This window comes from Pseudomonas sp. TMW22089, from assembly GCF_022496645.1.
GTDB lineage: Bacteria > Pseudomonadota > Gammaproteobacteria > Pseudomonadales > Pseudomonadaceae > Aquipseudomonas > Aquipseudomonas paraversuta.
This window is the reverse complement of record NZ_SCFG01000010.1, coordinates 111,753-164,502: the sequence shown is the minus strand read 5'-3', so window position 1 is coordinate 164,502 and position 52,750 is coordinate 111,753. Positions and strand designations below refer to the sequence as shown.

The 52,750-nt window shown below is 59.1% G+C and carries 50 protein-coding genes and 2 pseudogenes (1 of these 52 running past the window's edge); 27 read left to right on the top strand and 25 right to left on the bottom strand.

Annotated elements, in window-relative coordinates:
* On the top strand, positions 1-181 hold a 181-nt coding region (locus tag EQV90_RS12510; protein WP_240878167.1), incomplete at its 5' end, for a hypothetical protein.
* 256 nt (positions 182-437) lie between these two features.
* Here the strand turns inward: EQV90_RS12510 and EQV90_RS12505 are convergent.
* Together EQV90_RS12505 and EQV90_RS12500 are read right to left on the bottom strand one after the other, a co-directional pair.
* Positions 438-794, bottom strand: a complete 357-nt coding sequence (locus tag EQV90_RS12505; protein ID WP_240878166.1) for a hypothetical protein — start codon at positions 792-794, stop codon at positions 438-440.
* A gap of 70 nt (positions 795-864) precedes the next feature.
* On the bottom strand, positions 865-1,239 hold the full coding sequence (locus tag EQV90_RS12500; RefSeq protein ID WP_240878165.1) for a hypothetical protein: 375 nt from the start codon (positions 1,237-1,239) through the stop codon (positions 865-867).
* A 364-nt stretch (positions 1,240-1,603) separates the two neighbouring features.
* Between EQV90_RS12500 and EQV90_RS12495 the strand changes: the two are divergent.
* Together EQV90_RS12495 and EQV90_RS12490 are read left to right on the top strand one after the other, a co-directional pair.
* Positions 1,604-2,029, top strand: a pseudogene (locus EQV90_RS12495) (DNA-processing protein DprA); the annotation flags it as partial.
* A gap of 35 nt (positions 2,030-2,064) precedes the next feature.
* Positions 2,065-2,622 carry an L-threonylcarbamoyladenylate synthase gene (locus tag EQV90_RS12490; protein WP_010656728.1) on the top strand — a complete coding sequence of 186 codons (558 nt, stop codon included), beginning with the start codon at positions 2,065-2,067 and terminating at the stop codon, positions 2,620-2,622.
* 120 nt (positions 2,623-2,742) lie between these two features.
* On the opposite strand, the gene EQV90_RS12485 is transcribed toward EQV90_RS12490, so the two are convergent.
* Positions 2,743-3,720 (bottom strand): NADPH:quinone reductase, encoded by a 978-nt coding sequence (locus EQV90_RS12485; protein ID WP_003437943.1) that lies wholly within the window; start codon positions 3,718-3,720, stop codon positions 2,743-2,745.
* 161 nt (positions 3,721-3,881) lie between these two features.
* Between EQV90_RS12485 and hemF the strand changes: the two genes are divergently transcribed.
* On the top strand, positions 3,882-4,808 hold the full coding sequence (hemF, locus tag EQV90_RS12480; protein ID WP_240878164.1) for an oxygen-dependent coproporphyrinogen oxidase: 927 nt from the start codon (positions 3,882-3,884) through the stop codon (positions 4,806-4,808).
* Positions 4,808-5,629: a shikimate dehydrogenase gene (aroE, locus tag EQV90_RS12475; protein WP_240878163.1), complete on the top strand. Its 822-nt coding sequence runs from the start codon at positions 4,808-4,810 to the stop codon at positions 5,627-5,629. Before hemF ends, aroE begins: the two co-directional genes overlap by 1 nt.
* An 84-nt stretch (positions 5,630-5,713) precedes the next feature.
* Here the strand turns inward: aroE and EQV90_RS12470 are convergent, their stop codons facing one another.
* Both EQV90_RS12470 and betC read right to left on the bottom strand, forming a co-directional pair.
* Entirely contained in the window at positions 5,714-7,282 is a 1,569-nt protein-coding gene (locus EQV90_RS12470) for a SulP family inorganic anion transporter (protein ID WP_240878162.1), read from the bottom strand.
* A gap of 146 nt (positions 7,283-7,428) precedes the next feature.
* A complete protein-coding gene (betC, locus tag EQV90_RS12465; protein ID WP_240878161.1) occupies positions 7,429-8,937 on the bottom strand; it encodes a choline-sulfatase in 1,509 nt (502 codons plus the stop codon).
* A 112-nt stretch (positions 8,938-9,049) separates the two neighbouring features.
* Between betC and EQV90_RS12460 the strand changes: the two genes are divergently transcribed.
* From EQV90_RS12460 to betT, 3 genes are all read left to right on the top strand, one after another.
* Positions 9,050-9,961 carry a LysR family transcriptional regulator gene (locus tag EQV90_RS12460; RefSeq protein WP_010656731.1) on the top strand — a complete coding sequence of 304 codons (912 nt, stop codon included), beginning with the start codon at positions 9,050-9,052 and terminating at the stop codon, positions 9,959-9,961.
* A 28-nt stretch (positions 9,962-9,989) separates the two neighbouring features.
* The gene (locus EQV90_RS12455) at positions 9,990-10,316 is read left to right on the top strand and encodes a DOPA 4,5-dioxygenase family protein (RefSeq protein WP_003437934.1); all 327 of its coding nucleotides are present in this window, start codon (positions 9,990-9,992) and stop codon (positions 10,314-10,316) included.
* Between the two features lie 320 nt (positions 10,317-10,636).
* Positions 10,637-12,634, top strand: a complete 1,998-nt coding sequence (gene betT, locus EQV90_RS12450) for a choline transporter BetT (protein WP_003437933.1) — start codon at positions 10,637-10,639, stop codon at positions 12,632-12,634.
* Between the two features lie 91 nt (positions 12,635-12,725).
* Here the strand turns inward: betT and EQV90_RS12445 are convergent, their stop codons facing one another.
* The 4 genes from EQV90_RS12445 to EQV90_RS12430 all read right to left on the bottom strand — a co-directional run bounded on the left by EQV90_RS12445 (position 12,726) and on the right by EQV90_RS12430 (position 18,923).
* Positions 12,726-13,466, bottom strand: a complete 741-nt coding sequence (locus EQV90_RS12445) for an SDR family oxidoreductase (protein ID WP_240878159.1) — start codon at positions 13,464-13,466, stop codon at positions 12,726-12,728.
* Between the two features lie 227 nt (positions 13,467-13,693).
* The gene (locus EQV90_RS12440; protein WP_003437931.1) at positions 13,694-16,756 is read right to left on the bottom strand and encodes an efflux RND transporter permease subunit; all 3,063 of its coding nucleotides are present in this window, start codon (positions 16,754-16,756) and stop codon (positions 13,694-13,696) included.
* Positions 16,753-17,835 (bottom strand): efflux RND transporter periplasmic adaptor subunit, encoded by a 1,083-nt coding sequence (locus EQV90_RS12435; protein ID WP_003437930.1) that lies wholly within the window; start codon positions 17,833-17,835, stop codon positions 16,753-16,755. Before EQV90_RS12435 ends, EQV90_RS12440 begins: the two co-directional genes overlap by 4 nt.
* The gene (locus EQV90_RS12430) at positions 17,832-18,923 is read right to left on the bottom strand and encodes an efflux RND transporter periplasmic adaptor subunit (RefSeq protein ID WP_003437929.1); all 1,092 of its coding nucleotides are present in this window, start codon (positions 18,921-18,923) and stop codon (positions 17,832-17,834) included. Before EQV90_RS12430 ends, EQV90_RS12435 begins: the two co-directional genes overlap by 4 nt.
* Positions 18,924-19,041: 118 nt before the next feature.
* Between EQV90_RS12430 and EQV90_RS12425 the strand changes: the two genes are divergently transcribed.
* Positions 19,042-20,208 carry an AAA family ATPase gene (locus EQV90_RS12425; protein WP_240878157.1) on the top strand — a complete coding sequence of 389 codons (1,167 nt, stop codon included), beginning with the start codon at positions 19,042-19,044 and terminating at the stop codon, positions 20,206-20,208.
* Positions 20,209-20,259: 51 nt separating this feature from the next.
* Here the strand turns inward: EQV90_RS12425 and EQV90_RS12420 are convergent, their stop codons facing one another.
* From EQV90_RS12420 to EQV90_RS12410, 3 genes are all read right to left on the bottom strand, one after another.
* Entirely contained in the window at positions 20,260-21,042 is a 783-nt protein-coding gene (locus EQV90_RS12420; RefSeq protein ID WP_003437927.1) for a MetQ/NlpA family ABC transporter substrate-binding protein, read from the bottom strand.
* Positions 21,043-21,242: 200 nt separating this feature from the next.
* Positions 21,243-22,139, bottom strand: coding sequence for a sigma 54-interacting transcriptional regulator (locus EQV90_RS12415; RefSeq protein ID WP_127196624.1), 897 nt, complete (start codon positions 22,137-22,139; stop codon positions 21,243-21,245).
* A 50-nt stretch (positions 22,140-22,189) separates the two neighbouring features.
* Positions 22,190-22,771, bottom strand: coding sequence for an alpha/beta hydrolase (locus EQV90_RS12410; protein ID WP_003437925.1), 582 nt, complete (start codon positions 22,769-22,771; stop codon positions 22,190-22,192).
* Between the two features lie 154 nt (positions 22,772-22,925).
* On the opposite strand from EQV90_RS12410, the gene EQV90_RS12405 reads away from it, so the two are divergent.
* Positions 22,926-23,405 carry an Mpo1-like protein gene (locus EQV90_RS12405; RefSeq protein WP_240878155.1) on the top strand — a complete coding sequence of 160 codons (480 nt, stop codon included), beginning with the start codon at positions 22,926-22,928 and terminating at the stop codon, positions 23,403-23,405.
* 65 nt (positions 23,406-23,470) lie between these two features.
* On the opposite strand, the gene EQV90_RS12400 is transcribed toward EQV90_RS12405, so the two are convergent.
* Positions 23,471-24,118, bottom strand: coding sequence for an HAD family hydrolase (locus EQV90_RS12400; RefSeq protein WP_003437923.1), 648 nt, complete (start codon positions 24,116-24,118; stop codon positions 23,471-23,473).
* A gap of 22 nt (positions 24,119-24,140) precedes the next feature.
* Complete coding sequence (locus EQV90_RS12395; RefSeq protein WP_003437921.1) at positions 24,141-24,689, bottom strand: gamma carbonic anhydrase family protein; 549 nt, start codon at positions 24,687-24,689, stop codon at positions 24,141-24,143.
* A gap of 75 nt (positions 24,690-24,764) precedes the next feature.
* On the opposite strand from EQV90_RS12395, the gene prlC reads away from it, so the two are divergent.
* Together prlC and EQV90_RS12385 are read left to right on the top strand one after the other, a co-directional pair.
* Positions 24,765-26,843 (top strand): oligopeptidase A, encoded by a 2,079-nt coding sequence (gene prlC, locus EQV90_RS12390; RefSeq protein ID WP_165878373.1) that lies wholly within the window; start codon positions 24,765-24,767, stop codon positions 26,841-26,843.
* The gene (locus EQV90_RS12385; RefSeq protein ID WP_003437919.1) at positions 26,840-27,121 is read left to right on the top strand and encodes a YheV family putative zinc ribbon protein; all 282 of its coding nucleotides are present in this window, start codon (positions 26,840-26,842) and stop codon (positions 27,119-27,121) included. The genes prlC and EQV90_RS12385 overlap by 4 nt, the downstream gene beginning before the upstream one ends.
* Before the next feature lie 47 nt (positions 27,122-27,168).
* On the opposite strand, the gene EQV90_RS12380 is transcribed toward EQV90_RS12385, so the two are convergent.
* The 5 genes from EQV90_RS12380 to oscA form a co-directional block, all read right to left on the bottom strand.
* On the bottom strand, positions 27,169-28,149 hold the full coding sequence (locus EQV90_RS12380; RefSeq protein ID WP_003437918.1) for a sulfate ABC transporter ATP-binding protein: 981 nt from the start codon (positions 28,147-28,149) through the stop codon (positions 27,169-27,171).
* A gap of 3 nt (positions 28,150-28,152) precedes the next feature.
* The gene (cysW, locus tag EQV90_RS12375; protein ID WP_003437917.1) at positions 28,153-29,025 is read right to left on the bottom strand and encodes a sulfate ABC transporter permease subunit CysW; all 873 of its coding nucleotides are present in this window, start codon (positions 29,023-29,025) and stop codon (positions 28,153-28,155) included.
* 13 nt (positions 29,026-29,038) lie between these two features.
* Positions 29,039-29,857: a sulfate ABC transporter permease subunit CysT gene (gene cysT / locus EQV90_RS12370; protein ID WP_003437916.1), complete on the bottom strand. Its 819-nt coding sequence runs from the start codon at positions 29,855-29,857 to the stop codon at positions 29,039-29,041.
* Between the two features lie 90 nt (positions 29,858-29,947).
* On the bottom strand, positions 29,948-30,961 hold the full coding sequence (locus EQV90_RS12365; protein ID WP_003437914.1) for a sulfate ABC transporter substrate-binding protein: 1,014 nt from the start codon (positions 30,959-30,961) through the stop codon (positions 29,948-29,950).
* A gap of 68 nt (positions 30,962-31,029) precedes the next feature.
* Positions 31,030-31,212, bottom strand: coding sequence for a sulfur starvation response protein OscA (gene oscA / locus EQV90_RS12360; protein ID WP_003437913.1), 183 nt, complete (start codon positions 31,210-31,212; stop codon positions 31,030-31,032).
* Positions 31,213-31,618: 406 nt separating this feature from the next.
* Here oscA and EQV90_RS12355 point away from each other — a divergent pair, with 406 nt between their 5' ends.
* On the top strand, positions 31,619-31,888 hold the full coding sequence (locus EQV90_RS12355; protein ID WP_003437912.1) for a TIGR02647 family protein: 270 nt from the start codon (positions 31,619-31,621) through the stop codon (positions 31,886-31,888).
* A gap of 179 nt (positions 31,889-32,067) precedes the next feature.
* A pseudogene (locus EQV90_RS12350) lies at positions 32,068-33,342 on the top strand (class I adenylate cyclase); the annotation flags it as partial.
* Positions 33,343-33,398: 56 nt separating this feature from the next.
* Here the strand turns inward: EQV90_RS12350 and rnk are convergent.
* The 3 genes from rnk to cyaY all read right to left on the bottom strand — a co-directional run bounded on the left by rnk (position 33,399) and on the right by cyaY (position 34,507).
* Positions 33,399-33,812 (bottom strand): nucleoside diphosphate kinase regulator, encoded by a 414-nt coding sequence (rnk, locus tag EQV90_RS12345; protein ID WP_003437910.1) that lies wholly within the window; start codon positions 33,810-33,812, stop codon positions 33,399-33,401.
* Positions 33,813-33,956: 144 nt separating this feature from the next.
* The gene (locus EQV90_RS12340; protein WP_165439565.1) at positions 33,957-34,178 is read right to left on the bottom strand and encodes a DUF1289 domain-containing protein; all 222 of its coding nucleotides are present in this window, start codon (positions 34,176-34,178) and stop codon (positions 33,957-33,959) included.
* Positions 34,175-34,507 carry an iron donor protein CyaY gene (gene cyaY / locus EQV90_RS12335; RefSeq protein ID WP_240878153.1) on the bottom strand — a complete coding sequence of 111 codons (333 nt, stop codon included), beginning with the start codon at positions 34,505-34,507 and terminating at the stop codon, positions 34,175-34,177. The genes EQV90_RS12340 and cyaY overlap by 4 nt, the downstream gene beginning before the upstream one ends.
* 203 nt (positions 34,508-34,710) lie before the next feature.
* Here cyaY and EQV90_RS12330 point away from each other — a divergent pair, with 203 nt between their 5' ends.
* Genes EQV90_RS12330 through EQV90_RS12305 form a run of 6 tightly spaced genes read left to right on the top strand, consistent with a single transcriptional unit; the run spans position 34,711 to position 39,276 of the window.
* The gene (locus EQV90_RS12330; RefSeq protein WP_010656736.1) at positions 34,711-34,866 is read left to right on the top strand and encodes a lipoprotein; all 156 of its coding nucleotides are present in this window, start codon (positions 34,711-34,713) and stop codon (positions 34,864-34,866) included.
* Positions 34,867-34,875: 9 nt separating this feature from the next.
* The gene (gene lysA / locus EQV90_RS12325) at positions 34,876-36,123 is read left to right on the top strand and encodes a diaminopimelate decarboxylase (protein ID WP_010656737.1); all 1,248 of its coding nucleotides are present in this window, start codon (positions 34,876-34,878) and stop codon (positions 36,121-36,123) included.
* A 4-nt stretch (positions 36,124-36,127) separates the two neighbouring features.
* The gene (gene dapF, locus EQV90_RS12320; protein WP_003437904.1) at positions 36,128-36,958 is read left to right on the top strand and encodes a diaminopimelate epimerase; all 831 of its coding nucleotides are present in this window, start codon (positions 36,128-36,130) and stop codon (positions 36,956-36,958) included.
* 13 nt (positions 36,959-36,971) lie between these two features.
* A complete protein-coding gene (locus EQV90_RS12315) occupies positions 36,972-37,688 on the top strand; it encodes a DUF484 family protein (RefSeq protein WP_010656738.1) in 717 nt (238 codons plus the stop codon).
* A 2-nt stretch (positions 37,689-37,690) separates the two neighbouring features.
* Positions 37,691-38,587 carry a tyrosine recombinase XerC gene (xerC, locus tag EQV90_RS12310; protein WP_160626478.1) on the top strand — a complete coding sequence of 299 codons (897 nt, stop codon included), beginning with the start codon at positions 37,691-37,693 and terminating at the stop codon, positions 38,585-38,587.
* Positions 38,584-39,276 carry an HAD family hydrolase gene (locus tag EQV90_RS12305; RefSeq protein WP_127196628.1) on the top strand — a complete coding sequence of 231 codons (693 nt, stop codon included), beginning with the start codon at positions 38,584-38,586 and terminating at the stop codon, positions 39,274-39,276. The genes xerC and EQV90_RS12305 overlap by 4 nt, the downstream gene beginning before the upstream one ends.
* A gap of 95 nt (positions 39,277-39,371) precedes the next feature.
* On the opposite strand, the gene sutA is transcribed toward EQV90_RS12305, so the two are convergent.
* From sutA to glnK, 3 genes are all read right to left on the bottom strand, one after another.
* Positions 39,372-39,698 carry a transcriptional regulator SutA gene (gene sutA / locus EQV90_RS12300; RefSeq protein ID WP_003437896.1) on the bottom strand — a complete coding sequence of 109 codons (327 nt, stop codon included), beginning with the start codon at positions 39,696-39,698 and terminating at the stop codon, positions 39,372-39,374.
* 504 nt (positions 39,699-40,202) lie between these two features.
* Positions 40,203-41,540 carry an ammonium transporter gene (locus tag EQV90_RS12295; RefSeq protein WP_003437894.1) on the bottom strand — a complete coding sequence of 446 codons (1,338 nt, stop codon included), beginning with the start codon at positions 41,538-41,540 and terminating at the stop codon, positions 40,203-40,205.
* A gap of 34 nt (positions 41,541-41,574) precedes the next feature.
* Entirely contained in the window at positions 41,575-41,913 is a 339-nt protein-coding gene (gene glnK, locus EQV90_RS12290; protein WP_002555808.1) for a P-II family nitrogen regulator, read from the bottom strand.
* 417 nt (positions 41,914-42,330) lie between these two features.
* Here glnK and EQV90_RS12285 point away from each other — a divergent pair, with 417 nt between their 5' ends.
* The 7 genes from EQV90_RS12285 to EQV90_RS12255 form a co-directional block, all read left to right on the top strand.
* Entirely contained in the window at positions 42,331-42,591 is a 261-nt protein-coding gene (locus tag EQV90_RS12285; RefSeq protein WP_003437892.1) for an accessory factor UbiK family protein, read from the top strand.
* A gap of 46 nt (positions 42,592-42,637) precedes the next feature.
* Complete coding sequence (locus EQV90_RS12280; RefSeq protein WP_127196629.1) at positions 42,638-43,102, top strand: VOC family protein; 465 nt, start codon at positions 42,638-42,640, stop codon at positions 43,100-43,102.
* Positions 43,103-43,233: 131 nt separating this feature from the next.
* Complete coding sequence (locus EQV90_RS12275) at positions 43,234-44,622, top strand: SrfA family protein (protein WP_240878152.1); 1,389 nt, start codon at positions 43,234-43,236, stop codon at positions 44,620-44,622.
* An 18-nt stretch (positions 44,623-44,640) separates the two neighbouring features.
* The gene (locus EQV90_RS12270) at positions 44,641-47,706 is read left to right on the top strand and encodes a virulence factor SrfB (RefSeq protein WP_240878151.1); all 3,066 of its coding nucleotides are present in this window, start codon (positions 44,641-44,643) and stop codon (positions 47,704-47,706) included.
* A complete protein-coding gene (locus tag EQV90_RS12265) occupies positions 47,703-50,414 on the top strand; it encodes a virulence factor SrfC family protein (RefSeq protein WP_240878150.1) in 2,712 nt (903 codons plus the stop codon). Before EQV90_RS12270 ends, EQV90_RS12265 begins: the two co-directional genes overlap by 4 nt.
* Positions 50,415-50,417: 3 nt before the next feature.
* Entirely contained in the window at positions 50,418-51,434 is a 1,017-nt protein-coding gene (locus EQV90_RS12260) for a hypothetical protein (protein ID WP_160626484.1), read from the top strand.
* A protein-coding gene (locus EQV90_RS12255) for a VWA domain-containing protein (RefSeq protein ID WP_240878149.1) crosses the window boundary here: on the top strand, positions 51,431-52,750 show its 5' portion. 666 nt of this gene lie beyond the right edge of the window; the window shows 1,320 of its 1,986 coding nt (coding positions 1-1,320); its start codon is at positions 51,431-51,433; its stop codon lies beyond the right edge, outside the window. Before EQV90_RS12260 ends, EQV90_RS12255 begins: the two co-directional genes overlap by 4 nt.

Sequence of the window (52,750 nt, the reverse complement as noted above, 5' to 3'; positions counted from 1 at the left end):
GAAAAGGTGCTCTTCCGCAAAAAATAGTGAACTGACAGGAGGAAAGGTCTGTTTTTCGATTAAGTCGGTGTTTTTTGAACCTCAGACAGCTAGACCGTTAAAAACGGCTGCTTACTTCAGACCTTCCTTAGGTATTGGCAGGACAAAATATTATGAGATGAAGAAAAACGGGCTTATTTAATGACCTGTTTTTAGCGGCGGACTTTTTGTCCTGTATACTATGCTTTTGATTTTTGCAGTGTTGTGTTTTTAAAATCAACATCAACAGCGTAAATCAACAGCACAAACAAAAACATTTTTATCTCTCTTTTCGATTAGGTTCAATGGCAACATCAAAAGCCTACCGTATATATTTATTATCCCTGTGTGTCTTGTCATAGGTAATAGCGAAAACGGTTTTTTGCGTCGATTGGATTAAAGTGTAAAAAATATTCACACTAACTCCTCTGCTCTCGCTTAGATGCCGGGAGACGAGTTTTTGCAGTTCGTAACTGCTTTTTATACCCCCTGTTTCCACGAACAACTGTATTTTTCTTACTATCCAAAGTAACGATTGTCTCTTGCTTTACGTTTTTATATGTACCGTTCAACTCGTACTCAAAAGAAACCGTATCAGATTTATAAACCCATTGTTGAGAGCCTCGGGCTAAAAAACTATATATTTCGCCATCAATATCCAGTACGTGCGAATGTAGTGCAGAAGTATTGCCTCCACGGCTAGGCGGTCTTGATGCTTCTTTCAAATATAGGCTATATCCAGTAATTTTTTTATTTTCTATCTTTAACAATGTCATCTGCTGCCCGCTTATTTTTTGATTTTTAAGACTACTGAAATGCCATTCTGCCCCTTTCGAGGAAATACTCTCAAATGTCGAGAATACCTGTTTTCCTGATGGGCGCGTTTGGCGATAATACTTGCAACAGCATCATCTTTGCCGGGAAAGGAATTTCTTTTTTTCCAAACCAGCCGCGTCTCTTAGGTTCCAGTAGCGATAGATATGAAGACCACATGCCTATCCTCTCACTGGCGCCCCCCCACTCTTCGGAGTAATGGTCTTTTATATTCCCGCCAGAAGTAAGTGAGTCTTCGTGTATAAACACAACTTTTTGAATGTCTTCAAGAAATTGCGCACTTTGCTCTGGGCTTTGTAATGAAAGTATTGTATCTATTTGGTCTTGGCCTAATCTAATTCCAGTTGCTCTTTGGATTCGTATCAAGTCGTTCGCACTATATAGCATGTCCATCCTCAAAATATTAAGAAATAAGGTCAATCACGATACATATAGGAATTGCGACTGCGGATAATTTGTTAAGCAAGTAAGCCACGTACCATATTGGGCTTATTGCCTTCACATGATGGCTAATGCCTGCAAGGGTGAGGCTCAGCAAAAATAGGCAAAAGAAGGCTGCAAGAGAGTACAGCGTATACATACAATTCCCTGTGCTGATGGCACACTAATTTTGATTATCTCCCGGACGGGCTAGATTGCCTAGCACCCGCATCACATTTCCCTTTCAGCCTGTGGGCCCTCAAAGGCGCGGAAGCAGGCAATCCGCATCTTAAAACAGATAGAAATTTACCTCGGGAAATAGGTTTGCCCAATCATCAGCGGCTTGTCGCTGGGGGTACTGGTGGTCGAGGCCAGTGTCGCCAGCGGTTCGCTGATCACTGCCCGGCTGGCCGCCGAACAGGGGCGTGAGGTTTACGCGATGCCGGGTTCTATCCACCATCCGGGCGCACGGGGCTGTCATCAACTGATTCGCGATGGCGCCACCCTGGTGGAAACCGTCGAGCACATTCTGGAACAGCTGCGTGGCTGGCGCTCGATGCCGATTACCACTACGGATCAGCTCGCGTCAGTCTGTCATCCGTTAGTGCAATTGTTGCAGGCAGCGCCTCACACCAGCGAAGCCCTGGTCAGCGCCAGCGGTTGGGACTTGCCCCGATTGCTCGCCGCGTTGACCGAACTGGAGCTGGAGGGGCATGTGGTGCTGGAGGGGGGGCGTTGGTTTGCTCGCCCCAGCTAAGTACACTGCGCACAGCACATATCCGGAGACATTCAATGATCAGCACCTGGCGCGTCCAACAAGCGGCAAGAGCCATTCGCGCAGGCGCGGTGATCGCCTATCCAACCGAAGCTGTTTGGGGTTTGGGATGCGACCCGTGGGACGAAGAAGCAGTTGAGCGTTTGCTGGCTATCAAGTCGCGACCTGTGGATAAGGGCCTGATTCTGGTGGCCGACAACATTCATCAGTTCGACTTTCTGTTTGAGGATTTCCCGCAGAAATGGCTCGACCGCATGGCCAGTACCTGGCCGGGGCCCAATACCTGGCTGGTGCCGCATCAGGGCTTGTTGCCGCAATGGATCACCGGTGTGCACGACACCGTGGCCTTGCGAGTGAGCGATCACCCCCAGGTGCGCGAATTGTGTTCGCTGGTGGGGCCGATCGTTTCGACTTCAGCCAACCCTGCGGGATTGCCTGCTGCGCGCACGCGGTTGAAGGTTGAGCAGTACTTTCGTGGGCAGGTCGACCATGTATTGGGCGGTAATCTGGGCGGACGGAAAAATCCGAGCCTGATCCGTGATTTGGCTACCGGCAAGGTCGTACGCCCGTCTTAACAAACCTGTAGCAGCGCCCCAGACTCTGTAGGAGCGAGCTTTTCCTCGAAATCGCCAAAAGCTCGCGAGGCAAGCTCGCTCCTACAGATGGGAGCACGCTCCTACAGGGGGGTGGGGGGATCAAGGCACCAGAATGGTCGACCCGGTGGTGCGACGTGCCGACAATTCGGTCTGCGCCTTGGCCGCGTCACTCAGCGCAAAACGCTGGCTGATGTCGATCTGGATTTTGCCACTGCGGATCATCCCGAACAGCTCATCGGCCATCGCTTGCAGCTTTTCAGGGCTGCTGGCGTAGCTCGCCAGGGTCGGGCGGGTCACGTACAGCGAGCCCTTCTGCGACAAGATCCCCAGGTTCACCCCGGTCACCGCGCCCGACGCATTGCCAAAACTGACCATCAGCCCCCGTGGTGCCAGGCAGTCGAGTGAGGTAAGCCAGGTGTCTTTGCCAACGCCGTCGTACACCACCGGGCATTTTTTGCCGTCGGTCAGTTCCAGCACCCGGCGGGCTACATCTTCATGGCTGTAGTCGATGGTTTCCCATGCGCCCAGTGCTTTGGCGTGGGCGGCCTTTTCTGCCGAGCTGACAGTGCCGATCAACTTCACGCCCAGGGCTTTTGCCCATTGGCAGGCAATCGACCCGACGCCACCCGCGGCGGCGTGGAACAGAATGGTTTCACCGCCTTTGAGTTCGTAGGTCTGGCGCAGCAAGTATTGGGTGGTCAGCCCTTTGAGCATTACGCCAGCGGCTTGCTCAAACGAAATGTCCTCAGGCAGCTTCACCACATTGGCGGCAGGCAATACATGCAAGTCGCTGTACGCGCCCAGCGGTCCGGTGCCGTAAGCCACACGATCGCCGACTTTAACGTTGTGCACTTCACTGCCTACCGCATCGACAATGCCTGCACCTTCATTGCCCAGCCCGGACGGCAGCTCGGGTAGCGGGTACAAGCCGTTTCTGTAATAGGTATCGATGAAGTTGAGGCCGATGGCCTGGTTGCGTACGCGCACTTGCAGCGGGCCCGGCTCTGCGGGCTGGTAGTCGACATACTCAAGTACTTCCGGTCCGCCGTGGTTCCGAAACTGGATACGCTTAGCCATCTGCACTGTCCTTGCTGAATTGACGAGGCCACTATCCAACGCTTAAGCGTGATCTTCGTCAACTGCGGTGAAGCTGGGTGCGGTGTTATGCTAGCGGCCTTTGCCGCCGGCCCCGCTCTGAATGATGTGCCGCGTCGCTTGGCCCGATTTAAGGTGATGTCATGACTACCCGCACCGAGGCTGTAAAAGCCTACCTGCTCGACCTTCAAGACCGCATTTGCGCTGCTCTGCAGACTGAAGACGGTGGCACCCCGTTCGTCGAAGACGCCTGGGAGCGCCCGGCAGGCGGTGGGGGTCGCACCCGTGTGATGGAAAACGGCAACCTGATTGAAAAAGGCGGGGTTAACTTTTCCCACGTATTTGGTAGCGGCTTGCCGCCTTCAGCCAGCGCCCATCGCCCGGAACTGGCCGGACGTGGTTTTGAAGCCCTGGGTGTGTCACTGGTGATCCATCCGCACAACCCCCATGTGCCGACGTCCCACGCCAACGTACGCTTTTTCATTGCCGAAAAAGAAGGCGAAGAGCCGGTGTGGTGGTTTGGTGGCGGCTTTGACCTCACCCCCTACTACGCCGTTGAAGAAGACTGCGTGCACTGGCACCGGGTGGCCGAACAGGCCTGCGCACCCTTTGGCGCAGACGTGTACCCGCGCTACAAGGCCTGGTGCGACAGCTACTTTCACATCAAGCACCGCAACGAGCCCCGCGGTATCGGCGGCCTGTTCTTTGATGACCTGAACCAGTGGGACTTCGACACCTGCTTTGCCTTTATTCGCACCATTGGCGACGCCTATATCGACGCCTATCTGCCGATTGTTCAACGCCGCAAAAACGACGAATACACGGTCAAGCAGCGTGAGTTCCAGGAGTTTCGCCGTGGCCGCTACGTCGAGTTCAACCTGGTCTATGACCGTGGCACCCTGTTCGGCCTGCAATCAGGCGGCCGTACCGAGTCGATCCTGATGTCGCTGCCGCCGCAAGTTCGCTGGAGTTACGACTGGAAAGCCGAACCTGGCAGCGAAGAAGCACGTCTTACCGACTATTTTCTGCAAGATCGTGACTGGCTGGCATTGTCCGGGGAACCTGTCTGATGGACAGTTACGTGGTTTTTGGCAACCCGATTGCCCACAGCAAATCCCCGGTACTGCACCGACTGTTTGCCGAGCAGACTGCCCAGTCCATGCAGTACGAGACCTTGTTGGCGCCGCTGGATGATTTTGCTGGCTGTGCTTCGGCGTTTTTTCGCCAGGGTCGCGGCGCCAACGTCACGGTGCCCTTCAAGGAAGACGCCTACCGTCTGGCCAGCAGCCTTACGCCGCGGGCGCAAAGGGCTGGCGCAGTCAACACCCTGAGCAAACTGGCTGACGGCACATTGCTGGGTGACAACACCGACGGCGCGGGGCTGGTGCGTGATTTGACGGTGAATGCGGGCTTCAGTCTCAAGGGCAAACGCATTCTGCTGCTGGGCGCCGGGGGTGCAGTAAGGGGTGCCCTCGAACCGTTACTGGCCGAGAAGCCGGCGTCGGTCACCATAGCCAATCGCACGGTAGAAAAAGCCGAAGTACTGGCCGAACTGTTCAGCGATCTGGGACCAGTGGCCGCCAGCGGCTATGACTGGCTGCGCGAACCGGTCGACCTGATCATCAATGCCACCTCGGCCAGCCTGGCCGGAGAATTGCCGCCGATTGCCAGCAGCCTGATCGAGCCGGGTAAAACCCTGTGCTACGACATGATGTACGGCAAGCAGCAGACGCCGTTTTGCGCGTGGGCGGTCGAGCACGGCGCGGGTCAGGTCATGGACGGTCTGGGGATGCTGGCCGAGCAGGCGGGCGAAGCGTTCTTCCTGTGGCGCGGAGTGCGCCCGGATACGGCGCCGGCACTGGCTGAACTGCGCCGGTTACTGGCGCTGTAACCGCCACCCCAATCCTGTAGGACCGAGCTTGCTCGCGAGCTCTTGGCTGCTGGTTCAAAAGCTCGCTCCTACAGGGGTACAGGTTTAACCCTCAAAAGAAATCGGGCAGTTGTCCGGTCCCTCGAGTTTTTTCAATTCCTCCACCACCTGCGGCCGTGCCCGGCGCAAGGTCAGACTACGGCCCAGTCCGCGCAAGCGTCGTGCTTCCTGGTGGAGCATTTCTACCCCCGAGTAATCAATAAAGTTGATGTGCTGCGCATCGATCACCACCCGCAACCCCTGGGTGCGTTGCAGGCGTACTTGCAGGTAATGGCTGGCGCCGAAAAAAATCGAGCCGCCTACCCGTAGAATCTCCTCGTCGCCATCGCGCCACTGTTGAATGCGTGGACGTGAAGTGCGTTTGAGATAGAAAAACAGCGAGGCCAGCACTCCGGCATAAATCGCTGTTTGCAGCTCCAGCAATAGGGTGGCGACGCATGTCAGCGCCATCACCACGAACTCGGCACGACTGACCCGCCACAGCGCGCGAATGCCCCGTGTGTCCACCAGGCCCCAGCAGATCAGCAAAATGCTGCCCGCCATCGCCGGGATCGGAATGTGTGCGATCAGTTTCGAACCCGCCACCGCAAACAACGTGACCCACAGCGCGGAAAACACCCCGGCCAGTGGTGAGCTGGCGCCCCCTTCATAGCTCAGCCCCGAGCGTGTGAACGAGCCCGACGACAGATACCCCGAGAACAGCGAACCCACCACATTGGACAAACCCTGTGCCCGGCTTTCCTGATTGGCGTCGATCATTTGCTGGGAACGTGTCGCCAGCGAGCGGGCGATCGACAAGCTGGTGACCAGCCCCAGCATGCCCACCGCCACGGCGCTGGGCAGCAGACGCAGGACCGTCTCGAGATCCAGGGGCAAGGGGCTGAAGGGCGGCAAGCGGCCGACAAACGACTGCACCAGTTCGACATGGCCAAATACCCCGGGCAGCAGCCATACCGCCAGGCTGGCAAGCCCCAGGGTCAGCAGCAAGGTGGGCCAGCGCGGCACCCACAGTTTGAGCACGATGCCCAGCACCAGGGTGCCCAGACCCAGCCCCAGCGAGGCGGGATCAAATTGGCGAATATGGGCGATCAGGGTCAACAGGCTATCCAGGGCCGTGGCCTTGCTCGATAAATGCAGGCCCAGCACGTTCGGCAATTGGCCCAGAGCAATCACAATGGCGGCGCCCAGGGTGAAGCCCACCACCACCGAGTGCGATACGAAATTGGCCAGCGCGCCGAATTTCAACATGCCCAGCAGCCACTGAAAAATCCCGGCCAGAAACGTCAGCAATAGAATCAGGCTGATGTAGTCCTGCGTGCCGGGCACTGCCAGGGGGCTGACGCTGGCATACAGCACGATGGAAATCGCCGCCGTCGGGCCGCAGATCAAATGCCACGATGAGCCCCACAGGCAGGCGATGATCACCGGCACAATCGCCGCATACAGCCCGTACTCGGGGGGCAAGCCTGCAATCAGCGCGTAGGCGATGGACTGCGGCAACGCCAGAATCGCCCCGCTGAGGCCCACCAGTGCATCGCGGCTGACGCTGACGCGGGTCTGTTTGGGCAGCCAGCTTAAAAATGGCAGCAGGTGGGTGTATTTGGGCCAGGCCATGGGGCTCTCGTCGGGTTAAACAGATTCTCTGCAGGAGCGAGCTTGCCTCGCGATGGTTGTTAACGATAACGCATTGTTTGCTGAATAAACGAGGCGTCCCTCAGGCTATCGCGAGGCAAGCTCGCTTCTGCGGATTGCCCGTCGTTTTAGCCGCCGACCTGTGGATAACGCGCCTTGCGCTCAAGGTCGTCGAGGTCGATATGGTTGCGCATGTACTGCTGGCTGGCGTCGACCCAGGGCTGGTGATCCCAGCTGGTCAGCTTGCCTGTGGCCAGCGACTGGCTAACCAGGCGACGGCGGCGCTGGCTGGCGAGCACTTGCTGGTGAATCGCCGGAATATCCCATTTGGCCCGGGCCTCGGCCAAAAAGTCGTTGAACAGTGACTGGTGCCCGGGGCACTGGCTCAGCTCTTCGCGTTCACCCGGGTCGTTGTGCAAATCAAACAGCAGGCACGGATCGTCTTCGCTATAGATGAACTTGTAGGCACCACGGCGGATCATCATCAGCGGGCTGATCGTGCCTTCGGCCATGTACTCGCCAAATACTTCGTCATGCCCGCCTTCGCCTCGCAGGTGCGAGACCAGCGAGCGTCCGTCCAGGTCCAGCCCGGCCTCTAACGTACCGCCCGCCAGCTCGACAAAGGTCGGTAACAGATCGGCAGTGGATACCGCGGCGCCAACCCGGGCCGGTTCGAACTGCCCTGGTGCGTACACCAGCAACGGCACCCGGGCGGCCATGTCGAACCAGTGCATTTTGTACCAGAGCCCGCGTTCGCCCAGCATGTCGCCGTGATCGCCGGAAAACACGATAACAGTGTTATCGGCCAGCCCCGTGTCTTCAAGGGTTTGCAGCAGCTTGCCGATATTGTCGTCGATGTAGCTGCAGGCGCCGAAGTACGCACGGCGGGCGTCGCGAATTTTATCCACAGGCAGCGGTTTGTCCCACAGGTCGTAGGCCTTGAGCAGACGTTGCGAATGCGGGTCGAGGCTGGCCTGGGGCGGGGTTTCGGGTAACGGGATGTCTTCGTTGCAGTACATGTCCCAATACGGCTTGGGGATGGTGTACGGGTCGTGCGGGTGAGTCATGGAGACCGTCAGACAAAACGGCCGGTCGCCGTCCTGGCGAATATGGTCGAACAAGTATTGCTGGGCCTTGAACAGCACTTCTTCGTCGAAATCCAGTTGATTGGTGCGCACGCACGGCCCGGCTTGCAGCACCGAGGCCATGTTGTGATACCAGCTGGGGCGAGCATCGGGCTCATCCCAGTTGACCGACCAGCCATAGTCGGCGGGGTAAATATCACTGGTCAGGCGCTCTTCAAAACCATGCAGCTGGTCGGGCCCGCAAAAGTGCATCTTGCCCGCCAGCGCGGTGCGATACCCCATACGGCGCAGATAGTGCGCGTAAGTCGGCACATCTGCGGGCAAGTCCGCAGCATTGTCGTAGGCGCCGATTTTGCTCGGTAGCTGGCCGCTGACCAGGGTAAAACGCGAGGGCGCACACAGCGGGCTGTTGCAATAGGCGGCGTCAAACACCACGCCCTGCTCAGCCAGGCGGCTCAGGTTCGGCAGTTTTATCGGGGACGGGCCGTAGATCGGCAACAACGGGGCGGCCATTTGATCGGCCATGATGAAGAGAATATTTTTACCTGACATGGGGGCGGCCTTTCATGGTGAATATTTATGCGAAAGTGCTGACTGTCAGCATGATGGCCGGATAACTCGTGGTAAAACCCATGAACCGCAATGACTAGGATAAGCACAGCTAATGTATAAAGCCTTGGGCGATCTCTCTCTGGACCTGTTGCGCACCTTTGAAGCGGCCGCCCGCCACCGCAGCTTTACCGCGGCAGCCCTGGAGCTGGGCACTACCCAGCCGGCCGTCAGCCAGCAGCTCAAACGCCTGGAGTCGCGCCTGGGAATTCGCTTGTTTGACCGCATCTACCGCGGCATCGCCCTGACCGAGGCCGGGCTTGGCCTGTTTTTGCAGGTGCAGGCAGGTTTGCAGCAAATAGACGCGGGTTTGCAGGCGTTAAGCGAACAACCGGACCGTGAAGTGCTGCAAGTGGCTACCGATTTTGCCTTTGCTGCCTATTGGTTGATGCCCCGACTGCCACGTTTTCATGCGGCCTGGCCGCAAATTGACGTCAGTCTGGTAACACGCGAGCGCAGCCATGATGCGCTGCAGGGTGATATCGATGTGGGGGTGCTGTTTGGTCAGGGGCGCTTCAGCCAGGGTGAATCCCGATGGCTATTCAATGAAGAAGTGTTCCCGGTATGCAGTCCGCACTTGCTGGCCGGGCAGACACTGCCGTTATCGGCCCGGGCCCTGGGGGACTTCCCGTTGCTGCAATTGCGCGGCGAACATGCCCGCCAGTGGTTTGACTGGTACAGGCTGTTTGACGCCCTCAAGCTTGGCCCGCCACCTGCCCCCGGCCAGCTGCGTTTCGACAACTACACCTTGCTGATCCAGGCCGCGATTGCCGGTCAAGGCATGGCCATCGGCTGGAAGCACCTTGTGGATAACTTGCTGGAGCAAGGGGTTCTGTGCCGGCCTTTCGCTGAATCGGCGCAATCGGCCAGCGGTTATTACGCGGTAATGCCGCAGCGCAAACGACGTAACCGGCTGGCCCAGGTTTTTGTCGACTGGATGCTGGCGGAGCAGAATGCCGAGCGATAGCCCACCCATTTCCTGCAGGAGAATCTTCATGCAACGCATCAAGGGTTACCACGCCCACGTATATTTCGACGCCACGACCATCGGGCAGGCGCGGGCCTTGTGTGAAGAGGCTGCGCAGCTGTTCGGCCTCACCATGGGCCGGGTTCACGAGCGCCCGGTCGGTCCGCACCCGGACTGGAGTTGCCAGTTGGCCTTCGGCCCCGAGTTGATCGGCGTAGTGCTGCCCTGGTTGGCATTGAACCGCCACGGCCTGGTGGTGTTTTTGCATCCCGATACCGGCCATGACCTGCTGGACCACACCGATCACGGGATCTGGATGGGGGCGGTACGACCCTTGAATCTGGCTGTTTTTTGATCAAAACATGGCTGGTTAAAAAAAAATTCAGCTTTTTTTCACCCCGGTAAATTCCTGCAAATCCTGATGGCCGGCAAAAGCCTGATAGCCCCACGCTATAACGGCTGAACGTTGGTCATGGCCATGTGTCATAGCTTTCCATGAGCTAACGTATGACACGTGAAGCTGAGGGCAGTGATTAGTTCTAAAAGGCCATCCATGTTTAACTTGAACGGTTATTCAAGTTAAACGGTGGTCCGCTGCCCGCTCACAACAGGAGGCTTACCTTTGCCGAACGCGCTCTTTTTGCTCTCGTTTTACCTCTACAAGGTGCACATCCAATGAGTGCTCCAGTGACGTCAGAGACGTCTCAAATTCGCATGAACCCGCCGGTGTTTTACTTTGCTGCCGCGTTTATCCTGATCTTTGGGTTAGTGGTTATTGCCACACCACAAGCCGCCGGTGAATGGCTGCTGGCGGCGCAAAACTGGGCGGCCAATACGGTCGGCTGGTACTACATGCTGGCAATGACCCTGTACCTGATCTTTGTGATCACCACCGCCTTGTCTGGCTACGGCAAGATCAAGCTGGGGGCCGATCATGATGAGCCCGAGTTCAGTTACCTGTCCTGGGCGGGCATGCTCTTTGCCGCCGGGATCAGCATCACGCTATTTTTCTTCTGTGTGTCCGAACCCCTGACCCATATGCTCGCCCCGCCGCAAGGCCCGGCCGGTACGTCAGAGGCTGCGCGCCAGGGCATGCAATTGCTGTTTTTGCACTGGGGCTTGCATGGCTGGGGTGTGTTTGCCTTTGTCGGCATGGCGCTGGCGTACTTCGCGTATCGCCACAACCTGCCGCTGGCGCTACGTTCGGCGTTGTATCCGCTGATCGGTAAACGCATCAACGGGCCCATCGGCTACGCCGTGGATGGCTTCGGCATCATCGCCACGGTGTTTGGTCTGGGGGCCGACATGGGGTTTGGGGTGTTGCACCTCAATTCCGGACTCGACTACCTGTTTGGCTTGCCGCACACCCAGTGGGTGCAGGTGGGTTTGATCACCCTGATGATGGGCGCTGCAATTCTGGTGGCCATTGCCGGTGTGGACAAGGGTGTACGGGTTATGTCCGACATCAACATGCTGCTGGCCTGTGCGCTGCTGCTGTTTGTGTTGTTCGCCGGCCCTACCCAGCATTTGCTCAATACTCTGGTGCAGAACATCGGTGACTATCTGGGCGCGTTGCCGACCAAGAGTTTCGATGTGTATGCCTACGACAAACCCAGCGACTGGCTGGGTGGCTGGACTGTGTTCTATTGGGCCTGGTGGATCGCATGGTCGCCGTTTGTAGGCCTGTTCATTGCGCGCATTTCCCGTGGTCGCACCATCCGCGAGTTCGTGTTCGGGGTGCTGTTGATCCCGCTGGGCTTCACTTTGGCGTGGATGTCGATCTTCGGTAACAGTGCCATTGATCAAGTACTCAACCACGGCATGGTTGCCCTGGGCCAGTCGGCCATCGACGATCCCTCGCGCACGCTATACCTGCTGCTTGAAACCTACCCGTGGAGCCGGACCGTGATTGCGGTGACGGTGTTCATCAGCTTCGTGTTCTTCGTGACCTCGGCTGACTCCGGCACTGTGGTGCTCTCTACCCTCTCTGCGCGTGGCAACAACGCCGACGAAGACGGTCCGAAATGGCTACGGGTGTTCTGGGGCGCGATGACGGCCCTGGTGACCAGCGCGCTGCTGTTCTCGGGGAGCATCGATGCGCTGAAGTCAGCGGTCGTGCTCACCTCGTTGCCGTTCTCGCTGATTTTGCTGCTGATGATGTGGGGCCTGCACAAGGCGTTCTACCTCGAGTCGCAGAAGAAGATTGCGCAGATGCACTCACTGGCGCCGGTGTCTCACGCCCGTCGTGGCGGCTGGCGTCAACGCTTGAGCCAGGCTGTGCACTTCCCGTCCCGTGACGAGGTGTACCGCTTTATGGACACCACCGTGCGCCCGGCGATTGAAGAAGTGAGTGCGGTGTTCCGGGAAAAAGGACTTAACGTCGTCACCCAGCCGGATCCGGCCAACGACAACGTGAGTCTGGAAATCGGCCATGGTGAGGAACACCCGTTCATCTACCAGGTGCAGATGCGCGGCTACTTCACGCCGTCATTCGCCCGGGGCGGTTTTGGCAAAAAAGAGCAATTGCGCAACCGCCGCTACTACCGTGCTGAAGTGCACTTGAGTGAAGGCAGTCAGGACTATGACCTGACTGGCTACACCAAAGAGCAAATCATCAACGACATCCTCGACCAGTACGAACGCCATATGCAGTTCTTACACCTGGTTCGCTGATTCGGGTAACGGATCGAGGTCAACGCGAGCAAGCTCGCTCCTGCAGGAACGGTGAAAATCCTGTAGCAGCGAGCTTGCCCGCCACTGGCCTTTAAACCAGTCCGCCATTGGCCCGCAGCACTTGCCCGTTTACCCACTCCGCCGCCGGACTCACCAGAAACGAGATGATTCTGGCGATGTCTTCGGGCTGCCCCAAGCGTTCCAGGGGTGGCATTTTGGCGAAGCTCTGGATCTGCTCTTCAGTCTTGCCCTGCATGAAAAGTTGCGTCGCCACTGGCCCCGGTGCCACGGCGTTTACTGTGATTTGCCGGCCACGCAACTCTTTGGCAAACACCTGGGTCAGCGACTCGACCGCTGCCTTGCTGGCGATATAGACCGCATAGCCCGGCAAATTCATGCCCACCGTACTGCTGGAGAAATTGATGATGCGCCCGCCGCTGTTGAGCCGGGTGGCCGCTTCGCGCAGGGTGTTGAAAGTACCCCGGGTGTTGATGTTGAAGGTCTGTTCGTACAGTTCATCGCTGTGTTGCGCCAGCGGCAACACTTTGAGCACGCCTGCGTTATTGATCAGCACATCGATTTTGCCCAGTTGCTCTTCAGCCTCATCGAACAGCCGCGCGACGTCCGCGGCACTGGCCACATCGGCCTGTAAGGCAATGGCTTGATGCCCCGCACTGTGCAGTTCAGCAACCAGGGCTGAAGCTTCGTCGGCACTGTTGGCATAGTTGATAACGACGGCAAACCCTTCGCCGGCCAGTTGTCTGGCAATCACGGCACCGATGCCCCGGGATGCACCCGTGATCAGCGCGACTTTAGGCAGAGAAGTACTCATGGCAACACTCCATAGTGGATTTGGCGTGGGGCTAGATTCACATCTGTATCCAGGCAGATAAAGATGGTGAATTCGATAGCGGTATTCGCAAACGCCCAACAATCCTCCCGCCCTCTTGTGGGCGCGGGCTTGCCCGCGATTGCAGCAACTCGGTTGAAACTGTCACACCGGGTCGTTTGCATCGCGGGCAAGCCCGCTCCCACAAGGGATATCGCCCTCAGAGGGCATCAGGCATGGGCGGGTGGCGCGTCCTTGCTTTCCTTGATCTTGTACCAGGCCACGTACAACGCGGGCAGGAACAACAGGGTGAGCAAGGTGGCGGAAATGATGCCGCCGATCATGGCGTAGGCCATTGGCCCCCAGAACACGTCACGGGCAATCGGGATCATGCCCAGGCTGGCCGCAGCAGCGGTCAGCAGGATCGGCCGGCGGCGGTGCTGGGTGGCTTGCATGACCGCGTGCCAGGGGTCGTAGCCATCGCGTTCGTACTGGTCGATCTGGGTCACCAGAATCACCGAGTTGCGCACGATGATCCCCACCAGGGCCAGAATCCCCAGGATCGCCACAAAGCCCATCGGCGTGCCGGTCGGCACCAGCGCCAGCACCACACCGATCAGCCCCAGTGGCGCCACACTCACCACCAGGAACATCTTCTGCACGCTTTGCAGCTGGATCATCAGGAAGGTCGCCATCAGAAACAGCATCAGGGGCACCACCTTGGCGATCGGGCCCTGGGCCTTGGCGCTTTGTTCAACCGTGCCGCCGGTTTGCAGGGTGTAGCCCTGGGGCAGGCTGGCGGCGAACTTGTCGACTTCTGGCTTGAGCTTGGCCACCAGATCGGTCGGTTGCATCGAGCCGCGCACCGAGGCCTTGAGGGTCAGGGTGGGAATCCGGTCGCGGCTCCAGATCAGCGGTTGCTCCAGTTCGTAGCGCACGGTGGCAAAGGCCAGCAACGGAATCGAGGTGCCGCTGGGGGTGGTGATTTGCAGGTTCAGCAGGGTTTCCGGGCTGCCCCGCTCGCTGCCGACGGCACGGCCTATGATGTTGATCAGGTAGATGTCGTCCTTGACCTGGCTGACCGCCGCGCCGCTGACGATGCTGTTCATCACATGGGCGACGTCTTCGGATGACAGCCCGAACTGGCGGGCCTTGTCCTGGGCAATGTCGATGCGCAGTACCTTGCCCGGTTCGTTCCAGTTGAAGATGGTTTCACCGACGTTGGGGTTGGCGTCCAGCACGGAGGCCAGGTCGAGGGAATACTTGCGTACCAGATCGATGTTTTTGCCACTGACCCGATATTGCAGCGGCTGACCCACCGGCGGCCCCAGTTCCAGGGTGTGCACAAAGCTGCCGACCCCAACGTAATCTTCACGCAGGCGTTTATTGAGACGTTCCATCAGGGCATCCCGGCTATCCAGCCCGGTGCTGACAATCACCAGCTGGGCGTAGAACGGGTTTTGCAGTTGCTGGTCCAGTGGCAGGTAGAAACGAATCGCGCCCTCGCCGATGTACGAACTCCAGCGCAGGATATCCGGGTCGCCCTTGAGCGACTCTTCAAAGCGCTGGGTGACCTTGAGGGTTTCCTGAATCGAAGCGTTTTGCGGCAGGTTCAGGTCCACCAGGATTTCCGGGCGGTCGGAGGCCGGGAAGAACTGGTTCTGCACCAGCCCCATGCCGAAAATGGCCAGTACGAACATCAGTACCGTGACGCCGATGGTCATCCAGCGGTGGCGCATGCACCAGAGCAGGCCATTATCGAAGGACCGGGCCAGGCGTCCGGGTTTCTCGGGCTTGGGTTTGACCTTGGAACTGAGGATATGCACCCCCAGTACCGGCGCAAACAGTACCGCCACCACCCACGACACCAGCATCGCCACGGCAATCACCGCAAACAGGGTGAAGGTGTATTCCCCTGCCGAGCTGTTGTTGAGGCCGATGGGCACGAAGCCTGCCACCGTCACCAGGGTGCCGGTGAGCATGGGGAAGGCCGTGGAGTGGTAGGCAAAGGTCGCCGCCTGTTCCTTGGTCTCCCCCAGCTCGAGCCGGGTGATCATCATTTCCACCGTGATCATCGCGTCGTCCACCAGCAGGCCCAGGGCGATAATCAGCGCACCCAGGGATACCCGCTGCATGGCAATGCCGGTGAACTCCATGAACACAAAGACCAGCGCCAGCACCAGCGGGATCGAGATCGCCACCACCAGGCCCGCACGCAGCCCCAGGCTGAGGAAACTCACCGCCAGCACGATGACCACCGCCTCAAACAGCGCACTGGTGAAGCCGCCTACGGCCACCTCTACCACCTGCGCCTGATCGGAGACCATGTGCACGCCCACCCCCACCGGCAGTTCGGCGGTGAGGTCGTCGATGCGTTGCTGCAGCTGTTTGCCGAACTCTTGAATGTTGCCGCCGTCGATCATGGCAATCGCCAGACCGATGGCAGGCTTGCCGTTGTAATGGAACATGGGCGCGGACGGGTCGACGTAACCGCGGCTGATTTCGGCGATATCGGCCAGCCGGTAGAAGCGGTCGTTGACCCGCAGGTTCACCGCTTCCAGGTCTTCGACACTGTGGAACTGTCCCGAAGTGCGGACCGACATGCGCTCGGGCCCGGCTTCAACGACCCCGGCCGGGGTCACGGCGTTTTGCGCCTGCAGGCTTTCCAGCACGTGTTGTTGATCGAGGCCCAGGGCCGCCAGTTTGCGGGTCGAAAAGTTCAGGTAGAAGGTTTCATCCTGCTCACCGATGGTCATCACTTTGCCGCGATTGGGCACATCGCGAATCCCGGTGCGCACCTGTTCGACGTAGTCGCGCAGCTGGCGCATGGTGAAGCCGTCGCCGGTAAAGGCGAAAATGGTGCCATACACATCACCGAACTCATCGTCGAACCCCGGGCCTTGAATGCCCTGGGGGAAATCGCCGCGAATGTCGTTGATCTTTTTGCGCACCTCATACCAGATATGGGGAATGGCATCGGCCTTGGTCGTGTCCTTGAGGAACACGAAGACCGTGGATTCGCCGGGCCTGGTATAGCTTTGCACGTAGTCGAGAGAGTCCAGCTCCTCGAGCTTTTTCTCGATGCGGTCAGTGATTTGCAGCCGGGTTTCATCGACCGTGGCACCTGGCCATCTGGTCTGGATGACCATGGTTTTGATCGCGAAGGACGGATCTTCCGCGCGGCCCAGGTTCATGTAAGAAAAGATCCCGGCGACCACCGCCATAAACATCAAGTACCAGACAAACGACTGATGTTTCAGAGCCCACTCGGACAGGTTGAATTTCCCATTCATTGCGAGCTTTCCTTATCGAATCTGACTTTCTGTCCGGGGGTGAGGCTGTTGACGCCGGCGCTGACCACGTAATCGCCGTTTTTCAGGCCACCCTGGAGCAGCACGGTTTGCGCGTCACGGCGCAGCACGTTGACGTCACGCGGGCTGACGGTTTTGGTCTGCGGGTCGATGACCCAGATGCGGCTGTGACCGTCGGTTTCCTGCAGGGCGGTGAGCGGTAATTCAAAGTGCTCGGCAATCGGGCTGCTGACGGTCACGCTGACCGAGCTGCCGAGGCGAAAGGCTGGCGGGGTCTGGTCCAGGGTCAGCCGGGTGCGCCGGGTGCGGGTTGCACTGTCGGCTTGCGGGGCGATTTCGCGGATATGGGCGCTGGTGTTGACGTTCGGGTCGAGCTGGCCGGCGACCAGAAACTCGATACCTTTGGGTAGCGCCTCGGCCAGGGGCCCGGGCAGATCAATCACCGCCTCCTTGATTTCAGGGCGGGCCAGGGTGACCACTTCTTCGCCGACGCTGACCACCTGCCCTGCTTCGGCGTGCCATTGGGTGATTACCGCGTCATGGTCGGCGCGCAGGTCGCAGTAACTGAGCTGGTCCTGTGCCTGGCTGACCGCGGCCACGGCCTGCTGCATGGAGGCCGCGGTGGTTTTGAGGTCGGCCTGGGCCGTGTCCAGTTGCGCCTGGGCGCCGACCCCGCGGTTGAACAGCTCCTGCTGGCGCCGGGCGTTTGCTTGAGCGTTGATCAATTGCGCCTGCACCTTGGCCAGGTCGCCCTGGGCCGAGCGCAGCTGGTTTTGCTGATCGGTGGGATCGAGGTTGGCCAGAATGTCCCCTTGCTTGACCACTGCGCCCACGTCGTAATGACGGCGCACGATACGGCCCGGCACGCGAAAGCCCAGAGTGCTTTCGTAGCGCGCTTCGATGTTGCCGGCAAAGCGCCCGAGATTGTCGGAAAGCATCGGCTGAGCCACCACATACAAGGCAGGGCGGACAGGCTCGGGGGCTTTTTTCTCGGAGCAACCCGCCAGCAACAAGGCTGCCAGCGGCACTGTCCACAAGTGGTTAATCAATGATCGGCTCATAACCGGGCTCCCCCGCTCGGGATGGGCGCGACTTCAACCTTCATGCCGGGGTGCAGCAATTGTCCGCCTGCGACCACGACCTTTTCTCCGTCCTTGAGACCTTCACTGACTATCACGCTGCCGGTCAGGTAGCGTCCGACCTTGACCCGTTGCAGGCGCACGATGCTTTGCTCGTCGGCGATCCATACGGCAGGCTCGCTGATGTCTTTGGTCAGGGCGGACCAGGGCAGCTCAATGCTGCGACTGGGGGGCGGGGTCAGATTGACGCTGACAATCGAACCCAGATCCATGCCTTTGGGCAGCGCGTCCAGTTGCACCTTGATTTGCAGGGTGCCGCTTTGTGCCGACACGGTGGGGGTGATCTCGCGGATCTGGCCGTTAACCTTGATCGCCGGATTACTCAGCAGCGTGACTTGCACGGTAGGGTTTTTCGGCGGCTCGATAAACAGCGATTCATACACGTTGAACACCGCGTCGCGGGCTCCGTCGCGGGCCAGGGTGAAAATCGGCATGGTGGCCTGCACCACTTGCCCCACTTCGGCCTGGCGCGCGGTAATCACACCCGGCGCCTCGGCCTGCAATTGGCTGTAGCTCAGTTGCTCGCGGGCATTGGCCAACTGCGCCTGTGCGGCAGTCAGGGCACTTTGCGCGCTGAGCCGGGCAGCATTGGCAGCATCGTATTCGCTTTGGCTGGTGTAGCCTTTTGGCAGCAGTTTCTGCTGCCGGATAAATGCGGCACGGGTCTGGACCACTTGGGCCTGTTGCGCATTGACGCTGGCCTGGGCCGTTTCAACCTGGATTTTCAAGTCTTTGGGGTCGAGACGGGCCAGCACCTGATTGGCCTGGATGTGGTCACCGACATCGACCTTGCGCTCGATGATTTTGCCGCCGACCCGGAATGAAAGCTGGGTTTCGACCCGGGCCTGAATATCGCCGCTGAGTTGAATTGGCGGGGCAAATTCCCGGGTGCTGACCTGTTGTACATAAACCCGCGGGGACAAAGGCTCAGTGGGCCTCTCTTTGCCGCAAGCGGTCAGAAGTACCAAAAGGCTCAAGCCCATAACAGCCTTGTTTCGTGGACCAGCCATGCAAGCTCCTTTGCGTGATGCTGTTTTACATCCTGATACGACACACAGCGTAGAACAGGGTTCGGCGTCTGTGGGACTCTATGTGCACTGCACCTGTAGCTGTACTTCGAGGTCAACCATGCTCACCACCCTGGCTGTGGCCAACTACCGCTCCATCAACCAATTGGTGGTGCCCCTGGCCAGACTTAATCTGATTACCGGCCCCAATGGAAGTGGCAAATCGAATCTTTACCGTGCCCTGCGTTTATTGGCCGAAACCGCCCAGGGCGGGGTGATCAACGCGGTAGCCCGTGAAGGAGGGCTGGAATCAACATTCTGGGCCGGACCGGAGGTGATTTCACGACGCATGAAGCTCGGCGAGGTGGATATCAGCAGAACCGTACTCAGTGGCGTAAAGCGCCTGCGTCTGGGCTTTGCTGCCGATGATTTCAGCTATGCAATTGCCTTGGGGTTGCCACCGAACGATGAGACTTCGTCGTTCAATCTCGATCCGCAAATCAAGCACGAGAGTATTTGGTCGGGACCGATTTATCGCAAGGCCAGCGAGCTGGTTGAACGTAAAGGTCCGGTGGTCCGGTCCCGTGATGGCCGCGCCTGGAAGGTGTTGGCGCAGCACACGCCGGCTTTCGACAGTCTGTTTGATCAGGTCGGCAGTATGGATGCTTCGCCGGAAGTCTTGCAGTTGCGTGAGTCCATTCGCGGCTGGCGTTTTTATGACCACTTTCGCACCGACCCCGATGCCCCCGTTCGCCAGCCGCAGCTTGGCACCCGCACCCCGGTCTTGCATCACGACGGGCGCGACCTGGCAGCCGCGTTGCAAACCATTATTGAGATCGGCGACCCCCAAGCGTTACACACGGCAATCAGCGATGCCTTTCCCGGTGCGCGGCTGGAGATCCAGTTTGTTTCCGGCGGGCGCTTTGCCCTGGAGTTCTATCAGGAGGGGCTGCTGCGTCCATTGTCGGTGGCTGAACTGTCAGATGGCACCTTGCGCTACCTGCTGCTGATCGCAGCCCTGCTCACCCCTCGCCCACCCACCATGATGGTGCTGAACGAACCCGAGACCAGCCTGCATCCCGATCTGCTGCCGGCCCTGGCGCGGTTGATCATTCGTGCTTCGCAACAATCGCAAGTCTGGGTGGTGTCCCACGCCCGGCGTCTGATCGCGGCGCTGCAGCAAGATCTTGAGTGCAACTGCATCGTGCTGGAAAAAAACTTCGGCCAGACCGAGATCGTTGGCCAGCGCCTGCTGGATCAGCCCGCCTGGTACTGGGCGGACAAATAAAAACGCCGACGCTTTAAAAGCCGTCGGCGTTTTCACAAGGGCGGGCGCTGTTTAGAACGCAGGGACTACCGCACCTTTGTATTTCTGTTCAATGAAGGCTTTGACTTCAGGGCTGGTCAGGGCCTTGGCCAGCTTCTGGATTGCGTCGCTGTCCTTGTTGTCAGGACGGGCCACCAGGAAGTTCACGTATGGCGAATCGGCGCCTTCAATGATCAGCGCGTCGGTGGCCGGGTTCAGGCCCGCTTCCAGCGCGTAGTTGGTGTTGATCATGTCCAGGTCAACCTGATCCAGCACCCGTGGCAGCAGCGCGGACTCAAGTTCCTTGAACTTGAAGTTGTGCGGGTTCTTGGCGATGTCTTTCGGTGTGGAGACAGCATTGGTCGGGTCTTTGAGCTCGATCAGACCGGCCTTTTGCAGCAGGATCAACGCACGGCCACTGTTGCTGCCTTCGTTCGGGATGGCGATGGTCGCGCCGTCTTTCAACTCAGACAGGTTTTTGACTTTTTTCGAGTAGCCACCGAAGGGTTCAACGTGAACGCCGATCACGGTCACCAGATTGGTGCCTTTGCCTTTGTTGAAGCTTTCGAGGTACGGCAGGGTCTGGAAGTAGTTGGCATCCAGGTGCTTCTCGGCCACTTGTACGTTGGGCTGCACATAATCGGTGAACACTTTGACTTCCAGATCCACGCCTTCTTTGGCGAGGGTCGGTTTGATCAGCTCAAGGATTTCGGCGTGGGGTACCGGGGTCGCAGCGACCACCAGTTTCTCGCCAGCCTGTGCCAGGCCTGCAGTCAAAGCAGCCGCCAATGCGGTAAACAACAGAACCTTTTTCATGCAATGCCCTTAAGTGTGTGACCGTTCGGATGACGGTTTTATTGGAAGACGAAACGAACAATACCGAGATTCTTTATTCCCGAACAATAATATTTATTCAGCTTCTTATGCCATTTTGTTCACTTGCGATTTTCGTCGCAACCGTGGGAGCCGGCTTGCCAGCGATGCCATCCCTGGCTCGCCAGCTTCCACAGTGATGCTCAGGTCAACAGGTTTTTCAGTGCCGCCAGCTCCTGCGCCGTTGCGCCTTTGATGAACAGCTCAATCTGGCTCAGGGTGTCGGGCAGGTTCAGATGCTCGGGCTGGATCTCTTCGCCGGTACTGACCAGCAGCGCAAAGTGGATCACGTTCTCCAGCTCCCGTGTGTTGCCCGGCCAGCTGTGACGTTCCAGGACGCGCTGGGCACTGGTGCTGATAAAGGGCACTGGCAGGTTCAGGCGCTGGCTATAAATGCCCAGAAAGTATTCCGCCAGCGACAAGATATCCCCGGGCCGTTCGCGCAAGGCCGGCAAGTCCAGGCGGCCTTCGCTGAGGTAGTGATACAGCCGTTCGTGGAACTTGCCGGCACTCACTGCCTGCGCCAGATCAATGCTGGTGGCCGCGACCAGGCGCACGTCTACCGGGCTCGGCTGATGGGCGCCCACGCGGGTGACTTCGTGGGTTTCCAGGGCGGCCAGCAGCTTGACCTGAATTGCCAGCGGCAAATCGCCGATTTCGTCCAGATACAACGTGCCGCCATTGGCCGAGCCGAACCATCCGGCACGGCTGCTGGCCGAACTGTTGTGTGCACCCGGGGCGTAGCCGAACAACTCTGCGTCGGCATAGGTGGGGCTGATCGCACCGCAGTTCACCGATACGAACAGGCCGGGGCGATCACTGCCACGGTGGATGTGGCGGGCGAGTAACTCCTTGCCGCTGCCGGTCTCGCCGCGAATCAGTACCGGCAACGCGCGTGGTGCCAGCTGTTCAAGGTCGTTGCGTAGCTGGCGCGAGCGCGGATCAACGAATACCAGCGCTTTGGCGCGAATACTCAACGGGCTTTTTTCAGCGTCGGGAAAGGTCAGCAATGGCTGACCGAAGGTTTCATGCAGGCTCATGGCTGGCTCCCGCCCGCCGCCGATGGGTGGGCGCGGGCGTTACAAAAAATTCATGCGCGGCGCAGGGCGCCTTGCTCGATGCGGGTTTGCAGGCGGTACAAAAAGGCGAACCCTTGTTCCCAGCGCTGGTGACCGGATTTGACGTTGATATGTCCGGCGCCGCTGATGATCCCGATCTTGGCACCCCACTGGCGGGCAAACTCCATGGCCCGTGGCGCACTGACCGCGGAGTCGTTATCGGAGCTGACAATCTGGCTCGGGAACGGCAACGGTTGCCGGGGAATCGGTGCAAAGTTTCGCAAGGCCGGGGCGCAGGCCGGGCGTTCGACATCGGCCGGGGCCACCAACAAGGCACCGCGTACCTGGCTCAGCAGGCTGGACGGCGCGCGCTCGGCCCAGTGCGCCACCGTGATGCACCCCAGGCTATGGGCAATCAGAATCACCGGGGTGCTGTCGGCGGCAATCGCTTCGGCCAGGGCTGCGATCCAGTCTTCACGCCGCGGCGTCAGCCAGTCGTCCTGCTCCACCCGGGTACTGTTCGGTAAGCTGTTTTGCCAGTGGGTTTGCCAATGATCGTCGGACGAACCTTGCCAGCCCGGCACTATCAAATAGCGTATCGATTCGTTGCCCATGGGTGTGCGTCTCCAGCGGTATGTGTGTTACCGAGTCAGTATAGGGACGGTTTTTAGATTCTCTAAGGAATAAGAAGCTATTTATTAATAACCAAAAAATCATTTTCGGCGCTGGGCTAAGCTCAGCACATCGTCCACTCCAAGAGCTGCCGCCATGAAAAGCCTGGTCGACCATCTAAGCCAATACGCCGCTTATCACCGTGACCCGCGCAATATCGTCAGCCATTTCATTGGTATCCCGCTGATCGTGGTGGCTGTTGCGGTGTTGTTGTCGCGCCCGCAATGGGCAGGGGTTTCTCCCGCGGTGCTGCTGACGCTGGGGGCGGCGGTGTTTTACTTGCGCCTGGAGCTGCGCCTGGGGCTGTTGATGACGCTGCTGTTGGGTCTTGCCGTATGGCTGGGGCACAGCCTGGCGGCGCTGAGTACAGGCGCGTGGCTGGGCTGGGGGGTTGGCTTGTTTGTTGTCGGCTGGGGGATTCAGTTCGTCGGGCATTACTACGAAGGGCGTAAACCGGCGTTTATCGATGACGTGACCGGGCTGATCGTGGGGCCGCTGTTTGTGGTGGTGGAGCTGGGCTTTTTGCTGGGCTGGCGCGGGGATTTAAAGCGCGAGATCGAGGCGCGGCAGGTTTGACTGTGTGGGAGCCCGCTTGCTGGCGATGGCTGCATCGCTGGCAAGCCAGCTCCCACAGCCTTTTGTCAGCCTTTGAATGCCTGATGCAGCTGGGCCAGCGTCTCAAAGTGGTATTTGGGGGCGAAGGAATTCAGCTCTTCAAAGCTGCCAAAACCATAGCCCACGGCTGCCGCGTCCATGCCGTTGTCCCGGGCACCGATCAGGTCATGCTTGCGGTCGCCGATCATCAGGGTCTGGGTCGGGTCCAGCCCTTGCTCCTGCATCAAATGGGCAATCAGCTCGACCTTGTTGGTGCGGGTGCCGTCCAGTTCGCTGCCGTAGATCACTTTGAAGTGTTTGGCGAAATCAAAATGCCGGGCGATTTCCCGCGCGTAGACGTGGGGTTTGGACGTCGCGATAAACAGCTGGCGGCCCTGCCCTTGCAGCTCTTCAAGCAGTTGCTGGACGCCGTCGAAGACGTGGTTTTCATACAGGCCGGTGACCGCAAAACGCTCGCGATAGAAGCCCATCGCTTCCCACGCCCGAGCCTCGTCAAAGCCATAGGTGGCCATGAACTGTTGCAGCAGGGGCGGGCCGATGAAGTGTTCGAGTTTGCTCAGGTCGGGCTCATCAATGCCCATTTTGCCCAGGCCAAACTGGATCGAACGGGTGATGCCTTCACGCGGGTCGGTCAGGGTGCCGTCGAGGTCGAACAAAACGTTTTGGTAATGCATGCAGGGCTCCAGAATGGTGAGCTTAAACCGGCTGGTCGTAGCCTTCGGCCAGGTGCTGGTCTTTGAGTTTTACGTAGTTGCCGGCGCTGTAAGTGAAGAAGGCCTGTTCTTTTTCGGTCAGTTCGCGCACTTGCCTGACCGGGCTGCCGACATACAGAAAGCCGCTGGCCAGACGTTTGCCCGGGGGAACCAGGCTGCCGGCACCGACTATTACCTGGTCTTCGATGATGGCGCCGTCCATGACGATGCTGCCCATGCCGATCAGGATACGGCTGCCCACGGTACAGCCATGCAGCATGACTTTGTGCGCGATGGTCACGTCATCGCCGATCAACAGCGGGAAACCGTCCGGATTAAAGGGCCCGGCGTGGGTGATGTGGAGCACGCAGCCGTCCTGCACGCTGGTGCGCGCGCCGATGCGGATGCGGTGCATGTCGCCGCGGATGACGGTCAGCGGCCAGACAGAGCTGTCGGCGCCGATCTCGACATCGCCGATCACCACCGCCGAGCGATCGACAAAGGCGCGCTCGCCCAGGGTCGGTGTGTGCTGCTGGAACGGACGAATGGACACAAATTGCTTCCTTCTTTAGCAGTGATAGGGCGTAGCAGTGCTGCGGTCTGCAGCGATTGTAATTAAGATGGCCCAATGTTTCTTCAAGCCAAGGTGCCTAACGTGAGCGAGAACAACCCTCTTTTGCAGCCCTACGACCTGCCGCCGTTCTCGGCGATCCGTCCTGAGCACGTACAGCCGGCCATCGAGCAGATCCTCGCCGACAACCGCGCCGGCATTCAAAAAATCCTCGCCGACCAGGGTCAGAAGCCGACATGGGCCGGCCTGGTATTGGCGATGGATGAGTTGAACGACAGACTGGGCGCCGCCTGGAGCCCGGTCAGCCACCTGAATGCGGTGTGCAACAGCGCCGAGCTGCGCGAAGCCTACGAGGCCTGCTTGCCTGCATTGAGCGCCTATTCGACCGAGATGGGCCAGAACCGCGAACTGTTCCAGGCCTTCGAAGCCCTGGCCCACAGCCCGCAAGTAGCGGACTTCGACCAGGCACAAAAAACCATTCTCGAGCATTCGCTGCGTGACTTCCGCCTGTCGGGTATCGATCTGCCGCCAGCCGAGCAAAAGCGCTACGCCGAGGTGCAGAGCAAGCTGTCGGAGCTGGGCAGCAAGTTTTCCAACCAGCTGCTGGACGCGACCCAGGCCTGGACCAAGCACATCACCGACGAAGCTGCGCTGGCGGGCCTGACAGAGTCGGCCAAGGCGCAAATGGCGGCAGCCGCCCAGGCCAAAGGCCTCGACGGCTGGCTGATCAGCCTGGAATTCCCGAGCTACTTCCCGGTCATGACCTACGCCGAAGATCGCGCCCTGCGTGAAGAAGTCTATGCCGCGTACTGCACCCGCGCCTCGGACCAGGGCCCGAATGCGGGCAAGTTCGACAACGGCCCGGTGATGGAAGAAATCCTCGACCTGCGCCAGGAACTGGCCCGGCTCCTGGGTTTTGCCAGCTTTGCCGAGCTGAGCCTGGCCACCAAAATGGCTGAAACCCCGGATCAGGTGCTGACCTTCCTGCGGGATCTGGCCAAGCGCAGCAAGCCATTTGCCGTCCGCGATCTGCAGCAGTTGCAGGCCTATGCTGCCGAGCAGGGTTGCCCGGAGCTGAAAAGCTGGGACAGCGGGTTCTTTGGCGAAAAGTTGCGCGAACAGCGTTACAGCGTGTCCCAGGAAGCACTGCGGGTTTACTTCCCGATCGACAAGGTACTGGGCGGCCTGTTTGCCATTGTGCAGAAGTTGTACGGCATCGAAATCGCTGAAATCAAGGGCTTTGATACCTGGCACCCGGACGTTCGACTGTTCGAAATCAAGGAAAACGGCCAGCACATCGGGCGTTTCTTCTTTGACCTCTATGCCCGCGCCAACAAGCGTGGCGGTGCATGGATGGACGGCGCTCGTGATCGCCGTCGCACAGCTGCCGGCACCCTGCAAAACCCGGTGGCCAACCTGGTGTGCAACTTCACGCCGGCGGTTGCGGGCAAGCCTGCGTTGCTGACCCACGATGAAGTCACCACGTTGTTCCACGAATTTGGTCACGGCCTGCACCACATGCTGACCGAGATCGAGCACGCGGGCGTGTCCGGTATCAACGGCGTGGCCTGGGATGCGGTCGAGTTGCCGAGCCAGTTCATGGAGAACTGGTGCTGGGAACCTGAAGGCCTGGCGCTGATTTCCGGTCACTACGAAACCGGCGAAGCCCTGCCCAAAGACCTGCTGGACAAGATGCTCGCGGCCAAGAACTTCCAGTCCGGGCTGATGATGGTTCGCCAGCTGGAATTCTCGCTGTTCGACTTCGAATTGCACGCCACCCATGGTGACGGGCGCAGCGTGGCGCAGGTGCTGGACGGTATCCGCGACGAAGTGTCGGTCATGCGTCCGCCGGCCTACAACCGCTTCCCCAACAGCTTTGCGCATATCTTTGCCGGCGGTTACGCGGCGGGTTATTACAGCTACAAATGGGCTGAAGTGCTGTCGGCGGATGCTTTCTCGCGCTTTGAAGAAGAAGGCGTGTTCAACCCGCAAACCGGCAAGGCTTTCCGTCAGGCGATTCTGGCCCGGGGCGGTTCGCTGGCACCGATGGAGTTGTTCAAGGACTTCCGTGGTCGTGAGCCTTCGATCGACGCGTTATTGCGTCACAGCGGTCTGACCGAGGACGCGGCAGCATGAGTGACACACCGGTGAACGTGACCAAAAAACGCTTTATCGCCGGGGCTGTCTGCCCGGCGTGCAGCGAGCCTGACAAGTTGATGATGTGGAACGAAGATGACGTACCGCACCGCGAATGCGTGGCCTGCGGTTATTCGGACACGTTGAATGAACAAGGCCTGTCGGTGCCCAAGGAATTGGGTACGCGGGTGAATGTTTCAGCCCTGAAAAAAGCCCCGGACCCCAAGGTCCAGGCCGTTCAGTTTTTTCCGAATCCGAAGCTGAAAAAACCGGAATAAAACACCCGCAGGAGCGAGCAAGCTCGCTCCTGCGACAGGTGTTGCTGTCAGCCCTTCTGCCATACCTTCGGCTTGAAGAACAACGTCTGGCCACGGGCCAGATCGGTCAGGCTGTCGTGGTCCTTGACCACTTCAACTTCGATCAGCTCGCTTTGCCCTTCAACTTTCAACGTCACCCGGGTGGTCGCACCCAACGGGCGGATGTCGCGTACCTCGGCACCATGGTGGTCTTCGAGTTCATGCCGCGACAGCGACACTTCGTGCGGGCGGAACAGCAGGTGCTGGTCTTCACCGACATGCAGGCGGTTGGAGTCGCCCAGAAAGTGGTACACGAAATCGCTGGCCGGGTTTTCGTAGACTTCGCCCGGTGAGCCGATCTGCTCGATAACACCCTTGTTCATGACCACGATGCGGTCGGCGACTTCCATCGCTTCTTCCTGGTCGTGGGTCACGAATACCGAGGTCAGGTTGATGTCTTCGTGCAGGCGCGCCAACCAGCGGCGCAGCTCTTTACGGACCTTGGCATCAAGCGCGCCGAACGGTTCGTCCAGCAACAGCACCTTGGGCTCTACGGCCAGGGCGCGGGCCAGGGCGATACGCTGGCGCTGACCACCGGACAATTGCTCCGGGTAACGATCCGACAACCAGTCCAGTTGCACCATGTTCAGCAGTTCATGAACTTTTTCGGCGATGCGGGTTTCACTCGGGCGCTCTTTTTTCGGCTTCATGCGCAGGCCGAAGGCGACGTTGTCGAACACCGTCATGTGGCGGAACAGGGCGTAATGCTGGAACACGAAACCGACGTTGCGATCGCGTACATCGTGGCCCGAGACGTCTTCACCGTGGAACACGATGTTGCCTTCGTCCGGAGTTTCCAGGCCTGCGATGATGCGCAGCAAGGTGGTTTTGCCACAGCCGGACGGGCCGAGCAGGGCCACCAGTTCGCCGCTGTGAATGTCCAGGTTGATACTGTTCAGGGCCTTGAAGGCATTGAAGTTCTTGCTGACGTTACGGACTTCGATCGACATGGTTTATTCCTCCGCGGCGCTGGCGCGCAGGCGGTTAATACGGGATTCGCTCCACTGCTTGAGCAGCAGGATGAAGAGCGCCAGGATCAGCAACAGGGTGGCCACAGCGAAGGCGGCAACGTGGTTGTACTCGTTGTAGAGGATCTCGACGTGCAGCGGCAGGGTGTTGGTCACCCCGCGAATGTGCCCGGAAACCACCGACACCGCGCCAAATTCGCCCATCGCCCGTGCAGTACACAGCACCACACCGTAGATCAGGCCCCATTTGATATTGGGCACCGTGACGTGCCAGAACATCTGCCAGCCATTGGCGCCCAGCAGGCGTGCGGCTTCTTCTTCCTGCGTGCCCTGCTCCTGCATCAGCGGGATCAGCTCACGGGCGACGAAGGGCACGGTGACGAAGATGGTTGCCAGCACAATACCCGGCAGCGCGAACACGATCTGGATGTCGTGGTCCTGCAGCCATGGGCCCAGGAAGCCCTGGGCGCCGAACATCAGCACGTAGACCAGACCGGCGATGACCGGCGATACCGAGAACGGCAGGTCGATCAGGGTGACCAGGATGCTTTTGCCGCGGAAGCTGTATTTGCTCACGCACCAGGCTGCGCTGACGCCGAACACCACGTTCAGCGGTACCGAAATCACCACCGCAATGATGGTCAGCTTGAGTGCCGACAGGGCGTCGGGTTCGAGAATGGCGTCGAAGAACGTGCCGACGCCCATTTTCAAACCCTGGGACACCACGATCAGCAGTGGCAGCAACAGGAACAGGGTGAAAAACAGCCAGCCGAAGCCGATCAGCAGGCGCCGCGACAGCGGGCTGCCACGGCGGGCGGCGTTGGCTACGGTCGAGGCGCTCAGTGTTGAATTGGACATGGTCAGGCCTCCTTCACGGTTTTTCGATGCGCCGCTGAATCAAATTGATCACCAGCAGCAAAATGAAGGAAACCACCAGCATCATCACGCCAATGGCCGTGGCACCGGTGTAGTCGTATTGGTCCAGCTTGACCATGATCAGCAGCGGCAAAATTTCAGTTTTGAACGGCATGTTGCCGGCGATGAAAATTACCGAGCCGTACTCGCCGACGCCACGGGCAAAGGCCAGGGCAAAACCGGTCAACCAGGCCGGCAACAAGGCCGGTACCAGGATGTAGCGGAACACTTGCAGAGGCTTGGCCCCCAGGCAGGCGGCGGCTTCTTCGATTTCACGGGGGATATCGGCCAGCACCGGCTGCACGGTACGCACCACAAACGGCAAGGTGACGAAGGTCAGTGCCAGGGTGATACCCATCGGGGTGTAAGCGATTTTGAAGCCCAGGTCGGCAGCGAACTGGCCGATCCAGCCGTTGGGGGCATACAGCGCAGTCAGGGCAATACCCGCTACGGCAGTCGGCAGGGCAAATGGAAGGTCGATCATGGCATCGATGACCTTGCGCCCGGGGAAGGTGTAGCGCACCAGGATCCAGGCCAGCACAGTGCCGATTACACCGTTGATGATCGCGGCAAAGAAGGCCGTACCAAAGCTCAGCTGCAATGCAGCCAGCACTCTGGGGGCGCTGATGATGGCCCAGAACTGGTCCCAGGTCAGTTGGGCGGCATGTACAAACATCGCCGCCAGTGGAATAAGCACGATGAGGCTGAGGTACACCAAGGTGTAACCCAGCGTCAGCCCGAAGCCGGGTATGACGGGGGAGATACGACGCGACATAAAAGTCCTTGGTTAACGCACGAAGCCCGCAAACCGATTGCGGGCTTAATGTTCTAGCTTTCAGCGAGGCTAACGCCCCGCTCCCACAGGTTATTGCGCCTGGTAGATCTGGTCGAACACGCCACCGTCATTGAAAAATTTCGGTTGCGCAGTCTTCCAGCCGCCGAAGTCTTTGTCGATAGTCACCAGTTCCAGTTTCGGAAACTGCGCGGCGTATTTGGCAGCGACTTTTTCGTCACGGGGACGGTAGAAGTTCTTCGCTGCTATTTCCTGACCTGCCGGGCTGTACAGGTGCTCGAGGTACGCTTTGGCGATCTCGGCATTGCCTTTTTTGTCGGCGTTTTTGTCGACTACAGCTACTGGCGGTTCGGCCAGAATCGACAGTGAAGGTACGACGATGTCGAACTTGTCAGCGCCGCCATCTTCTTTCAGGGCCAGGAAAGCTTCGTTTTCCCACGCCAGCAGTACGTCGCCCTGACCGTTGTTGACGAAGGTAATGGTCGACCCACGTGCACCGGTATCCAGCACCGGTACGTGTTTGAACAATGTTTTCAGGTATTGCTTGGCTTTTTCCTCGTCGCCACCGTTGGCTTTAAGGCCATAGGCATAGGCTGCAAGGAAGTTCCAGCGTGCGCCGCCGCTGGTTTTAGGGTTCGGGGTAATCACCGACACCCCGTCTTTGGTCAAATCAGCCCAGTCCTTGATCCCTTTAGGGTTGCCCTTGCGCACCAGGAACACGATGGTCGAGGTGTAAGGGGTGCTGGCATCCGGCAGGCGGGTTTGCCAGTTTTCCGGCAGGGAGCCTTTATTCAGTTTGGCGATTTCGTCGATGTCACCGGCCAGGGCCAGGGTCACTACGTCGGCACGCAGGCCATCGATGACGCCGCGCGCCTGTTTGCCCGAGCCGCCATGGGATTGCTGGATTTTGACGTTATCGCCGGGATGGCTGGCTTTCCAGAAATTGGTGAATTCGGCGTTGTAATCCTGGTACAGCTCACGGGTCGGATCGTAGGAAACGTTGAGCAATTCGTAATCTTTGGCCACAGCGGAGCCAGCAAAAATGGCACTGGCCAGCGCGGCCAAAGCGTAACGGCGTAGGGACATAGGTGAGGCTCCAAAGCATGCGTTTTTAGTTTTTATAAGCGTACCCGGCTGAGTACGCGCTCAACGATTCAGCTGGTTTTCTGGGTGGAGTTCTGCAGCCGGAATTTCTCTTTACGTTCGATTTGAACCACCTGAGCGTTGTGCACGGTGATTTCCACAGCACCAAAGCGCAGGTCTCGAAGCGCGCTCTGGATTTCCCGCAGAATGGTGGCTTCGTCCTGACCGTCAACGCTACGCAGAGATGCGCTCATGGTGTGCTCCTGAAAGATGGAATGGCTGGCGTGGGGGCAATAGTAGTGAGGCGGGGATATTCTTAAAAATACTATTTAAGAATGCTTATATAACTGAAAACTCATTTCTCCCTGAATGCCCGGATAACGCTCGGCTGCAGGCGCGCGCTGGCGTGGCATAGGCACAAAGCTATTTGGTTGCAATGGCGGGCGGATGCCGATGCGAGCAAGATTGCGCCTGCAGAGATTCGATTTGATCGGGCGCAAATGACGACTGCGACTACACTCCCAGAGCCTCGCCTGCGCGTCGACGCGAGGCAGGTACGACACGCTGCTTTACAAAGGTGGGAACTATCACTGGACAGCCAGCGACAGTGCGATCACTTTAGAGCGGAAGTCGTCTTTTCCTGCATAGTCTGGAGTCTTTATGTCGTTTACCCCTGAGTTGGTTGCCGAACTGGAAGTCCTCGCACAATTTAGTCTGGACAGTTCCCAGGAGGGTTTGAAAGTCCATCAAAGCGCTGATAAAAAGCTGGTTGAAGCTGCCAAGCGCCTGTATGCAAAAGATCTGATCACTCAGCCGGATGGTGGTTACCTCACGAGCCTGGGACGTGATGCAGTTGAACATGTGCAAACCCTGTTGACGATTCTGACTACCAAGCCTTTTGTAGCCGTACCCCTGGCAGAACTTGCCTGACGCCACGCATCGCCCTCGGGATCTAAAAGAATCATGATTCCGCGGGCACACTTCCTGCCCCGCGTAAAAAATCTGACGTCAAAAACACAATCGTTCTAAGCCTTTCTTGTGGCTGGCTGTAAACTCCCGTTCTGTAGCTCCCTACTCTTTCTTACCTGGCGAGCCGGTTTGAGTGTGAAATGACACCCCACCCTGAAATGCATTGCGCCTTCCATGAGGGAGTTGACCGACCGATTCTCAATCAACTGCGTGGGCGCTTCCTGACGGTCAATCAAGGGCGTCTGGCCCGTGCAATGGAAGGCCTGGCACCACGTCAGCAGCGATTGCTGAACCTGCTGGCGCTGCTATTTCATGTGAACCACCCGTTATTGCCCGGCTATGTGTCGGACTGCACCCCGGCCGGGGTGTCAGGTTATGAACCCGATGCCGACACACTCGCCCTTGCGCAGCATCTTGTCTGCAACTTTTCCTACACGAGCTGTTCAGCCAGGCCGCAGTTGATTCATGGGCTTTTTTTGATGGGCAGTCTGGGGACGTTGGCCCAGACCGATCAAAGCGACATGGATGTGTGGCTTTGCCATGGTCCGGATTTGTCGCAAGTGGCGTTGCAGGCATTGCGCAATAAATGCCATCGCCTGGAGCAGTGGGCGGCGAGCCAGGGCTGTGAAGCCCACTTCTATCTGATCGACGCGCAACGCTTTGCGCGGGGCGAACGTGAGGTTCAGCCGTGTTCGGGCAATGGCAGCACAACGCAGCACAATTTGTTGCTCGATGAGTTTTATCGCACCGCCATCTGGCTCGCGGGGCGCATACCGCTGTGGTGGTGGGTGCCGGTCAATGCAGAAGTCCGGTATGACGAGTTCACCCGTAATTTGTTGAGCAAAGGCCTTATCGGATCCGGTGAGGTGATTGATCTGGGGCATCTGGCGCACATTCCGCCAGGCGAGTTCCTGGGCGCCGGGCTGTGGCAATTGTTCAAGGGCATAGAGTCGCCCTACAAGTCGGTGCTCAAGCTGTTACTGATTGAGGTCTATGCCAGCGAGCACCCGCAGGTGCACTGCCTGAGCCTGAGTTTCAAGCAGGCGGTATACGCCAACCAGTTGAATCTCGATGAGCTGGACCCTTACGTGGTGGTGTACCGGCGTATCGAGCGCTACCTGATTGCCCGTGGTGACCTGCGACGACTGGAACTGGTGCGCCGCAGCCTGTACCTGAAGGTTAATTGCAATCTGACCGGCAGCGCCGTACCGCGCGGGGTGCCGTGGCAGCGCCAGTTGCTTGAGCGCCTTACCCGGGAGTGGGGCTGGGGGGAGTGTCAGCTGGCTTCGCTCGACAATCGTTCGCAGTGGAAGGCTGAAGAGGCCTGCCACGAACGCCTGGCGCTGGCTCAAGAGCTGAGTGTCAGCTATCGGTTTTTGAGCCGGTTCGCCCTTGATGAGCAGGCTGGCGCGCTGCAAAGAAGCTGGGGTAGCGCCGCGAAGCCGAGCGCTACCGTCGTGACGTCGGGGGCTTAAGCGGTAAAGTCGGCGGGGGCTTTTGGCTGGTATTCAACTTCGAGCAGTTCCAGCTTGAGGGTTTTGCCGCCCGGCGCTGGCCAATTGATGTGCTGGCCTACTTGCAGACCCAGCAGTGCGCTGCCAACGGGCGCCAGAATCGAAATCTTGCCTTCGTCCGCATTGGCGTCCTTGGGGTAAACCAGGGTCAGGCGATAGTCCTTGCCACTGCTTTCTTCGCGGCAATGGACACGCGAGTTCATGGTCACAACGCCAGCAGGCACTTCTTCGTGGCCGACGATGGTTTCGGCGCGATCGAGTTCAGCTTGCAAAGCCTCAACGCCAGGAGTCGTTTCCGGCAGGCTGTCGATGAGTTGCTCAAGACGCTGAACGTCCAGACGGGTGAGGATGAGTGGGGTTGGGGTGCTCATGACCTGGCAGACTCCTTTTTTCTGCACAAAAAAGCAAAACCCCGCCGGAAAATGGCGGGGTTTTGACGAACCTCGTTAGTGCGAGGCGAACCCGGACACTACCACAGCAAAATAAATACACAAGCTGGTGACAGTGATCCGGGGTCAGTGGCCTGGCATGCGGCGTTGCCGGGCCTGTTCACAAATCACCCGACGCCGCTGGTCGTCTGCCGAGCGCCACTCGCGGATATCTTCAACGTGGCGAAAGCAGCCCAGACACACTTTGTGTTCATCCAGCCGGCAAGTGCTGATACATGGGGACGGCACTGCCGGACTGATATTGCTGTACAGGGGTTTAGCGGGTTTAGCAGGAGCAGTCACAATCAGATCTCTTCAAATTCCAGCTCGGCGCCTGCGTGTTCCTTGGTCAGCCGATGGACCATTTCGCTGAGCAACTCCTCGCTTTTATCGCACTTCCACGAACTGCGTTTTTCATCGTAGTCAAAGTGAAAACCGCCATTGGGAGCGGCAAGCCAGAGCTGAAGCACAGGTGCCTGGCGGCTGAAGATCAGCGCTTTGCCATTCTCAAACTTGACCGTCAGGATTCCGGCGGAATTTTCTACATCTACGTCCAGATTACAGTCGTCGAAGATGTCTTCCAGATTTTCCTGGGTGGCATCGACCAGATCGTGAAAACGGGCTTCAGTCAAACTCATGGTGGAACCTCGTAGTGTCTAGTCATGCTCGGAACTCGCAAGATACGGGCGCTCCAGGCCGATTGCAAACCCTAAGACAGCGTTCGGCCAACCACCACTGATTATCCAGACAGGTGCTCCTGTTCGAGCTGTCTGCTGCATAGGCAAGCTGGTAGGCGCTGGGTATACTCGGGCGCAATTAACGCTTTCCAAAGGATTTCGCCATGAAGCGCCTGATCTCTTCTATTGCTGCGCTCGTCGCGGTCGCCTGCCTTGTTTCTGCCTGTGGTCAAAAAGGTCCGCTGTATCTGCCCGATGACAGCCAAAACCCCGATGACCAAGCGAAATCGTCGCAATCGCAAGCGCATAAGCACCAATAAGGGAACACCATGGACGCTTTTAACTATCGGGACGGCGAGCTGTTCGCCGAAGGTGTCGCACTGACGGCCATTGCCGAGCGCTTTGGCACGCCGACGTACGTTTATTCCCGGGCGCACATCGAGGCGCAATACAACGCTTTTGCCAATGCGCTGGACGGCATGCCGCACCTGGTGTGTTTTGCGGTCAAGGCCAACTCCAACCTGGGCGTGCTCAATGTCCTGGCGCGTCTGGGCGCCGGTTTCGACATTGTGTCCCGTGGTGAGCTGGAGCGTGTGCTGGCCGCGGGCGGCTCGGCAGACAAAATCGTGTTTTCCGGTGTCGGCAAGACCCGCGACGACATGCGTCGCGCCCTGGAAGTGGGCGTGCACTGTTTCAACGTCGAGTCCACCGATGAGCTGGAGCGCCTGCAAGTGGTGGCCGCCGAGCTGGGTGTTCGCGCGCCGGTCTCGCTGCGGGTCAATCCGGACGTCGATGCGGGGACGCATCCGTACATCTCCACCGGCCTCAAGGAAAACAAGTTCGGCATCGCCATTGCCGATGCCGAGGATGTGTACATCCGCGCCGCCCAGTTGCCGAACCTGGAAGTGGTTGGCGTCGATTGCCATATCGGTTCGCAACTGACCACCCTCGAGCCTTTCATCGATGCCCTCGACCGCCTGCTGGGGCTGGTTGATCGCCTGGGCGATTGCGGCATCTATCTGCGTCATATCGACCTTGGCGGTGGCCTGGGTGTGCGTTACCGCGATGAAGAGCCGCCACTGGCCGGGGATTACATCAAGGCCGTGCGCGAGCGTCTCGACGGTCGTGATCTGGCGCTGGTATTTGAGCCGGGCCGTTTTATTGTGGCCAACGCGGGCGTACTGTTGACCCGGGTTGAGTATCTCAAGCACACCGAGCACAAAGATTTCGCCATCGTCGATGCGGCCATGAACGACCTGATTCGCCCGGCGCTGTATCAGGCCTGGATGGACGTGACTGCGGTTCGCCCGCGTGACACTCAGGCCCGTGCTTACGACATCGTGGGGCCGATCTGCGAAACCGGCGACTTCCTGGCAAAAGACCGCCAGTTGGCGCTGGCTGAAGGTGATTTGCTGGCTGTGCATTCGGCCGGTGCCTACGGCTTTGTCATGAGCTCGAACTACAACACCCGTGGTCGCGCCGCAGAAATTCTGGTGGATGGCGACCAGGCGTTTGAAGTTCGCCGCCGCGAGACCGTAGCTGAGTTGTTTGCCGGCGAAAGCCTGTTGCCGGAGTAATCCCATGTTGCTGCGTTTTACTAAAATGCACGGGCTGGGCAATGACTTCATGGTTCTCGACCTGGTCAGCCAGCACGCGCATATTTTGCCCAAGCATGCCAAGCAATGGGGTGATCGGCACACGGGCGTCGGTTTCGATCAGCTGTTGCTGGTCGAAGCGCCGAGCAATCCTGAGGTGGACTTCCGTTACCGGATCTTCAACTCCGACGGTTCCGAAGTTGAGCAGTGCGGTAACGGTGCACGCTGCTTCGCGCGCTTTGTGCTCGACAAGCGTTTGACCACCAAGCGCCAGTTCAAGGTCGAAACCAAAGGCGGCATTATCGAACTGAATGTGCGCAGCGACGGGCAAATCAGCGTCGACATGGGGCCGCCGCGACTGGTCCCCGAAGAGATCCCGTTCATTGCCGACGCCCAGGCGCTGAGCTATGAACTGGATGTCGACGGCCAGCGCGTTGAACTGGCAGCCGTCTCGATGGGCAACCCCCATGCGGTGTTGCGCGTTGACGATATCAACGCTGCGCCGGTGCATGAACTGGGGCCAAAAATTGAACATCACCCGCGCTTTCCGGCGCGGGTCAATGTCGGTTTTCTGCACGTTATAGATCGTCAGCGCGGGCAACTGCGGGTCTGGGAGCGTGGTGCCGGGGAAACCCAGGCCTGCGGTACCGGTGCCTGTGCCGCGGCAGTGGCGGCGATCAGCCAGGGCTGGATGGACTCGCCGTTGATTCTGGATTTGCCCGGTGGACGCCTGTCCATCGAGTGGGCAGGCCCGGGTCATTCGGTGATCATGACCGGCCCGGCGATGCGTGTTTACGAAGGACAAGTCCGTTTATGAGTGAGCGCTAACGATGACCGACAAGCCACAGTCTGCAGATCTCGAAATGCCTGCTGAAACCCCGGAGGCGGCGACGGTTGCGGCCTATCTGCAAGCTCACCCGGATTTCTTCAGCCAGCGTGAGGAGTTGCTCCTGTCGCTGCGGATTCCTCACCAGCGCGGCGATACGATTTCGCTGGTAGAACGACAGCTGGAACTGTTGCGTGGCCGTAATATCGAGATGCGTCATCGTTTGTCACAGTTGATGGACGTAGCCCGCGACAATGATCGGCTGTTCGAAAAAACCCGTCGCCTGAACCTTGCCTTGATGGACGCCACCAGCCTTGAAGAGCTGGTGATTGCCGTCGAAGACAGCCTGCGTCAGGACTTTCAGGTGCCGTTCGTCAGCCTGGTGCTGTTTGGTGACAATCCCATGCCGGTCGGTCGTTGGGTCAGCAGCGCCGATGCTCAGCGTGCCCTGGGTGGCTTGCTGACTGAAGGCAAGGCCGTCAGTGGCAGCTTGCGTGAGCATGAACTGGACTTTTTGTTCGGTGAAGAGCAGCGCAAAGAGATTGGTTCCACTGCGGTGGTGGCCCTCAATCATCTGGGGCTGCATGGTGTGCTGGCCCTTGCCAGCCGCGATCCGCAGCACTACAAAAGCTCGGTAGGCACGCTGTTCCTCGGTTATATCGCGCAAGTACTGGGCCGTGTATTGCCGCGCTTCACCAACGCCCTGCGCCCGGTACGTTAGTCATGGAGCGACAGCTGGACGCTTACTGCACCCACCTGCGCAGTGAGCGCCAAGTGTCGCCCCATACGCTGCAGGCCTACCGCCGCGACCTGAACAAGGTGCTGGCGTTTTGCAGCAAAGAATCAATTGCCGGCTGGCGCGCACTGGATATCCAGCGCCTGCGCCAACTGGTGTCGCGTCTGCATCAGCAAGGCCAGTCCTCACGCAGCATTGCCCGCTTGTTGTCGGCAGTGCGAGGGCTCTATCACTATCTGAATCGTGAAGGCCTGTGCGATCACGACCCGGCCAATGGCCTGGCGCCGCCCAAAGGCGAGCGTCGCCTGCCCAAAACCCTGGACACGGACCGGGCTCTGCAATTGCTTGAGGGCGCGGTCGAAGACGAATTTCTGGCCCTGCGCGACCAGGCCATCCTGGAGCTGTTCTACTCATCGGGGCTGCGCCTGTCAGAGCTCACGGGGCTCAATCTGGATCAGCTCGACCTGGCCGACGGACTGGTTGAAGTACTCGGCAAGGGCAGCAAGACCCGGGTGCTGCCAGTGGGCAAAAAGGCCCGTGAGGCGCTGCAGGCGTGGTTGCCGTTGCGGGCACTGGCCAACCCGGAGGATGACGCCGTGTTTGTCAGTCAGCGTGGCAGGCGTCTTGGGCCGCGGGCCATTCAGTTGCGGGTCAAGGCCGCCGGCGAGCGCGAGTTGGGGCAAAATCTGCATCCGCACATGTTGCGTCATTCATTCGCCAGCCATTTGCTGGAGTCCTCCCAGGACTTGCGCGCCGTGCAAGAATTGCTCGGGCATGCCGACATCAAGACCACTCAAATCTATACCCATCTGGATTTCCAGCATCTGGCAACGGTCTATGACAGCGCCCACCCAAGGGCCAAACGCAGTAAGGGCAATGAATGACCATTGAGTTGATTACCTTCGACCTCGACGACACCCTGTGGGATACCGCGCCGGTGATTGTCAGTGCTGAAACCCGGTTGCGCGAATGGTTGGTTGCCAATGCACCAAAAGTGGGCGCGTTGGACGTTGCGGCGTTTCAGGCACTGCGTCAGCAGGTATTGAGCGACGAGCCGCAATTGCGTCACCGAATCAGCGCGCTGCGCCGGCGGGTGTTATTCCATGCATTGCAGGGCGCGGGTTACATGAACGCTGCAACCCTGGCAGACCAGGCATTTGAGGTGTTCATCGAGGCCCGGCATGCGCTGCAGCTGTTCCCGCAGGCAGAGCCGGTACTGACGATACTGGCCCGGGATTACAACCTGGGCGTGGTGACCAACGGCAACGCCGATGTGCGGCGCATCGGCCTGGGGCATCACTTCAAGTTCGTGCTGTGCGCCGAAGACATCGGTATTGCCAAGCCGGATGCGCGCCTGTTTCACGAGGCACTGGTGCGTGGCGGCAATATCTCGCCTGCGGCAGCCGTGCACGTGGGCGATCACCCCGGTGATGATATTGCCGGAGCCCAGCAGGCGGGCATGCGCGCGATCTGGTTCAACCCCGGCGGCAAGCGCTGGGAAGGCGACAAGGCTGCGGATGCCGAGATCGGCTGCCTGAGTGAGTTGCCGGCGGTGTTGAAACACATTTTGTAGGAGCAAGCTCGCTCCTGCAGAAGATGGGCCAAGGCTGCAGACACAAAAAAACCCGCAGCGACGGCGGGTTTTTTCTTCAAGCCGGCAATAAATCCTTAGATAGGACGGCTGCCGTACTTGTTGTCAGGCTTCTTGGGTGGGTCTGCCACCACGTTGGCCTCGACTTCCTGCACCTTGCCACCTTTGGACAAAAACTCTTCCATGGCACGGGCCAGAGCATCACGCTCCTTGTTTTTGGCTTCTACACTCGGCAGGTCATCAATCGACACTGCAGCCTTGGATTTACCTTTGGCTGCCGGAACCGGAGCATCGTCGCCACTGTCGTCGTCTGCAACGTCTTCGGCTGCCGCTTCCAGGCCTTCCTCGGTTTCGTCCTCGTCACCTACTTCGAGGTCATCATTTTCCAGATCGTCGTCGCTCATGTTCTACCCCATGACTTACTTAAAGCAGATTAGTTATATAGACCAGATGCGACAAATGTCGACCGCCGCCGGTGAAAAAGTAGCCTTGGGTAAACCTCGGCTCACGCCTCACCACTGATTAAAATGATGAGGACTTTACGAGCGCAGCAACAATTGCGGAACTCGCCCAAATAAGCACCTTGCCGAATGTCCGGTGCCAGTTGTTCCGCTGTGTTGGCTGGAGCAACCGGCAGCCCGGCCCTTGGGCCTTGAAAGCGTCTGGAGGTCATCCCCGCCTTCGTCCTGCCAGGACACAGTTTTGTGGCCTTCGGCGCGCATTCTAGCGCGCTGGAAAAAAAAGCAAAGCAGCTAATAGTCGAGTTGCGCTGTAAGTGATCATCCTACAAATCATTGCCGAACCGATCTCGGGACATGGGAGCAGGAAAAGTCATCTGATTGTTGCGAATCAGGCCACATTACAGACAAAAAAATACCCGGCGTGCCGGGTATTTTTCTGACCGTCAGTTACAGGTTGTAACCGCGTTCGTTGTGTTGTGCCAGGTCCAGGCCAACTGCCTCTTCCTCTTCAGCCACACGCAGGCCGATTACGGCATCCAGCACTTTGAGTATGACGAAGGTCACAATCGCGGTGTAGATCACGGTGAAGGCAACGCCTTTGCACTGAATCCAGACTTGAGCGGCGATATCGGTCACGGTGCCGAAACCGCCCAGGGCCGGCGCTGCAAACACACCGGTAAGGATGGCACCGACAATGCCGCCGATACCGTGTACGCCGAATGCATCCAGCGAATCGTCATAGCCCAGCTTGCGCTTGAGGCTGGTGGCGCAGAAGAAGCAGATCACCCCCGCCGACAGGCCGATCACGATCGAACCCATAGGGCCAACGGTGCCTGCTGCCGGGGTGATGGCAACCAGACCGGCGACCACGCCAGAGGCGATCCCCAATGCACTTGGTTTGCCGTGGGTGACCCACTCGGCAAACATCCAGCCCAGCGCCGCTGCCGCAGTTGCGATCTGGGTCACCAGCATCGCCATGCCGGCGGTGCCGTTGGCGGCAGCTGCCGAACCTGCGTTGAAACCGAACCAGCCGATCCACAGCATGGCGGCGCCCACCAGGGTGTAGCCAAGGTTGTGCGGGGCCATCGGAGTGTTCGGGTAGCCTTTGCGCTTGCCGAGCACGATGCACGCTACAAGGCCTGCAATACCGGCGTTGATATGCACCACGGTACCGCCCGCGAAATCCAGCACGCCCCAGTCCCACAGCAGGCCACCATTACCGCTCCACACCATGTGGGCAATTGGTGCATACACCAGGGTGAACCACACACCCATGAAAATCAGCATGGCCGAGAACTTCATGCGTTCGGCAAAGGCGCCGACGATCAGTGCCGGGGTGATGATGGCGAAGGTCATCTGGAAGGTGATGAACACCGCTTCCGGAAACAGTGCGGTAGAGGACGTCAGGCTGTCCGGAGTCACCCCTGCCAGGAAGGCTTTGGAGAACCCGCCGATGAACGAGTTGAAGTTGGTGACGCCCTGCTCCATGCCCGTGGTATCGAACGTGATGCTGTAGCCATAAATGACCCACAGAATGCTGATCAAACCGGTAATGGCGAAGCACTGCATCATCACGGAAAGAATGTTTTTGGAGCGCACCATGCCGCCGTAGAACAGCGCCAGGCCGGGGATGGTCATAAACAGCACCAAAGCCGTTGCAGTCAGCATCCAGGCGGTGTCGCCCGAATTGAGGACTGGAGCCGCTACTTCGTCTGCCGCCATGGCCAGGCCTGGCATTACGACGGACAGCAGGGCTCCGAGCCCTGCGATTTTACGCAGAGTCATAGTGTTTTCTCCTGGGGCGTTGGGGTATGGCGGCTTAGATTGCGTCGGTATCGGTTTCGCCGGTACGGATGCGGATAGCCTGTTCCAGATTGACCACGAAAATCTTGCCGTCACCAATCTTGCCGGTGTTGGCAGCCTTGGTTATCGCCTCGATAACCCGGTCAAGATCTTTGTCGTCGATGGCGACATCAATCTTCACCTTTGGCAGAAAATCGACCACATATTCCGCGCCGCGATACAGCTCGGTGTGACCTTTCTGCCGGCCGAAGCCTTTGACCTCAGTAACGGTAATGCCCTGCACGCCGATTTCAGACAGCGACTCGCGCACGTCGTCTAACTTGAACGGCTTGATTATGGCGGTGACTAGCTTCATGAAACTTCTCCCGAATTGGTGGACTTGCCCCAGGAAAACAAACCCGGCTCAAGTCTAAGCGCAGTGTCTGGCTTTGTAACGCATCGTCAGCCTTGTTCAGGCTGTTCCACGTGTCTCAATCGCCGGTGACGAAAGCTTTCCCTGAACCACCTGCCGCACTGCCTAGGTCACAGCTACTGCATCAGTGCCTGAGTCACAGCCAACTAAGCAGAAACCTTGCCATGTCTGGAAAAGTCAGTAATTACAGGGAGATACCCATAGCTGATGGCTTTTGGCCTGATTTGGCAGGGCATTTGTGCACGTAAACAGTGCGTGCCCGGCAGGCCAGGCGCCCAAAAATCGTGCGAAGGCCCCCGAAGATTGGGCCCGGACACTGCGTGATACACTCGCCACCATCAGTTTTTCAGGACCTTACCCATGCTCGCGCCCAAAGACCTCCTCGACGCCCTGAGTGGCCATGCTTCCCGTGTGCTCAGTGGCGAAACTGCGCTGCCGCGCAATGAAATCGAAAGCCAGTTCAAAGCCTTGCTGCAAAGCGGTTTCAGCAAGCTGGATCTGGTGAGCCGTGAAGAGTTCGACAGCCAAATGGTGGTTCTGGCCCGCACCCGTGCCCGCCTCGAAAGCCTGGAAGCCAAGGTGGCCGAGCTGGAAGCCAGATTGCTGCCGCCGACCGAATAACGCGCCAAGGCGGTGCGTTTACCCATATGAACAAGGACGTTTTTGTATGTTGGTGATGAATCGGCTGGTCCCCGAGATGATCGTCTCGGACCTTGCCAGCAGCCTGGATTTTTACTGCGCAGTGCTGGGCTTTCAGATCGAGTACCAGCGACCTGAGCATCAGTTTGCGTTTCTGTCATATCACGGCAGCCAGCTGATGCTGGAGCAGGATGATCTTGAACCCTCCTCCTGGCGGGTCGGGCCGCTGGAGGCGCCTTTCGGGCGAGGCATCAACCTGTCGATCAAATGCCCCGACGTCCAGGCCCTGATCGACCGTTTCGAAGCCGCCGGGTACACATTGCGCAAACCCCTTGAAGAGCGCTGGTACCGCAGCAACGAGGTGTTGTTCGGTGAGCGCAACTGCCTGTTGCTCGACCCCGATGGCTACCTGCTGCGCTTTGCCGAGGACCTGGGAACCCGGGCCGCCACCGGGACACCCGCGATGCCAGGTGATCCACCGCTCATTTTTTGAACCAATACGGCTCTCCAGATAATGGCCATTTGACTCTATGGCCCTTAAACATTACTGTCGCCAGCTAATCAAGGAAGCGGTACGGACTCATGTCCGGGTTTTGCCGCGCGAACTTAAAACACGGAGCACGGATGCGCGGCGCACTTCTTCGCAGTGGCAAAAGCGGGGCTTTTACTGCCCTGGGTGAGACCGGTCAGCCAGTCTATCGGGCGGCACTGCAATTGCGCGAAGCGATTCGCTGCCAAAATCCTGACATGGCCACGCATCTGGCCATCCCTCAAAGCGATGAGCTGGGCGACAACATTGACTGGTACAGCGAGCTACCCGGCGATGTGATTCCCTGGGCCAGCGCCACCCCGCAGGAACGTGCTCAAGCCGTTGTCGAGCTGGAACAGCTGCAGTCTTTTCTCAATCAGCTCAGTGCTGAACAACTCGACCCCGACAGTGCCCACAAACCTTCGGTAGACCGTACGGTGTTCGGCAAGCTGCTGGCCCACGTGCTGCCATTTCCGGATGAGAACTACGTTTATCTGGTCAACGGCAAACCGGTACTGACGTTCTGGGGCTTCCGTCGTCCGGGCACTGACCACGGCCTCGACCCGCTGTACTGTCTGCGGCCACAGGTAGCACCCGTTACCCCTGCCCCGGTGATTGCCCCGCTGGCCGAGCCTGCTCCGGCACCCGCCCCGGTGCCGGTGCCAGTGGTGGCCCGGTCGTGGTGGCGCTGGTTGTGGTGGCTGATCCCGCTGTTACTGCTGCTGTTGCTACTGTTTGGTCTGCGCAGCTGTGGCCCGCAGTTGGGGGTGCCAGTGCCGGCATGGCTGGTGGACTTCAACCTGGACGGGCTCAAGGTTTCTGAACCTGTTTCCAGGCCCTACCCCACGTCCACGCTCACGCCATCGCGCGAGCTGTCAGGCAGTGGCCAGGTCGGCGGGGCAGCGGGCACGGCTGAAACTGCAGGCCAGGTGCCTGAAGTGCAGACCCCGCCTGCGGTCCAGCCGGAGTCGGTGGTGCCGCCAGGCACCGATAACGCCCAGGCATCCATGGCTCAAGAGCCGCCGACAGCGGATAACGCCACTACCCCGCCGACGCCGCCGACAATCCCGGATGAGCTGCCGAAAGCTCCGGCACCTGTGCCTGTACCCGGCGAGCGGTTGGTCATCCCGGCCGACAGCGCGGATGGCCAGGCCGCCTTCCTCAACGGCCACTACCGCGCGGGCGCGGGCATTCAAGACAAAAACACCGGTCTGTCACTGCGCCTTGAGTATCAGTTCAAGGACGGCAAGGGCGAGGTCATTGTGCGCAAGGCCAATGGCATCAGCTGCACCGGCCCGGTTTCTGCGGCCATGCAGGCCGGCAGCCTGGCGATCAATAGCCAGGCCCAGGCCGCCTGCAGCGATGGCAGCAGCTATGACATGCCGCAAATCGATTGTCGTCAGGGGGCCAAAAGCATTGCCGACTGCACCGGCGCTTACGAAGACAAAAAATTCCCCATCACCATGCGCCAGACGGGCGAATAATGACTGGAAAACTCTGACATGCTGCCTCAAGTTACCCAATTTGAAGACACCGTTATCCTTGTTGCCGATACCGGCATCCAGTTCATGGATTTCGCCCTGCGCCTGGACCCCAGGAAGCTGCCCTCGGGTGATTTCGCGCCGTTGACCAATGGCCTGTTGTGCCGCCTCGAAGAGGGCGAACGCAACGGCATGACCAGCTACTTTTACGAAAGCGAGCCGGGCAAGACCGTTGACGCACGCAGTACCCTCAACCTCGGCATGGAAGCCAGTCTCAAGCTCTACGACGGGCTCTGGGTACCGATCCCGGTGTTCCGTTACCGTCCGCCCCAGAGCTTTGACCAGGGGCCGGCCAACTGGTCGCGGATGCGCCTGGTGCGCCTGCCCGAGCCGGACATTGATGGCAACACCCATCGCCTGACGGTCGCGCTGGATACCCGGCTCATGGAACAGCATGACACCAGCCTCTATCTGGGGCCGGTCGAGCGCGACGCCAGCTCCGGCGTATCGTTCAAGCTGGCGTGCAAGCCCCAGCAGGCCCGCTGGTTTCTGGATCAGATCTGGGTGCGGGAGTGGCTGCTGGAAGTATTCACGCAAGGCCATCCCAAAACCCCGCGCGATGAGCTGGACAAAGAGATCAAGGACGGTCATGCCGAAGCCCATTACCTGAACCTGCTCAGCTTGTTCATGGAGCCTTGCACCACCCGGGACAACAACACCCCGGCGGCGCAAGTGAAACTGCCCGAACTTAAAATCGTGGCCAGCCATGGCAGTGGTGTCACGCCGCCGATTCCGGTGGATCTGATCCTCGATGTCGGCAACTCGCGCACCTGCGGCATTCTGATCGAAAACCACGGCCAGTCCGGCTCCGGTCTCAAAGACAACTATGTGCTTGAGCTGCGGGACCTGATGAGCCCGGAGCACATCTACAACGACGCGTTCGAAAGTCGCGTCGAGTTTGCCCAGATTTCCTTTGGCAAGGATGACTGTTCGGTAAAAAGTGGCCACACGGAGGCTTTCCTGTGGCCAACCATCGCCCGGGTTGGCAAGGAGGCCGCGCGGCTGGCGAGTCGCCGTCGTGGCACCGAGGGCTCAACCGGACTCTCCAGTCCCAAGCGTTATCTGTGGGATGAAGAGGCCTACGATCACGGATGGCGCTTCAGCTACAGCTTCGACAAAAAGGAAGCCGAGCCGTTTGCCACCGCCAAACCGTTTTCGCTGCTGATCAACGGAACCGGCGACGCGCTGCACAGCTTCGACACCCCAGGCCTGGCGGTGTTTGTACCGCGTTATTCGCGCAGCTCGCTGATGACTTTCATGCTCGCTGAAGTGCTGGCCCAGGCGCTGATGCAAATCAATAGCCCGGCGCAGCGCTCGCGTCAGGGCCATACCCGCGTACCGCGGCGCCTCAACAGCATCACCCTGACCGTACCGCCGGGCATGCCCCAGGCCGAGCGCAGCATCCTGGAAAAGCGCATGCGACACGCCATTGGTCTGGTGTGGAAAAGCATGAACTGGCAGACCGACCGCAAAGACCCCTTCGCTCACGACTCGAGCCCGGCCACTACGCCGCTGCCCAAGGTGCGGGTGGAGTGGGACGAGGCCTCGTGCGGGCAATTGGTGTACCTCTACACCGAGGTCAATGAAAACTTCGCCGGGCACCCGGAAGAATTCTTCGATGCCATCTCGCGCCCCGGCAAGACGGACCGCGAACGTATCACCCTGGCCACCATCGACATAGGCGGCGGTACCACCGACCTGGTGATCACCGATTACCGTCTTGACCGTGCCGGCACTGCCAGCAGTGGCAGCAATGTGCACATCGTGCCCGAGCAGCGTTTCCGTGACGGTTTCAAAGTCGCGGGGGACGACATCCTGCTGGACGTGATTCAGGGGTTCATTCTGCCAAGCTTTGAAAGCGCCTTGCAGAACGCCGGGGTTAAATTCCCCGGCTCCCTGATGTCGCGGCTGTGCGGCGCCGAATCGGGCAGCGCGCAAGACATGGTGTTGCGCCAACAATTGAACCTGCAGGTGTTCACGCCGCTGGCCCTTGAATTGCTGCGCCGCTACGAGCTCTACAACCCGGAGTTCGCCACGCCGGCCAGTGACCACACCTACCTGACGTTGCTGGAAAAAGATGCTGTCAGAGCCAACGTGCTGGAGTATGTGAACACCGCGGTTCGCCGCGAGCTGGGGGTTCAGACCGATTTCGATCTGCTGCAAACGCCGATTACCCTGGACTTGCAGAAACTGCATGGCGCGTTCATCAGCGGTGGCATCAACATCACCAAGATCCTTGCCGGGTTGTGCGAGGTCATTGCGCATTATCCATGCGACATGTTGCTCCTGACCGGGCGGCCATCGCGTCTGCCGGGCATTCAGGCGTTTATCCGCAAGATGCTGCCACTGCCGCCGGGGCGCATCCTTGCGCTGCAAAATTACCGCACCGGCAACTGGTACCCGTTCCATAAAAACGGCCTGATCGACGACCCTAAAAGTACGGCATCTGTCGGCGCCATGCTGTGCCTGCTGTGCGCCAACCACAGTGTGCCGAACTTTTATTTCCGCACCTCGGCCCTGAGGCCGTACTCGACCATCAAGCACATCGGCAAGATCGACGGGGCCAACATCATCGTTGACTCGGACGTCCTGTTCCGCGACCTGACCTCCGAGGACGGGGGCATCGTGCTGCCCGAAATCGGTGAAGGCCTGGATGCAAGGCCGCCAGCGCTGGAAATGCGCGGCAATATGCGCCTGGGCTTCCGTCAGCTGGCGGCCGAGCGCTGGTCTGCCACGCCGCTCTACACCCTGGATTTCTCCCCCCAGGGGCGGCAGCGCTTTACCGAGGCCAAGGCCCAGAACAACGAGATGCCCGTGGTCTACGTGTCCTTCAAAGTGCGCGAGGCCACCGAGCAGATGAAGCGCCAGGGACAACTGAGCGACGAGCTTGTGGTGACAGAAGTTGATTCGAACACCGACAAAACTTTCAGCAGAAATGACCTTGTGCTGCAACTCAACACCACCCTAGTGGAAGGTTTGAGTGACAGCAAGTACTGGCTGGACAGCGGGAGCGTAAAACGCAAATGAGCAATCTGACCCCAGAGCAAATCGCCCTCAGCGCCAGCTGGAATGCCGTCTACGAAGGTGCCGGCCAGGCCCTGGGCTGGGTGGACAAAACCCGGGTTACGGCGCCCAAACTTGATCGCGATGCGGCTGACCTGAAGCTGGGCCTGTATCAGGCGCGCAACATGGCCCGCAACCTTGGCCGGGTAGCCACCACACCGATGACCACCGGCTTCTTCGGGTTGTCCCAGGCGGGCAAGTCCTACCTTATTTCAGCCCTGGCGGCAGGGGCCAACGGTGCGCTCGAGACCCAGTTCGGCCCGCAGCGTATGGACTTCATCGAGAACATCAACCCCAGCGGTGGCGGTACTGAAGCCACCGGGCTGGTGACCCGTTTCAGTCGTCTGGCCAAGCCCAGTGAAGACGACAACTTCCCGGTGGAGCTCGAGCTTTTCCGCGAAATCGAACTGGCGAAAATTTTTGCCAACACCTGGTTCAAAGACTTCGACCAGGAAAAAGTCTCCTTCGTGATCGACGACAGCGTGGTGCGCCAGGCCCTGCAACCTTTCGAAGGCCGCGAGCTGGGTCCGCTGCAGCCTGGGGTGAGTGCCGAAGACGTCGTGTCGTTGATGGATTACCTGAACCAGAGCTTTGAACAATCGCTCAAAGTTCTGCCCCATCACTATTGGCCGAAAGTCATCGACCTGGCCCCGCGCCTCAATCCCCAGGAGCGTGGCGAGCTGTTTTCGATTTTGTGGGGCAAGCAAGATGGCCTGACCCAGGTGTACCAGCAGTTGGGCGCAGCGCTCAATCGGCTGGGCATGCCCGACACCGTTTTTGCACCGCTGTCAGTGCTGGCTGAGCGCGTAGGCGATGAATTCAGCCGTCGCAACAGCATCATGAACGTCGACATTCTGGAGCGTTACGGCAGCGCCACTGACGTGCCGGTGTCGGTGCGCCCGATGGTCGAGGGTGTGTTGCATAACCCCGGCCCGATTTCCCTGGTGCAGTTGGCGGCCCTCACCGCCGAGATGACCTTCCGCCTGATTGAAGTACCGGCCGCGCAGATCGTCGAGCAAATGGACCTGCTGGATTTTCCCGGATATCGCGGGCGCCTGAACGTGACCTCCATCGCCAGGGAAAACGGCCAGACCAACTCGATTTCGCAACTGATCCGTCGCGGCAAGGTCGCGTACCTGTTCGAGCGTTATGTCGATGATCAGGAAATGAACGCACTGGTGGTCTGCACCAACAGCACCAAGCAAAGTGATGTCAACGATGTCGGCCCGGTGCTGACGCGCTGGATCAACGCGACACAGGGCGAGACCCCGCAAGAGCGTGGCGCACGTGCCACGGGCTTGATCTGGACCCTGACCATGTTTGACCTGTGCATTTCCCAGTCATTGAACAAGAAGTCGCGCCTGGAGCTGGAAGAAGAGTGGGACGGCATGATGACCCGCACCATGCTCGAGCGCTTCAAAGACTACCCGTGGATGTCGAACTGGCAAGGCGCCCAGGCGTTCAATAACACCTATCTGGTGCGCAAACCGCGCCATCAGGCCGCATTCATTGGTCGTACCGATGGCAACGAAAGCCATTTCACCGAGGACAGTCACAGCACGCTGGAGCTGATGGCCCAAACTCTGGTCGAGCGCCCGAATGTCAAAAAGTACATCAAGGATGCACAGCAGGCATGGGACGCCATGCTCACGCTCAACGACGGCGGTATCACCCGTTTCAGCGAAAGCTTTACGGAACTGGCGAACGTTGACTTCAAACTCAAGCGCATCCGCGAGCAACTGAACAAGGTACTCAACGGCAAAGCCTTGCACACCCTGGGCAGTTACTACGTGGCCGATGGCGCCGATATGGTGGCCATCAAGCGTACCCAGGCGCAGATGATTCTGGCCCAGCTCAAGCGCCGTGGCGGTGTGCTGGGCGAGCTGATCAACACCTTGCAACTGCCGAACGAAGAGATCCGCGAGCTTTACCTCAACGGCGTATACGAAGAGGACAGCGTGTCTGAGACGGGCGATACGGCTCAGGACTCCGCCAGGCAATCGATCGTTTATGCCAGCAGCAACGAGTTTGATTTTGGTGATGATTTCGGTGATTTGTCGGTGGACTTCGATGCCCCGGCCAGTGCTCCGTTGCCAGCGTCCAAGGCTCCCGAGCTGCAAAGCAACGAGCACAAATTTGCCCGTGCCGTGTTCAGGAACTGGGTGAAGTACTTGCGTGCAGTTCCGGAGCGTGAGGGTTTGATGCGTGCCCTTGAGCTGGATAAAACATCGATTGAAGCACTGGTTCAGGAGTTGATCCTCAGCGGTGACCGTCTCGGCTTGCAGGACCAGTTGATTCGCGTCGTGCTCAAGCGTGCGCAAAGTGGCTCGCGCCGCGACCAGATGGTCGAGCGCCAGGTGCTGGAAGTACAGCGCGTGCTGAGCGATTTTGTGGCCTGGTTCGGTTACACCGCTGAACCGCTTGAATCCCGTCCTAAAAGCCATGCCGGCAACCGCGAAGCGCTGTTTTCGTTCTACGGTGATGTGGCCAGAGACGCGTTGCCGCAGCTGCCTGCGCAGCCGATTAACCAGGCGCAGCAGTTCCTTGGCGACTGGTTGTCCGGGGTGGCGCACATCACCCTGGACAATGCCAGCCACGGCACCGGCAGCGAATTCACCCCTGAACAAAATGAACGCCTGGGCCATGTGCTCAAAGCGTTTGAAGCGAGATAAGCAATGTCAATTTTTGTCGATTTGGTCACCCTTGAACCCCACATCGCCGGTCAGGCGTGCCTGATCGTCAAAGACTGGACCGGTGGCCACGAGCGTCTGGAGTTCTCTGTCCAGCGTAACCAGGACGGCTATTTCCTGCAGGGCGACCAGCACTGGAGCAACAGCCAGTACTGGTTCAAGGTGGCGCACTTCAGTGCCGCCGCCAACGGCGAAGCGCTGGAAACCGTGGTTGGCCCGCAATTGGTCGACCCGGTACTCGAAGTGGGCTCCATGGCCACCTTGCGCTTCGAATTGCGCGAGCAGGGCGGTAATGGCCATTGCGATGCCGGCATGCTGATCCCGGCCAAGAACCTGCAATCATCCAGCGCCGCCACGGATGTCAAAGCCCCGGTACACCAGGACACGGGCCAGCTGAAAACCCCGGTGGCGCCAGTGGTGTTGCCTGAACCGGTTCCCGAGCCGGTTACTGAACCGGCCCCGGAACCCGTGCCGGTCATTGAGCCCGCACCTGCGGCCCCGCCGCCACCGGTGCCAGCCAGGAAAAAACCCTGGTTGTTGATGGTGCTCATTGCATTGCTGGTACTGGCCGCCCTTGCCCTGGGCGCATGGTTCTGGCTCAACAAAACACCCCCGGCAGTGCCTGAACCGATGCCACCGCAGCCTGTACCGGGCGATGCCGCCTGTACCCTGGAAAGCATGGCCGTGCTGCCTGAACTGAGCGTTGTGCAGGCCTGCATCAAGAATTCGCCGGGCAGCGCCGAGTTGCTGGAAATCATCACCGTGGCCAAGGCCAACAACCATTGCGGCATCGCCCAGCGGCTGTACGCCAACCGTGCTCAAGCCGGTGACCTGCAAATTGCCACCGCCTACGCCCATGAGTACGACCCGAAATTCCATCAGGCCAGCAAGTGCTTTGCCGAGCCGGACCCGGCCACCGCGGCGTACTGGTACGAAACCATCCTCAGCCACGACCCTGAGAATGCCGAAGCCAAGGCGCGCTTTGAGGAGTTGAAACCGTGAGCCGTTTTGCATTGGCTGCCAGCGCTTTGCTGGCGCTGACCATCGGCAGCTCGCTGGCCCGCGCCGACGACAAGCCCTTGATTCAGGAAGGCAAGAAAACTCTGTTCCAGCGCGTGTTGACCACCCCGGGTTGTCAGCTCAGCAGTGCTGCTGGCGGTGATGCCGGTGCGGCGCAGCCAACATTCAGCCGCTTTTACGTATATGAACGGGCCCAGGCGGGTAATGCCGAGTGGCTCAAGGTCGGCCCTGACAGCTACGGCAAAACTATCGGCTGGTTGCCTGCAGCCTGTACCACGGACTGGAAGATGCAGCTCACGCTGGCATTCACCAACCCGGCCAACCGCGACCGTCTGATGTTCTTCAAAGACCGCGCCACCCTTGAAGGCATCCTCGATGCCCCGGACCCGGTGAGCAAAGTCGCGCCGTTGCGCGCCAAGCTCAAGCAAGGAGTACAGGCTCCGGGAGTACTGGCCCAGGAGCCGGAATACTTCGTTGACCTGCACAAGCAGTTTTACTTGCTGCCGGTGTTGAGCGGCGAAGAAGTCATGACCGAAGAAGGCTTTCGCACCCGCCTGTTGAATGTAGCGTCGGTGAGCAAGGCTGAAGACAAACCGCTGCAGGCCGGCGCAAACCCAGGCGCTACGGGGGCCGCGAAATCCAGCCAGTTGAAGGAATTCAGCGCGGCGGTGGTGTTTGTCATCGACTCCACGATCTCGATGGATCCTTATATCGACCGTACCCGCGAGGCCATTCGCAAGGTCTACAAACAGATTGAAAGCGAGAAACTGGGCAATCAGGTCAAGTTCGGTCTGGTGGCATTCCGTTCCAGCACCCAAGCCGTACCCGGCCTGGAATACGTGAGCAAAATGTACGCCGACCCGAACAAGGTCACCGGCAGCGAAGATTTTCTGGCCAGGGTGGCTGACCTCAAACAGGCCAAAGTGTCGAGCAAGGCCTTTGATGAGGACTCGCTCGCGGGCGTGATGCACAGTATCGACAAAGTGGACTGGACCCAGTTCGGTGCGCGCTACGTGGTGTTGATCACCGATGCGGGTGCCATCGAGGGCGACGACCCATTGAGCAGCACCGGGCTGAGCGCTGACCAGGTGCGCCTTGAGGCGGCCAACCCCGGCGTTGCGATTTACACCCTGCACTTGAAAACGCCGGCCGGGATCAAAGATCACGGCAAAGCCGAAGCGCAGTATCAAAACCTGTCGACTTACCCGGGCACCAATACCTCGCTGTACTACCCGGTCAACGCCGGTGACGTGCAAGCATTCGGGCGTAAAGTGGATGCGCTGGCCAGCGCGATTACC

Bases quoted from the DNA above. Each gene is read 5' to 3' on its own strand.
- EQV90_RS12470 (WP_240878162.1), bottom strand. From the start codon at position 7,282: ATGGCCTGGCCCAAATACACCCACCTGCTGCCATTTTTAAGCTGGCTG.
- EQV90_RS12295 (WP_003437894.1), bottom strand. From the start codon at position 41,540: ATGACTCTGCGTAAAATCGCAGGGCTCGGAGCCCTGCTGTCCGTCGTA.
- EQV90_RS12440 (WP_003437931.1), bottom strand. From the start codon at position 16,756: ATGAATGGGAAATTCAACCTGTCCGAGTGGGCTCTGAAACATCAGTCG.
- sutA (WP_003437896.1), bottom strand. From the start codon at position 39,698: ATGAGCGACGACGATCTGGAAAATGATGACCTCGAAGTAGGTGACGAG.
- prlC (WP_165878373.1), top strand. From the start codon at position 24,765: ATGTTTCTTCAAGCCAAGGTGCCTAACGTGAGCGAGAACAACCCTCTT.
- cysT (WP_003437916.1), bottom strand. From the start codon at position 29,857: ATGTCGCGTCGTATCTCCCCCGTCATACCCGGCTTCGGGCTGACGCTG.
- EQV90_RS12315 (WP_010656738.1), top strand. From the start codon at position 36,972: ATGACCGACAAGCCACAGTCTGCAGATCTCGAAATGCCTGCTGAAACC.
- xerC (WP_160626478.1), top strand. From the start codon at position 37,691: ATGGAGCGACAGCTGGACGCTTACTGCACCCACCTGCGCAGTGAGCGC.
- glnK (WP_002555808.1), bottom strand. From the start codon at position 41,913: ATGAAGCTAGTCACCGCCATAATCAAGCCGTTCAAGTTAGACGACGTG.
- betT (WP_003437933.1), top strand. From the start codon at position 10,637: ATGAGTGCTCCAGTGACGTCAGAGACGTCTCAAATTCGCATGAACCCG.
- EQV90_RS12400 (WP_003437923.1), bottom strand. From the start codon at position 24,118: ATGCATTACCAAAACGTTTTGTTCGACCTCGACGGCACCCTGACCGAC.
- hemF (WP_240878164.1), top strand. From the start codon at position 3,882: ATGACTACCCGCACCGAGGCTGTAAAAGCCTACCTGCTCGACCTTCAA.
- EQV90_RS12500 (WP_240878165.1), bottom strand. From the start codon at position 1,239: ATGCTATATAGTGCGAACGACTTGATACGAATCCAAAGAGCAACTGGA.
- dapF (WP_003437904.1), top strand. From the start codon at position 36,128: ATGTTGCTGCGTTTTACTAAAATGCACGGGCTGGGCAATGACTTCATG.
- cysW (WP_003437917.1), bottom strand. From the start codon at position 29,025: ATGTCCAATTCAACACTGAGCGCCTCGACCGTAGCCAACGCCGCCCGC.
- EQV90_RS12380 (WP_003437918.1), bottom strand. From the start codon at position 28,149: ATGTCGATCGAAGTCCGTAACGTCAGCAAGAACTTCAATGCCTTCAAG.
- EQV90_RS12435 (WP_003437930.1), bottom strand. From the start codon at position 17,835: ATGAGCCGATCATTGATTAACCACTTGTGGACAGTGCCGCTGGCAGCC.
- EQV90_RS12265 (WP_240878150.1), top strand. From the start codon at position 47,703: ATGAGCAATCTGACCCCAGAGCAAATCGCCCTCAGCGCCAGCTGGAAT.
- EQV90_RS12385 (WP_003437919.1), top strand. From the start codon at position 26,840: ATGAGTGACACACCGGTGAACGTGACCAAAAAACGCTTTATCGCCGGG.
- EQV90_RS12415 (WP_127196624.1), bottom strand. From the start codon at position 22,139: ATGAGCCTGCATGAAACCTTCGGTCAGCCATTGCTGACCTTTCCCGAC.
- EQV90_RS12330 (WP_010656736.1), top strand. From the start codon at position 34,711: ATGAAGCGCCTGATCTCTTCTATTGCTGCGCTCGTCGCGGTCGCCTGC.
- EQV90_RS12420 (WP_003437927.1), bottom strand. From the start codon at position 21,042: ATGAAAAAGGTTCTGTTGTTTACCGCATTGGCGGCTGCTTTGACTGCA.
- EQV90_RS12270 (WP_240878151.1), top strand. From the start codon at position 44,641: ATGCTGCCTCAAGTTACCCAATTTGAAGACACCGTTATCCTTGTTGCC.
- EQV90_RS12425 (WP_240878157.1), top strand. From the start codon at position 19,042: ATGCTCACCACCCTGGCTGTGGCCAACTACCGCTCCATCAACCAATTG.
- EQV90_RS12305 (WP_127196628.1), top strand. From the start codon at position 38,584: ATGACCATTGAGTTGATTACCTTCGACCTCGACGACACCCTGTGGGAT.
- EQV90_RS12365 (WP_003437914.1), bottom strand. From the start codon at position 30,961: ATGTCCCTACGCCGTTACGCTTTGGCCGCGCTGGCCAGTGCCATTTTT.
- EQV90_RS12410 (WP_003437925.1), bottom strand. From the start codon at position 22,771: ATGGGCAACGAATCGATACGCTATTTGATAGTGCCGGGCTGGCAAGGT.
- rnk (WP_003437910.1), bottom strand. From the start codon at position 33,812: ATGAGCACCCCAACCCCACTCATCCTCACCCGTCTGGACGTTCAGCGT.
- cyaY (WP_240878153.1), bottom strand. From the start codon at position 34,507: ATGAGTTTGACTGAAGCCCGTTTTCACGATCTGGTCGATGCCACCCAG.
- EQV90_RS12405 (WP_240878155.1), top strand. From the start codon at position 22,926: ATGAAAAGCCTGGTCGACCATCTAAGCCAATACGCCGCTTATCACCGT.
- EQV90_RS12445 (WP_240878159.1), bottom strand. From the start codon at position 13,466: ATGAGTACTTCTCTGCCTAAAGTCGCGCTGATCACGGGTGCATCCCGG.
- aroE (WP_240878163.1), top strand. From the start codon at position 4,808: ATGGACAGTTACGTGGTTTTTGGCAACCCGATTGCCCACAGCAAATCC.
- lysA (WP_010656737.1), top strand. From the start codon at position 34,876: ATGGACGCTTTTAACTATCGGGACGGCGAGCTGTTCGCCGAAGGTGTC.
- EQV90_RS12275 (WP_240878152.1), top strand. From the start codon at position 43,234: ATGCGCGGCGCACTTCTTCGCAGTGGCAAAAGCGGGGCTTTTACTGCC.
- oscA (WP_003437913.1), bottom strand. From the start codon at position 31,212: ATGAGCGCATCTCTGCGTAGCGTTGACGGTCAGGACGAAGCCACCATT.
- EQV90_RS12505 (WP_240878166.1), bottom strand. From the start codon at position 794: ATGACATTGTTAAAGATAGAAAATAAAAAAATTACTGGATATAGCCTA.
- EQV90_RS12430 (WP_003437929.1), bottom strand. From the start codon at position 18,923: ATGGCTGGTCCACGAAACAAGGCTGTTATGGGCTTGAGCCTTTTGGTA.
- EQV90_RS12455 (WP_003437934.1), top strand. From the start codon at position 9,990: ATGCAACGCATCAAGGGTTACCACGCCCACGTATATTTCGACGCCACG.
- betC (WP_240878161.1), bottom strand. From the start codon at position 8,937: ATGTCAGGTAAAAATATTCTCTTCATCATGGCCGATCAAATGGCCGCC.
- EQV90_RS12260 (WP_160626484.1), top strand. From the start codon at position 50,418: ATGTCAATTTTTGTCGATTTGGTCACCCTTGAACCCCACATCGCCGGT.
- EQV90_RS12285 (WP_003437892.1), top strand. From the start codon at position 42,331: ATGCTCGCGCCCAAAGACCTCCTCGACGCCCTGAGTGGCCATGCTTCC.
- EQV90_RS12485 (WP_003437943.1), bottom strand. From the start codon at position 3,720: ATGGCTAAGCGTATCCAGTTTCGGAACCACGGCGGACCGGAAGTACTT.
- EQV90_RS12490 (WP_010656728.1), top strand. From the start codon at position 2,065: ATGATCAGCACCTGGCGCGTCCAACAAGCGGCAAGAGCCATTCGCGCA.
- EQV90_RS12460 (WP_010656731.1), top strand. From the start codon at position 9,050: ATGTATAAAGCCTTGGGCGATCTCTCTCTGGACCTGTTGCGCACCTTT.
- EQV90_RS12280 (WP_127196629.1), top strand. From the start codon at position 42,638: ATGTTGGTGATGAATCGGCTGGTCCCCGAGATGATCGTCTCGGACCTT.
- EQV90_RS12355 (WP_003437912.1), top strand. From the start codon at position 31,619: ATGTCGTTTACCCCTGAGTTGGTTGCCGAACTGGAAGTCCTCGCACAA.